The sequence below is a fragment of the Thermosporothrix hazakensis genome (assembly GCF_003253565.1).
GTDB lineage: Bacteria > Chloroflexota > Ktedonobacteria > Ktedonobacterales > Ktedonobacteraceae > Thermosporothrix > Thermosporothrix hazakensis.
Window position 1 is genome coordinate 1 of the sequence record NZ_QKUF01000022.1, and the last position, 57,671, is coordinate 57,671.

Below are 57,671 nucleotides of genomic sequence, written 5' to 3' on the forward strand. Positions count from 1 at the left end.
CTTCCAGCTCCACCAGTTCCAGCAGCTCTTCATCTTCGAGCATGTCAACCTTGTTGAGGAAGACAACAATCGCCGGAACGTTCACCTGACGAGCCAGCAGCACGTGCTCGCGTGTCTGAGGCATCGGACCATCAGGAGCGCTCACCACCAGAATGGCACCGTCCATCTGAGCGGCACCGGTGATCATGTTCTTGATGTAGTCCGCGTGACCCGGGCAGTCAACGTGCGCGTAGTGGCGCTTCTCGGTCTCATACTCCAGGTGAGCAATCGAGATCGTGATACCGCGCTCTCGCTCTTCGGGGGCCTTATCGATCTGGTCAAAGGCCGTATATTTGGCAAGCTGAGCATTCGACAGCACTTTCGTGATTGCTGCCGTCAGGGTCGTCTTGCCGTGGTCAATGTGTCCAATCGTACCCACGTTTACATGGGGCTTTGTACGCTCAAATTTCTGCTTAGCCATTTTAGTCCTCTTCTACTTTTACTAGCCATTCTACATTACCGTAGAATGCGCGTTTTTGTACGACCGGGCTACCATCAGTTCGGTCGCCCTTGCTCGGTAGGCCTGTTCCCTGACTTCGGCACCGAGCCAATTTCTATGCGCAATATGTATCTATGATACGAAGATGCAGTGTGCTTTGCGCTCTGCGCTCTGGTAAATACGTTTGCGTTTGTTTGATCGGTGACAACGCTTAGTGAGGAAGAAGCACCGGGGCACAGTGCAACCTGAGGTAATTCACAGGCCCCAGTGATTATAATGCTTTCCTACGCGTTGAGGCAATACCTTGAGGCTTTCAAGGCCAAATCTTACTACTTTGCGTTCATCCGTACCTACAAGAGTAGGGCTGTACAAAAGAGCTCCCTACAAACCACGCCTACTGATTCGACTTTGCAATAATCTCATCAGAGATGTTCTTCGGAACAGGATCGTAGTGAGAGAATTCCATTGCGTAGCTCGCACGACCACTGGTCATCGAGCGCAGGTCGTTCACGTAGCCGAACATTTCGGCCAGAGGAACATGAGCCCGAACCACGGCCATCGTGCCCCGATTCTCCATACCCAGAATGATACCACGGCGGCGGTTGAGGTCGCCAATGACGTCGCCATAGAATTCATCGGAGGTAGTCACTTCTACCTTCATCATGGGCTCAAGCAGGATCGGACCAGCCTTACGTGCGGCCTCGCGTACTGCCAGCGAACCGGCAATCTTAAAGGCTGCTTCGCTGGAGTCTACTTCGTGATACGAACCATCATAGAGCGTTGCTTTGACGTCAACCATCGGGAAGCCAGCAATGATACCGTTTTCCAGAGCCTCACGGACACCCGCTTCAACGGGCTTAATGTACTCTTTCGGCACCACACCACCGACGATGGCGTTCACAAACTCAAAGCCTTTACCGCGCTCATTGGGCTCAACCTTGATCCAGACATCACCGTACTGACCTTTACCACCCGACTGGCGGACGTGGCGTCCCTGTGCCTGTGCGGGGCGAGTAATGGACTCACGATAGGCTACCTGCGGACGACCCACATTGGCTTCGACTTTAAATTCGCGGCCCAGGCGGTCGAGCAGCACTTCTAGCTGCAACTCACCCATACCTTTGAGGATCGTCTGACCGCTCTCAGGATCGGTGTGAACACGGAAGGTCGGATCTTCTTCCGCCAGCTTGCCAAGTGCAATACCCATCTTTTCCTGGTCGGCGCGGGTCTTTGGCTCAACAGCGATCTCGATCACTGGATCAGGGAACTGGATCGACTCAAGGACAATCGGACGCTGTATGTCAGAGAGCGTATCCCCGGTGAAGGTATCGCGCAAACCAACGGCTGCACAAATGTCACCCGCACGAATCTCGTCAATATCCTCGCGGTGGTTTGCGTGCATCCGCAGAATGCGTCCAATACGCTCTTGCTTGCCTTTGGTGCTGTTGAGAACGGGAGAACCCTTCTTCAACATACCAGAGTAAACACGCATGAATGCCAGACGTCCAACGAAGGGGTCAGAGACAATCTTGAAGACCAGTGCGCTGAATGCCTCATCGTCACTGACCTCGCGAGTCACAGTCTCTTCCGTGTTTGGATCGGTGCCTGTCGGCTTCGCAATATCCAGAGGAGAGGGCAGATAGTCGATCACGGCATCCAGCATTGCCTGTACGCCCTTATTCTTGAGGGAGCTACCACACAGCACGGGAACAAGAGCGCTGGAGATAGTCGCCCGGCGCAGGGCCGCCTTCAGCTCATCAACCGTAATCTCTTCGCCTTCAAGATATTTGAGGGTGAGTTCCTCGTCTGTCTCAGCGACGCGCTCAATCAGAGCATCACGATGCTTCTGGAACTCTTCTCTCAGTTCAGCAGGAACCTCGCTACGTTCAGCCTGAGTTCCTTTATCGTCAACAAAGACAACCGCTTCCTGATTGATCAGGTCAACAAAGCCCTTGAAGTCACTTTCCTGACCGATCGGCATCTGAATAGGAACGGGTACAGCGCCCAGACGATCTTTGATCATCTCGATGGTGCGCCAGAAATCGGCTCCAATACGGTCCATCTTATTGACAAAGCAGATGCGTGGCACGTTGTACTTGTTCGCCTGACGCCAGACAGTCTCGGACTGAGGCTCAACACCAGCGACAGCGTCAAAGACGACAACGCCACCATCGAGGACGCGCAGCGAGCGCTCCACCTCGGCAGTGAAGTCTACGTGGCCCGGAGTATCAATGATATTGATACGATGGTCCTGCCAGAAACAGGTAGTGGCGGCAGACGTAATCGTAATGCCGCGTTCACGCTCCTGCTCCATGTAGTCCATCGTCGCAGCCCCTTCATGCGTTTCACCGATGCGGTGAATCTTCTTGGTATAGAAAAGGATGCGCTCCGTGGTGGTCGTCTTACCAGCATCAATGTGAGCGATGATACCAATATTGCGAGTTCTTTCGAGTGAGTATTCTCTAGCCATGTTTTATACTACCAGCGATAATGAGCGAAAGCCCGGTTGGACTCCGCCATCTTATGGGTCTCCTCACGTTTCTTAATAGTTGCACCTTGACCCGCCGCAGCGTCCATCAACTCACTGGCAAGTTTATCCGCCATTGTCTTCCCGGAGCGGGAACGAGCAGAGCGAATAAGCCAACGTATCGCCAACGCAACTCCGCGATCCTTACGGACCTCTATAGGTACCTGATAGGTCGAACCACCCACACGGCGGGGTTTGACTTCAATGCTTGGCGTGGCATTCTTCAATGCCTGCTCAAAAACCTCGATCGACGGCCGCTTCTGCTTGGCCTCAATCGTCTCAAGCGCTTGGTAAACGATGCGCTCAGCCAGGCTCCGCTTGCCGTCCAACATCAACTTGCTTACGAAGCGTGTGATGTTTTTATTCCTAAACTTTGCATCCGGCACATCGGGCCGGCGCACCGCTCTTCTTCTTCTTGGCAATTCCTGCCTCCTCTTTGCACACCACTCAGAAGGTACGCGTCATCTGGTTAACGCATCGTGTGTCCACACGAACCACTTGGAGGCAGCTCCCTCCTGGTTCTGCGTACTTCCGAATGCCTACGGATGTAGTTTACTTCACAGCCACCTGACAGCACCTCGCCCCAAATGACGAGGGTTCTTCCTTCATCCAGTCCGCTTTGCTCATGGCCTTAGCAGGAAGGCGGGGAGAGGCGGTCTGTCCAGAAGCATTTCACAGGGGCAGATCCCCTGTCCGTTTCCGATTTGCCCTATCGGTACGGTCCTGTATTGCCTTACCTCACGAGGTCCAGCCTTGCAGGCCTTCTTCGTGTGATTGTTCGTAAGATTGCATTATCAAGTAGAGACAGCCTCGGAAAACAGTCTGTTTTCCGTTTCGACGGGTGCGGCCCGCCCCGGGGGAAACTGTACACCCGGTCGCGCTGAATACAGTGGCCTATGGCCAACTCCATTCCTCGCGGGCGTTTTTAACACCAGAAAAGGCGCCGACTAGATCAAGGCACACTTTTTCCTCAATCTCTGACGCCTGCCCGCAGGTGCCTTTCCCGGTCGTTTCCCTCATTTGAGCTGCGAGCGCTCAACCAGGAGGTCACCTGACATGCATCGTAGAACCGTGCAATAGACGCACGAGCTTCGCTCGCATCACCTTTGCTCTACAATGCCACAGATCTTCCAATAATCTCATCGACGGCACGCAGATAACAGGTCAAAAGATACATCATGCCGTCTCTGGCACCTAAAGTGCTAGCGCTTACCCTTTGCTGGTGCGGCTGCCTGTCCGGGTTTCGGTCGTTTCGCGCCATATTTCGAGCGACCCTGACGGCGCTTGGAAACGCCTTCGCTATCCAGCGTACCGCGGATGATGTGATACCGAACGCTAGGCAAGTCCTTCACGCGTCCACCACGAATCAGAACAACCGAGTGTTCCTGAAGGTTATGACCCTCGCCAGGAATATAAGCGGTTACTTCCATCTGGTTCGAGAGCTTTACACGAGCAATCTTACGCATGGCCGAATTCGGCTTCTTCGGCGTCATAGTACGCACCTGAGTGCACACGCCACGCTTCTGCGGCGATCCCTCAAGGCGCGAGACTTTATTCTTCAGCGCGTTGTACGAATACAGCAGCGCCGGGGCCTTCACTTTCTTGGTTTTCTGGGAGCGGCCCTTTCGGATTAACTGGTTAATTGTCGGCAAGGAACATCCTCCCTGTCCTCACTTGAGTAAGCGCGGATAGCAGGGCTATCCGCGACTTTCCATCACTTATACGCGATTGCATATGTTATCATTCCTGTTCCTCGCTGTCAAGTGTCAGACCGAGGGTACTGCCTGTGGCATTGCTCGGCAGACTATCAACGGTGAGGCCTCCGACGCCAGCCGGAACCGGCGAGACCGACTCCAGCAGTTGCGCCATCGCTTGCTGACGTGCCTGCAATTCCTTGCGGCGCTGCGCAATGCCAGATCCGGCAGGAATGAGTTTACCAATAATCACGTTCTCCTTCAAGCCAATCAGGTGATCGGTCTGCGCCTCAATCGCAGCCTCGGTCAGCACACGGGTGGTCTCCTGGAAGGAGGCCGCGGCCAGGAAGCTATCAGTATTGAGCGAGGCCTTCGTCACACCAAGCAGCACAGTCTGCGCTGTGGCGGGCTCACCACCCTCTGCCAGAATGCGGGCATTGGTCTCTTCATACGTGAAGCGATCAACCAGATCATTGGGCAGCATATCGGTGTCTCCCGGATCCTCAATCTTCACGCGACGCAGCATCTGACGCACGATCACTTCGATGTGCTTATCGTTATTATAGACACCGGTGTTACGGTACACACGCTGTACCTCTTTGACCAGATAGATCTGTACAGCCTCGCGACCCTGGATGCGCAAGACATCCTGTGGATCTTTCTGACCGGAAGTGATCGGTGTTCCAGCGGTGATCCTCTGCCCGTTCTCGACAACGATGCTCTTGGCTGCCGGGATGACATACGAGCGCTCGTCCCGCTCCTCAAAGCGGATCGAGAGCACATCACCATTCTCGCTGGCATTGTGGACGATATCGCCTTCTGTACGCGCCAGAACAGGCACAGGCTCGTTACCGCCCTCCGCAGGCATCAGGGCAATGACCTGATCCTTCTGTACATGCTCTCCGTCAGCCACCATGACCTCTGTGCCTGCCGGTAGCTTGTACTCGTCAAAGAAGACGTTGCTGGCAACAACGCGCACGGTGCGCTGGCCACTCTCCTCATCCTTGACGATCTCAACAACACCATCGATTTCGCTGATTTCGGCTTTATCCTTCGGCACACGTGCCTCGAACAGCTCTTCAACGCGTGGCAGACCCAGCGTGATGTCACCCTGTGCACCAGCGATACCACCAGTGTGGAATGTACGCATCGTCAGCTGCGTTCCAGGCTCACCAATGGACTGAGCGGCGATAATACCAACCGCTGCACCGATACTTGCCAGTGCGTTTGCTGCCAGGTCGCGACCATAGCAGAGGCGACAGACACCCCGTCGGGCCGCACAGGTCAGCACTGAGCGCACACGAACCTGCTGGATACCAGCCTCTACAATCTCATCGACCAGATCTTCAGTCAGCTCATCGTTGACTTTGATATGCTCAAGTCCGGGGATCTCTTCCGCAAGCACGCGACCGATCAGACGGCTGCGCATATTGTCGAGACCCATTTCCTTCGAGTCCTCTTCGGTAATCAGAATACCGTCGGTGGTACCACAATCCTCCTCATTGACGATGACATCCTGTGCCACGTCGATCAGACGGCGGGTGAGGTAACCGGACTCTGCCGTTCGCAGCGCCGTATCTGCAAGACCCTTACGAGCACCGTGGCTACTGATGAAGTATTCCAACACGCTCAGGCCTTCGCGGAAGTTACCACGGATAGGCACCGGAATAATCTTACCGGACGGGTTCGTCATCAGACCGCGCATACCGGAAAGCTGACGGATCTGCTGGAACTTCGCTTTCGTCGCGCCAGATTTCGCGATGGTGTAGATGGAACCGAACGGATCAAGCGTCCCTTCCACCATCTTGGTGACGTTCTCGGTGACTTCGTTCCAGATATCAACTGTCTGCTGATATTTCTCGTTTTCCGTAATCAGACCGTCGCGATACTGCTCTTCCAGCTCAGCGATCTTCTCATCTGCCTGCTCTAGCTCCGCCTGCTTGGCGATAGGCACCTTCACGTCGCTGATCGCGATGGTCGCGCCCGCCTTCGTGGCGTAGTTAAAGCCCAGGCGCTTGATCTCGTCTGCCAGCTCGGTCGTCTTGACACGACCATAGATCTTAAAGCAGTCCGCGATCACCTGGCGCAGATTCTCTTTCTTCATGGCGTAGTTTCTAAAGCGCAGACGCTCAGGCAACGCCTCATTGAAGATGATACGACCGATGGTGGTTTCAACCAGCTTGCCGCCCGAAGCATTGAATGAAGGTCGGGTTGGTGGCGCATCATCGTAGATATCATAATCACCAAGACGGACCTTGATTCTAGCCTGCAACTCAACAAAGCCATGATGATAGGCCAGCAGCGCTTCTGTCGTGTCGGTAAAGACACGGCCCTCGCCTTTCTTGTTCGGGCGCTCCTGAGTCAGGTAGAAGCAGCCAAGCACCATATCCTGGCTGGCGCCAATCGACGGCTCACCATGGGCAGGTGATAGCAGGTTACGGGTTGACATCATAAAGCGGCGCGCCTCGTCCTGTGCCTTTTCGGACAGCGGGACGTGTACCGCCATCTGGTCACCATCAAAGTCAGCGTTAAAGGCAGAACAGACCAGCGGGTGCAACTGGATCGCGCTCCCCTCAACCAGCACGGCCTCAAAGGCCTGAATTCCAAGACGGTGCAGCGTCGGAGCGCGGTTCAACAGCACTGGATGGTTCTTAATAACCTCTTCCAGCACATCCCAGACCTCGGGCTTGACCCGCTCAACAAAGCGCTTGGCACTCTTGATATTGTGGGCAAAATTCTGCTCAACGAGCTTGCGCATGACGAAGGGCTTGAACAGCTCAAGCGCCATTCTCTTTGGCAGACCGCACTGATGCAGTTTCAGCTCAGGACCAACCACGATAACCGAGCGACCAGAGTAGTCAACGCGCTTACCGAGCAGGTTCTGACGGAAGCGGCCCTGCTTACCCTTGAGCATGTCGGACAGGCTCTTCAGCTTGTGATTACCGGAACCGGCAACCGCACGACCGCGGCGCCCATTGTCAATGAGTGCGTCACAGGCTTCCTGCAACATGCGTTTCTCATTGCGAATGATGATCTCCGGTGCACCAAGCTCCAGCAGGCGCTTGAGACGGTTGTTGCGGTTAATCACTCGGCGATACAGATCGTTCAGGTCTGAGGTCGCGAAGCGGCCACCATCGAGCTGGACCATCGGGCGCAGTTCAGGCGGCAGAACCGGAAGCACGGTCAGGATCATCCACTCAGGAGAGGTGCTTGACTTGCGGAAAGCTTCCACAACCTTCAGGCGCTTGGTTGCCTTCTTGCGGCGCTGACCAACCGTTGAGTTGATCTCATGGCGCAGATCGGCAGCCAGTTTATCCAGATCAATGCTGGCGATCAGCTCGCGGACAGCCTCGGCGCCCATCCCGGCGGTGAACACATCGGGGAAGGCGTCCTTCAGCTCGCGATAGCGATTCTCCTGAAGCAGATCCATCTTCTTCAGGCTCTCCAGATCGCGGCGCAGTGCATCCAGGCGAGCTTTTGCCTCGGCACGCTCGCGCTCAAGCTGAGCCTGTGCGGTGTCGATCTGGCCCTGATATTCCAGGCCCAGGCGATCGGCCTCACGCTTGTTATCGACGATCGCGGCATCGAGCTCACGGCGAGCCTGTTCGGCGATGGCGTTGCGCTTTGTTTCGGCAACGCGTTCAAGGACCTCAATATGTTTCGGTGAAACAACCTCTCCGTCCCTGACGATCACGGTATCGCTTGGTGTGTACACGATATCGAAATCAACCACCTTGTTCATGTTCTCGCGGAGCTCGGCCAGCGTCTCGCTCTCCTCGCGACGAGCATCCTCAAGGTCGCGCTCGCGGCGCTCTTCGATGCTCTGACGATCAACCGTCTTCAAGCGAGTGGCGTTCTCGCGGATAGCATCATCGCGCTGTGTTTTCAGCGAATTGATCCGCTCAACAACCTTCTCATTGAGGTCTGTATCAAGTTCCTGAAGTTCCTGATCCAGACGCATCAGTTCACGCTGTCGCGCCTCTTCATCAACATTCGTCACCACATACAGCGCAAAGTACAGAATGCGCTCAAGGTTACGCGGCGACAGGTCCAGCAGGAGACCAATACGGCTTGGTGTGCCCTTAAAGTACCAGATATGACTGACGGGCGAAGCCAGTTCGATATGTCCCATACGCTCGCGGCGTACTTTTGAGCGAGCTACCTCAACACCGCACTTGTCACATACGATGCCCTTAAAGCGCACCCGCTTATATTTACCACAGTAACACTCCCAGTCTTTGGTGGGCCCGAAGATGCGTTCGCAGAACAGGCCGTCTTTTTCTGGTTTGAGTGTACGATAGTTAATGGTCTCCGGTTTCGTCACCTCGCCATAGCTCCAGCTACGAATTTGTTCCGGGCTGGCAAGGCTGATACGGATAGCGTTAAAATCGTTGACTTCGAGCATGCTACCTCCTGGGGTAGGGGCAAATACACAGCACCCTCATAGAGATATCAAAAGCGGTATGAGCGCACCATGTATCGTCGCACTTCCTCCCTACACTATTGATCTCCTTCGAAACCGGACAGATTAATACCTAGTTCCGGCATCACATCAATCGAGGTTTCCTCGATAAAATGTATCTTCTGCTCGTCCTCGTTGAGCACTTCTACGTTGATTCCAAGGCTTTGCAATTCCTTGACCAACACCTTGAAGGATTCGGGCACGCCGGGCTCCATAATCGGGTCACCCTTGACAATAGCCTCATAGGTCTTCACTCGTCCCACAACATCATCAGACTTGATTGTCAGAATCTCTTGCAGGATGTTTGCAGCCCCATAGGCTTCCAGAGCCCAGACTTCCATCTCACCGAAGCGCTGGCCGCCAAACTGCGCCTTCCCACCCAGTGGCTGCTGTGTGATCAGGCTGTAGGGGCCAGTTGAGCGTGCATGTACCTTATCCTCGACGAGATGAGCTAGTTTTAGCATATAGATGTAGCCGACCGTTACCGAATGATCAAACGGCTCCCCGGTCCGCCCGTCAAAGAGCTGCACCTTGCCATTTTCGGGCAGGCCAGCACGGAGCAACATTTCAGAGATATCCTCTTCGGTTGCGCCGTCAAAAACGGGCGTGGCTATCTTGAACCCTAGTTCATTGGCGGCCCATCCTAGATGGGTCTCCATGATCTGTCCGATATTCATACGGTGCGGCACACCAAGCGGATTGAGAATAATATCCACTGGTGTTCCGTCCGGCAAGAACGGCATGTCTTCTACCGGCAAAACACGCGAGATAACGCCCTTGTTGCCGTGGCGCCCGGCCATCTTGTCGCCCGCACCAATTTTGCGTTTCTGCGCAATACTGACACGGACAAGCTGGCTTACGCCCGGCGACAGCTCATCTCCCGCCTCGCGCGAGAAGACCCGGACATCAATCACCTTCCCCCGTTCACCATGCGGCAGACGCAGGGAAGAGTCCTTTACCTCTCTTGCCTTCTCACCAAAGATGGCGCGTAGAAGCTTTTCCTCAGCGGTCAGCTCCGTTTCGCCTTTGGGCGTGATTTTGCCGACCAGGATATCCTGGGGGCCAACCTCAGCACCCACGTAGATAATTCCTCGCTCATCGAGATTGCGCAGACCCTCCTCACCAACGTTTGGAATGTCCCGCGTAATCTCTTCAGGTCCAAGCTTGGTCTCCCTTGCCTCGACCTCGTATTTCTCTATATGAATAGACGTAAAGAGATCTTCACGAACGATCTGTTCACTGATCAGAATGGCGTCCTCGTAGTTGCCGCCCTCCCAGCTCATAAAGGCCACCAGGATGTTCTGTCCCAGTGCCAGCTCTCCCTGTTCGGTTGAGGTGCTGTCGGCAAGCACTTGCCCGGACGCAACATAATCCCCTTTTTTGACAATCGGGCGCTGATTGATACAGGTGCCATTATTGGAGCGCAGAAACTTGCGCAAACTATAGGTATGCACCTTCCCTTGCTCATCAATCACCTCAATGCGCCGCCCGGTTGCAGAGATCACTTCGCCACTCGTTTCAGAGACAATTACCTGTCCCGAATCGATAGCCACCTGACGCTCGATCCCGGTACCACAGATAGGGGATTGCGGTCGCAGCAGTGGTACCGCCTGGCGCTGCATGTTCGCGCCCATCAAAGCCCGGTTCACGTCGTCATGCTCAAGAAAAGGAATAAGAGCAGTGGCAACGCTGACGATCTGACGGGGCGAAACGTCCATGTAATCAATCAGGTCCGATCCAACCTCAAGGAAATCTCCCTGATAGCGCGCCAGCACACGCACATCGGCAAACTCGTTATTCTCGGTCAGTTGCGCGTTCGCCTGCGCAATGTAGAAGTTTTCTTCGTTATCTGCTGTCTGGTACTCCACCTCGTCAGACACAAAGGGCTTCACTCGCACCATTGTCTCTCCGAGAGTAGTCGCAAGCTGCTGAAACAGGCCGCTGTCTATAACAACAGGTTGTCGTGCCTGAAACAGCGTCTCCCCCTCAGGAGAAACGATGTCTTCGCGCTCACGCCCGTAGATGCCGCGCAACTCATGACCAATCAAACGGGCATCATTGGCGGCGAGACATCGATAGACCTTGCGGTAGGGCGTTTCAATGAACCCATAGGGGTTGATCTGCCCATAGGTCGCCAGGTTCCCGATCAGCCCGATAGTCGGACCTTCCGGGGTTTCAATCGGGCAAATACGCCCGTAGTGCGATTCATGGACATCGCGTACATCAAAGCTGGCCCGATCCCGCGACAGTCCACCAGGACCAAGCGCGGAAAGCCGCCGCTTATGGGCAACCTCGGCAAGCGCATTCACCTGATCCATAAATTGAGAAAGCTGGCTTCCACCAAAAAACTCTCTCATGGCCGCAACTACCGGACGGATATTGATCAACGCGTTGGGCGATACCTGGCCGGGATCTTGAATACTCATGCGTTCCCGAACCACGCGCTCCATTCTGAGCATGCCAACACGAAATTGTGCTTGAAGCAGCTCACCGACACTGCGGACCCGGCGATTTCCCAGATGGTCAATGTCATCTTTGCGCCCCTGGCCATTATTCAGGCTCACCAGCCGGCGCACCAGATTGAGAATATCGTCCAGCGTCAAAATGCGCTCGTGTTGCGGGACGGCCAGATCAAGCTTGCGATTCATTTTGTAGCGGCCCACCCGCCCCAGGTCATAGCGCCGCGCATTAAAGAAGAGGTTGCGCACCAGGGACCGTGCATTTTCCAGCGTGGCAGGATCGCCCGGACGCAGCTTTTTATAGAGCTCCAGCAGCGCATCTGCCTCTCGTTTGGCTGGATCACGATCCAGCGTTGCCTGAATGTAGCGAACCGTCGCATCATTATCGACATCGGCAAACGCGTCCAGAATCCCCTGGTCTGTTGCGAGATCAACATGCTCCAAATGCCATTGTTCTTTTGCCAGAGAAGAGATTGCTCGCAACAGGGTCGTTACCGGAAGCTTGCGCTTGCGATCAATTTTCACCGTGATCTGATTTTTACTGCCGGTTTCAAACTCTAACCATGCCCCGCGCGTGGGAATCAGTTTGGCGGCATACAACCTTCTACCGGTTGTCGCATCCTCGGCGACCGTAAAGTACACACCCGGAGAGCGCACCAACTGACTGACAACCACCCGCTCCACACCATTGATAATAAATGTGCCAGTCCGCGTCATCAGCGGGAAGTCTCCCATGAAGACTTCTTTTTCGATAACTTCTCCCGTCCCTTTATTGATCAAGCGTGCCGTCACCGTTAAAGGCGCAGCAAAAGTCGCGTCACGTTCCCGACACTCATCCTCGGTATATTTTGGCGTTCCAAATGGTTCTGGTGGTACAATAAATTCAAGACTCAGGTTCTTGCCAGTAAAGTCTTCTATTGGAGATATTTCGTCAAAGAGTTCGCGTAGCCCTTCTTGCTTGAACCACTCAAAGGAGTCTAGCTGAATCTGGATCAGACCAGGCATGGACCGTATATCCGGAATCCGTGCAAATGATACACGTTCGGGGAGCGCAACGGCCCTGGTACTTATCGCCATTATGATATACTCCTCTCACCTAGTCGCCCATAGAGGATTATGAGAGGCATGCATAGCCGCCCCTCAGAAGTGAACGGGAAAAACGGAAAACAGGAAGAACCTGTCTGCGTGCAGTGTTTTTAAGATGACGCCTGTGCTGTACGAATAGATGCCAAGAAAAAGTAACCGCGTTTCCCTCCCATATGTAACGGTTACTTTGAACCCCTCTCCTTTCACGTCACCTGAGCAGAACGCCTCGGTGGCAACGCGTCTACCAGAAAACGTCTTGTTGAGCTTTTGACGGGGCGCGTGTCGAGTGCGGTACATATCGGGGAAGAGGCAGCCCCCTTCCAGACCCATGTTGTGAGCATGACGCGCTCATTGCACTCAACCATACACAAAGCCTCATACATTCAGGAAAAAACAACAAATACACGCGTGGGACAATAAACAGCAACAAATCCACATCACCGCCCCTTGTCCTGAAAGATCGCTGAAGGGTATCTTAACAGGGGAAGTGATGTGTTCACTTTGTTTTGTTATTGAGATCTAGCCTGCTCTCGCTTTTTCAGTTTAGGGATTCCCTTGAACATTCTGATAAATAGTATACTGACACTGGCAAGAGCCAATTATACTATTTTCTCCCTGTAAAGTCAATACTTTTACCGACTCTGGCACGAAAATTGCAGCGACCCACTCCACTACACAGGGATCGCTTTGCGCTCGGCTTCATGGAGCGCCTGCTCAATTTCCTCGCCGAGGTCGGGATTCCACTCTTTTCTGGCGCTTTGCCAGCGCTCCCGCAAGAGAGCAAGCAACAGACACTGATCCTCGGGGTCCAGGAGTCGTAGATCTATCATGGTTTCCTGTTTACCCGGATAGATAATCGTCAGGACCGAGCGATCAATACGCAAAGCGGCGCGATTATCCAGCTCATAGTGCAACGCCGCCCCGAGCTTCTGCGTAAATGATACCAGCCCAACCACCCCAATCACGATAAAAACGACAGAGACAATGCTAACCACCAGCCCGGCAATGCTCAGGAGGATCGTGCCTCCTGTCGCCAGTACCAGCAACATCGGGTCACTGAGCTTGAGCGTCCAGCCTATCAGCACCGCAGGCAGGAGACCGATCAGCGCCGCGACCGAGCACCAGAAAGCTGCGTTCAGACTCCAGAAGATACTGAGCAGGTTTTGAGGTGAGAGGTCCCGCGCCTCAAGAGTATGCTCATATAGCGTAAAGACACTCTTCCGATACCCGTTATGCAGCGCGAAGAGAAAGCGGGCAATCAAAATACAGCCGCCGAATCCGATAAAGGAGATTGCGCCTAACAGCCCGATCAGGGCATCCTGCCATTTCAAATACAGAGTGAAATGGTGGTCATACTTTCCCCAGAGCCATACACAGCCACACACAGCCAGCACAGCGCAGAGCAGCAAGCCCACCATCATCAGGAGGCTGAGCAAGGTTGTGCGCCTGTACGCCGTCTTTCCCAGACGAAAGGTATGCAATGCATTCGCAGGTTGTTCCATGTCTTCCCCTCATAACAACAGAAGCAGTATATGACTTCATCCTGATCTGTCAAGCCACAACGAGGAATAGGGTGAAAGAGAATCTTTATTGTACTGATCTCTTTCCGCCATTTCCCTCCTCTGTCTTAAAAACGATTTTCCACCTCTTCGGGTTGCAAAACCGCGCTCTTCTGCCGCAACAAAGGAAGCGATGCTCAATTCCTAGCGTTTCGTGCCCCCCTGCTGCCGCAACTTATGACGCAGATCCTCAAAAAGCACTGTCTGCAAATAACGCTCGGCTCCACTGGGAAAGACGGTCACAATCACCTTATCCTTATTCTCTTCTTTTTTCGCTTCTTGTAACGCAGCCCAGGCAACTGCGCCACTGCTCAGACCAACCGAGAGCCCCTCTTCTTTCATGATTGCAATAGCCGTACTGACCGCATCCTGATCCGTGACTTTGGTTACCCGATCGATCAGGTCAAGCCGCAGGGTATCGGGAATAAAGCCAGCGCCCAGGCCCTCAATGCGATTTGGACCGGGCCGCCCACCAGAAAGAACAGCACACGAGGCGGGCTCAACCGCCACAACCTCCAGTCCGGGATTGCGCTCACGTAGTCCCTCAGCAAGGCCGGTCAGGGTACCGCCGGTGCCCACACCAATCACGATCATATCAACCCGTCCGCCGGTATCCTCCCAGATCTCCACAGCGGTCGTCTCGCGATGAGCGCGAGGATTCGCCTGATTATAGAATTGTTGGGGATACCACACATTGGGTAAGGAGGTACGCAGCTCGATTACTTTATTGATCGCGCCGCGCATTCCTTGATTGGCCGGGGTCAGCATAATCTGTGCGTTAAAGCGTTGAAGCAGCATTCGCCGTTCAAGTGGTATCGTATCGGGCATGGTCAGAATACAGCGATAGCCACGCGCCGCTGCGATCCAGGCCAGCGAAATGCCCATATTGCCGCTTGTTGGCTCGACAATCGTGCTGCCGGGACGCAACTTCCCCTGTTCTTCAGCTTCGCGAATCATACTATAGGCAACGCGGTCTTTTGAGCTCCCGCCGGGACTATACATTTCCAGCTTGGCAAGAAGCGTTGCGGGGGTGCCACCCGCAGCAGCAGAGAAACGCTGCAACTCAATCAGGGGAGTTCGACCGATAAGCTCGGTGGCATTTTTTGCCCAGGAGGTCATAATAGAGCTACCCTTTCTTCTCTTCGGGCAGCAAGGCTCTGATCGTATTAATGAGTTCGTGCATATTAAAAGGTTTACGCAAGAAAAGCCCTGATTGCAGCCCCATACGATGCAGCTCCCAATCGTGGCTTCCCGTAATCACGATAATCGGTGTATGCCTGGTCTTGCTGTGTCCGCGTAATATCTTATACAACGATACTCCGTCCAGGTTTGGTAGGCCAACATCCAGCAAAATGAGGTTCGCGCCTAGATCCGGGAGCTGATCTTTGGCCGCCTGTCCATCCGCAAAGATATGCAAACGCCAATTTCCAAAACAGCCGAGCACGTCACTGAACATGTCGGCCAGCCGTGGATCATCCTCTACGATGGCGATCAATTTTCTGGTTTCAGCCACACCTGCTGTGTCAGCCACGTTCTACCATCCCCTTTAATCTGTTCAGGCCCTTCTCTTGATATCTGGCCTCATCGTGCTCTCGCATAGGTTTGGAATGTCAACTCACGATATCAGTTCATCATATATAGTACATTGTTTCCGTACTTCCTGCACGGTGTCGTTCAGCCAGTTCTTCAATGGTAGTTGAGTTGAGAATTTCCTGAGTCAAGGTATCAATTTTTCGCCACACTTCGCGCAAGGCACAACCAGGAGAGAGTTTACAAAAATCTGGATTTGGCAAACATTCCATCGGCGGAACATAGCCCTCTAGCGCTTGCATGACCTCAGCCATCGTGATCTGTCCGGGAGGTTTTGCCAGCATGTGCCCGCCTTTGGGACCTCTGATACTCTTCACCAGGCCCTCTTTGCGCAATACCATGAGTATCTGATCCAGATATTGCTCAGGTATATATTGCCTGCTTGCTATATCCGAACTCTCAATCGGCCCTTGCCCGTAGTACGCGGCCATATCAAGCATTGCTCGCAGGCCGTAATCTCCCTTCATCGTCAATTTCATCGGTGGGAACCTTTCGTTAGGGCAAAGTGACAGGTTTACTATACTTTTTTCCTAATGTTAGCATATCTCAGTAACGTACGCGTGTCAATGGGTTTACTGCCCCTCTTCCATGCTTGCCCAATTGCCCGGATTGATTAGATTCTGATGAGAATATTGGTATTTGCTTAAATCTTCTTGCGTCCACTCTACCATGCATCTATAATGAAAATGACATTCTAAGCACTTCCATACAGACACAGCGTATTTCATTTCTGCTATCGTTGTTTGGTTCTGCTACGATAGTTCCAAGGGAGAACGGAATCTATGCAACAGGGTCTTTCCCGGCAGGCAGGTCAGGACAACAAACCCCTTCTTAAAGTTCTTGTGGTCGATGATGAAGAGAACATCATTGAGTTCATTCGTCTGGGCCTCCGTTATGAGGGCTTTCAAGTTGAAGCTGCCACCGATGGGGAGCAGGGAATCTCAGCCGCGTTACGTACTAATCCCGATATTATTATTCTTGATGTGATGATGCCTCCCGGTATCGATGGCCTGGAGGTCTGTCGCCGCCTGCGCGCTAATCCAACGACTAAAGACATTCCTATCTTAATGTTGACAGCCAAAGATGATGTGCGCGATAAAATCGCAGGGTTACGTATCGGTGCCGATGATTACCTGACCAAGCCATTTGACTTTGATGAGCTTCTCGAACGCATCAAAGCCATCTTGCGCCGCCAGAATCGCGCAAAAGGCGGAGGTGCAGCCGAAGGGGAAAACGGCGAGATCTTGCAGTTTGAGGATCTCCGGATGAATACCGCCACCCGTGAGGTTACACGCGGAGGCCGCCTGATTGAACTGACCGCAACCGAGTACAACCTGCTTCATCTCTTTATGACACACCCTCGTCAGGTGCTGGATCGCCAGACCATTCTCAATCGTGTCTGGGGCTATGAGTTCCTGGGCGAAACCAATATCATTGAAGTCTATGTCCGCTACCTGCGTGAAAAGATTGAAGATTCACCCAGTTCACCAAGACTGATCCAGACCGTTCGTAGCGTCGGCTACGTATTAAAAGGGTAGTTCGTATTCGTTCCATGTTCATTTATCATCGGTGGAGTTCCGGTCACATGCCTGAACCACGCAACACACGTACAAAAGAACAGCCATCTTTACGCGCCGCTCATAGCAACGGAACTCATCCTTCCGTTCCTATGAGCACGCCTGCCTCGCTTTCACCTTCTTCCACAGAGAAGGACGAGGGAGCGCATGTTCGGCCTCATTCTTCCGTTCCTGCCTGGCTCCAACCTTTTTCCAGTCTGCGCGTGCAGCTCGCGACCATCTATAGCCTGCTCCTGCTCCTGGCAGTTGTCCTGGTCTATACACTGGCACAAACAAACACGCTCGTTACCGTCGTGGCTATCCTGATTATCACTCTGGGCGTTCTGGTACTGGCGTGGCTCAGCACCTTTCTGCTCTTGCGTCCTTTGAGCCGCATCACCGATACTGCTCAGGCAATTGCACTGGGAGATCTCAAGCAGCGGCAGCGGCTTCCCTTGCGCCGCCCTCCCCAGGATGAGATTGACCGATTGGCTGGCAGCCTGCATGAAATGGTCACACGCTTGGAACATGCCGAAGAGCTTCAGCATGCGGCTGAGGAGCGCTTTCGTCGCTTCTTTACCGATGCCTCCCATCAGTTACGCACCCCGCTAACCTCGATTCGCGGCTTTACGGAGGTCCTGCTGCGTGGCGCAAAAGATGATCCAGAAACGGCACAACGTATCCTCCATCTGATGAAGAATGAAAATGAGCGCATGACAAATCTGATCAACGATCTGCTGATGCTGGCCCGGCTCGATGGCCGCGGGACACAGAAAGTGCAGTTCCTTGATCTACGCGAACTGGCACAGGAAAGCATTGAGCAGGTTCGCATCCAGACAGACAAAAAGTGTACCATTTCCCTGCATGCGGCAGCAGAGACCCGCTTTGGTTTTAAAGGGAACAGAGAGCATCTTAAACAACTCTTCCTCGTTCTGCTTGATAATGCGGTCAAATATGGCTGCACAGAGAAAGCAGCCACCATTCTGCTCTCACTGGAACAACAGCAGAACCATACGGTTATTCAGATTATCGATCATGGCCCGGGCATTCCTGAGGATGAACTGACCCATATCTTCGATTCTTTCTATCGGGGCCAGCATCAGCGCATTGCTGGAACGGGCCTGGGACTGGCGATCGCGACCGCGATTGTCGAAGCCCATCATGGCACGATTACCGCCGAAAGCGAGATCGGGAAGGGAACCACCTTTACCGTCAAACTCCCTCTTCCCGAAGCCGTCATCCCTCCCCGCTGACCTGCTCTCCCTATCGTAAGACAAAAAAGAGGAGCGCGCAGCGTTTCCTCATCATGGACACACTCTGCATGCTCCCCTGTTTTTCCCGCTTCAAAAGCAAGGCTCACCACCATCCCTTGCTTTATTCGTCTTCGTACTTCTGCACAATCGGAGATGACGAAGACTCATTGCCGCGCTGCTGCTGTAGGCGCTCGATGATTTCCTTGAGACGGCGCACTTCTTGATCGTGCTGAGCACGAAGTTCCTCTATCTGCTTCTCAAGATCTTCCTGCATCTGCTCCATGCGGTCTTTCATATGCAGGATCGCCTCAACGCCTGCAAGGTTCACCCCGAGATCACGCATCAGCCTGCGAATATGGAGGACACGATCAATATCGCGGTCTGAATAGAGACGAGGACTATGCGGACTACTTCCCTTGCGTGCAGGCGAAATGAGGCCCAGTCGTTCGTAATGCCTCAGCGTCTGTTCGTGCACCTCTGCTTTTTGAGCCGCAACGCTGATAATATACCATGCGCCCTCATTTCTCTCTGGCATCGGTCACTCCTTTCGTTCGGGCAAGCAGCCACGAACCTCTGTTTCGTTTCGCCGCGCCTACGTTCACACCTCAACACCTCGGCTTCGAGCTAGCTGCTGGAACAGCCCACGCTCTTCCTCTGACAGCCGCATGGGCAGCACAACTCTGACCCGCGCATAGAGATTGCCATGTCCCTCGCCACGCAAGCGAGGCATACCCTTGCCTGCCAGTCGGAAGGTACTATGATTCTGTGTCTCAGGTGGAATGGTCAGCAATAGCTTTCTGCCATCTGGTGTTATCACCTGTGCCTCACCGCCAAGCATCGCGTTCACCAGTGGAACCTCTACATCTGTATAGAGATCATCACCCTTGCGCTCAAACTTCGGATCTGGTTTGATACTCACGATAAAGATCAGATCGCCACGCGGCCCGCCGCCTAATCCCGGCTGGCCCTCGCCCGCGATACGGATCTTCGAGCCGTTATCAACTCCCGCGGGAATCTTGACCTGAATCCGCTTGGTGTGTGCCAGCGATCCCTGACCACTGCACCGGCTGCATTCACGCGTTCCGGTAATGCCGGTGCCTCGACAGATCGGACAGACCTCTGTTGATTGGATGCTAAAGGTACGCGACGCTCCAGTATATGCCTCCTGTAACGAGACCTCAACGGACTGCTCTATGTTATCACCCGCCCGCCGCCGAAAATCGTTTCGGACAGTGGTGCGTCCTCCACTCATGCCAGCCTGGCGACCGAAAAGCGCCTCAAAGAAGTCGGAGAAGCCGGGACCGGACGGATCAAAGTCAAAAGGCGAACGATATGCGCTCCGACCGGCACCAAAACCGCCGAACTGTTCCTGCCAGTTTGGCCCGAGCGTATCATACTTGCGCCTTTTTGCCGGGTCAGAGAGCACTTCATATGCCTCGTTGATCTCTTTGAATTTCTCCTCCGCTTTTCTGTCGCCAGGGTTCACATCTGGATGATACTTCCGCGCCATCTTCCGAAACGCTTTTTTGATATCATCCGTGCTGGCTCCGCGCGTCACTCCGAGTATTTTGTAATAGTCTTTGTACTCCATATCCCGACCTCGCTCTATAGCAGCGTTCTCGCTCCGCTACTGGTTGTTCTGCGACTCAGAGGCATTCTCGTTATTTGTGATGGCCTTACTTACCTTGACGCTGGCAGGTCGCAGGGTCTCGCTCCCGAGTGTATAGCCTGCACGCACCACTTCAAGAATTTTGTCCGGCTCATCGTTCGTCTCAACCGCCTCGAAAGCCTCGTGAATATATGGGTTAAACTTCTCACCAATAGCGGCGGGCACCGGATTCACGCCCTCTTTTCGCAACACCTCATTCATCTGCCAGTGCAACATGCGTAGGGTTTGCTGAAGTTGCTGCTTGTCCATCGTCTCCTGAAAGCGCAGCGCCCGCTCTACATTGTCCATAACATCGAGCAACTGCTGAAAGAGCGCCTTCTTCTGGTGGAGCACACGGCCAGCAACATCACGCTCCATGCGTTTGCGGATATTATCAACATCAGCGCGTTCGCGTACAAACCGGTTCCAGTTTTCCTCAGCCGTCTTGCGAGCTTGCTCAAGCTGTGCCTCTAGCTCGGCAATGCGGGCCTCGGCTGCATTCGTCTGCTCGGCTGACTGCTGATTGTCGTTTCCCGTCGGCTGCTGATTGTTCATCGTCTCTTGCGTATTGTCCATCGCTCTATTCTCTCTCCTGCTTCGATCGTTTCACAAAACAATCTATTTCTATACATTCGCTTTTAGAGAAACAGAAGCAAGACATCACCTGGCTGGTGATGTGTCCTCTTCCGCTCTTTGCTTCAGATAAAGGGCATGCGGTTGTACAAAACAGTCATGCAAAAGCCACAGAGTGCTGACTGGTGTAATGAAGGAAAAGACGCTGAAAATGGTTGTTTTCCTACCGATTTAGTCTCTTCTTAGTATAATCTTTGAGTCACTTACTGTCAAACCTTTTGCGTGAGACCAGCACAGCCTGCACCGCGTCGTATGGCCTTCCCTGACATACTGAAACACGGTACCGGAAATCTCAAGCGGGAGTGACTTTCTTCCTAAACCAGGAGCAGGCTCAATCTTCGATCTGGTCCTGTTCCTGTGCATTCCAACGGGCCCCGCGCGACAGGAGAATCGGGCCCAGAAGCTCTTCTTGCGTGACCTCGACACGCTGCCACTTCCACATTTCCAGCACCGCAATAAACGTCACTACAATCACAAAACGCGACTGTTCCCCCGCCAGCACCTCGGCCAGCGAAACGGGCTCACGCTCACGCAAATACTCTGTAATCACCGCGATCCGCTCGCTTACCCGGACGCGCGCCACAGGGAGAAGCTGATCTCCCTGCGCCTCATCCCGTGCTTGCAGCTCTAAGATGCGCTGAAAGGCGCGAGCCAGAGCTTGCACTTCCAGTCCGGTCAATGTGGGCGGCGTCCAGGCAAGCTGTGCCTCGATGCCCGCAAGTAAGCCAGAACGAGCATAGGTCTGCAATCCCTCATCTTCGCGCTGCTTCAAGAGCTGTGCAATATCTTTCACCACCTTGTATTCAAGCAGATGTTGTTGCAACTCTTCGGCCATTGCAGCCGCTTCACTCGTTTCTGCATGTTCCGCTTCACGTGGAGTTTGCGGCAAGAGGCTTTGTGATTTGATAAACAGGAGCCGAGCAGCGATTGACACAAAGGCCGCCATATTCGCCAGGGGAAGTTTCTCTTCTTCCCAGCGAGCGAGGTATTCCATATACTGATCAGTGACGGCGACCAGCGAAATAGTGGTGATTTCCATCTGGCGTTTCTCGATCAGGTGAAGCAGCAGGTCAAGTGGCCCCTCAAAAATCGGCAGATGGACCACATACCGCGCCTGCTCACGTGCCGATTGAGCCTCTTGAAGCTCCTGCACCTCTTCCCCGATCTGATCGGCCATGATCAGGATACCTCATCAACCAGATGCAGTTCATGGGCTGGACCATGATCCTGATGGTGAGTCCGAATGTAGAGCACGGAACGCGCCGAGAGTCCAGCCCGAGCGGCCAGTTCAGCGCCTACATCGGCATGCCACCAGGCATAGCTTAAAGAGCGTTGCCAGCCCGGCGCCTGCTGCCTTTCAAACTCAGCAGGATGGATCGCGACCTTGCGCAGGAGTCCGGGCGCGAAGAGCTTACCGAGCACAATCACAGGGCGTGTCCAGAATGGAACCCGTCCTTCGGCTTTGCCCACGTCATGGAGCAACGCAGCAGCCAGCATATCCAGATCCTGGCACCCGCGGGCTTGCAGACCATGATAGACCCGCAGGCTATGCCGCTGGTCGGCGCTTGACATCGTTAAAAAGAGGCGTTGAGCGGCGGGAGGTAACAGACGCGCTACCTCCGCATATTCTTCGTTGGTCAGAGGTTTCACAAATCCCAGTTGTTGTTTCACCTGTCCCAAACGATACAGTATTTTTTCCAGAAACATAGAACCATCCAGCTACCTAATAAAGATAGAGAGCCGAAACATCAATACCAGATATCAGTGACAGGATGGCCCACGCACCCAGTACAATATACTTGTCCAGCCAGGCGAACGCCCCCAACCCGATCAGGCCGAAAAAGAAGGGGACAAGAAAGAAGATTGCCAGAACAGTATACATGCCATAACGTTCGGCCCAATTCGCATAGCGTTTCGCCTGCTGAACCGGCAACAGGCCGTACAGCACCTTGTAGCCATCCAGGGGTGGCAGCGGAATAATATTGAAAATCGCCAACCCAACGTTAACAGTAGCAAAGACGGCCAGAAGTTGCAAGCAACGCGTGACTACAATACTACCCACGGTGATGCCTTGAAATACTCCTGCCCCATCCAGGATGGGCGTTAACAGGCGTAAGACAAGCGCAACCACTATCCCGATAATCAGATTTGCCAGGGGGCCAGCACAGGCAACCATGATCGTGCCGCGATCTGCCCCCCCACGCAATTTCCAGGGATCGGTACGCACTGGTTTCCCCCATCCCAGGGCCACCCCGGCGAAGGGATGCAGCCCGGCAAAGAGCGCCACTGCGTACGACGTCGTTTGAAAAGCCATGAACAGACACATCAACAGCCCGAGCGGATCAATGTGCGCAGGAATACGCAGCGTTTTGCGCCCTTGCGATCGCGGAGTTGGATCACCAAGCCACGAGGCCACCACCGCGTGACTCCATTCATGCAGGGCTATCGCGACCAGAAACGAGCCAATCAGCATCAGGGCCAGTATCACATTCAACTTTATCATCATGGCCGGTACAGTCCTTTTCTATGCTAACAGGTCTATCTCCATTCCTTCTCGTGCAGAACGAGTATGGGCAAAAAGCGCCTGGGCCTCCGCTTCCATCGCATCCAACTGGTCGTCATCGTAGGTGGGTTCGTGATGGAAAAGAATCAGTTCTTTCACCCGGGCCGCACAGGCAGCTTCCGTCGCCATCTCTATTGTACTATGTCCGAACCCATGTTTGAGCTCCCGATAATCGGCTTCAGTATATTGCGCATCATGAATCAGAAGATCCGCACCCTCGATAAACTCAAGAAAATCGGGGTCACACCCTTTGCACCACTCCACGTCGGTCGCGTACACTACCCGTACCCCGGCATATTCTATCCGATAAAATGCGGCTCCATTCTGGGGGTGAGAGCGCGTAAATTTGGTCACCACTCGTAGCTCGGTATCCTGCTCTTTCACTGCTCCGGTACGGGTATGCCATTTGCCATTCATGCGCGGCTCCGCCTGACAGCTATCCCAGACAATACACTGATCATCGGAAATGGTATGGAATATGCGATGAGAGGGAAGCTGGCGAACATCTACCGGGAAGTAGGGAGGAGACATGAGCGGGACAAGAATTTGCTCGATGCTGCGTCCAGCCAACCGCGGTCCAAAAAGGTGAATGTTGGTGCGCATATCAAAAAGAGGAGCAAAAAAGGGGAACCCTACCAGATGATCACCATGTGCATGCGTGAGAAACAGCGAGAGGTGAACTGTTTCCTGCCCTTTCATCCGCCGCATCAGCTCATCTCCCAGGCGGATAATGCCACTGCCCGCATCAAGGATCAAGGTATGTGAGCCCGCCTGCACCTCAACACAGGACGTGTTTCCACCATATCGTAGCGTGTGCTTGCCGGGAGTCGGATAGCTCCCTCGCACCCCCCAGAACCGTACCAAAAAGCGTTGTTTTTCAGTCATGTCTCGCTCCTACGCGAATCTGCCATCGTATTATAACGTGAAGGATATCTGTTGAAAAGCTGCTATACATATTTCTTTCCCGGCACTCCTTACTTCTGTGAACACTGCACCATCTCACTTGATCGCTCCTGCGCTCTATTATACGCCCACTCTTGTTTCAATGGAGTGACCTCCTCCACAAACTCCCCTTCTCCCCTCACACCGGGTTGGCAACCCTCACCCTATCTTCCTCCTTCAAGAGGAAAACGTCAACTGTTCCGACTCCAGATTAGATGCTTCTTCATGCCCACTTCTGCTACTTCTCCCGACCCTCACTCGTTTCAGCTAATGGATAAAGTCTTTGAAGAAAGGGTTATCGCTAGCACCTATGAGCAGCGCATTCACAGCATCTATTTCTCAGTTCTTTTCTGGCGAGAGGAAAAAACAGCATTTCTTGCTTCGCCCATCGGTCATTGTCGGGCTTCTCTATATCCTGTTCTTTCTCTTTATGGCCCGCTTTCATGGCTTTTCGATCCTCTCCTATGTGCATCTGGGCCGCGTTTCGCATACCCCCAATACGCACACAGCAGGATACGACGGTCAGTTCTTCTATTACATCGCTCAGGACCCGCTCCACGCCGCCTGGAGAATGGATAATGCCCCCTATCGCTATCAGCGTATTCTCTATCCGATGCTGGTCTATCTCCTGAGCCTGGGCGGTATGACAGCCTTGATTCCCTGGGTGCTTCTGCTGGTGAACTTCTTCTCGATCGTGCTCGCGACCGAGTTTGTTGCCCGTCTGCTCTGCAAGCATCAGCTTTCTCCCTGGTTTAGCCTGCCCATCGGGCTCTACTATGGACAGACAACGGCCTTTGTATTTGACACGACTGAGCCCATCGCCTATTTCTTTGTCTGCCTGGGCTTTCTGCTGCTTGCCAACAAAAAGACACTGCTTGCGGCAATTGCAATGGGGTTGGGGTGCCTGTGTCGCGAAACTGCGATTCTCTTCCCGCTGGGTTACGTTGCGATTCTGGTCCTGAATCGCGAGTGGCGCAATGCCTTCATCTTCGGACTGATCTCACTGGTTCCACTGCCAGTCTGGTATCTCTGCTTGCAATTTATCTTTGGTTCGACCGGGCTCGGCTACGCACCTTCTTTTGAGCCGATCCCTTTTCAAGGTCTCTTTGTCTTTCAGGGAAATAGCCGCTTCCTCCCGCTGTTGATCCTGATGTTTGTGCCAACAGTGCTCAACATCCTCTACATTCTGATTGAGGTCAGACACAACCGCTGGAAGACCGCTACGTGGATTTCCTGGCTGCTCAATCTCTTACTGGTGATCTTTATGTCCCGGCTCTCCTATGTTGAGCTGGTCTCGGCAGGCCGTCTCTCGACGGGGCTTGTCATTGCAATGGTCTTCCATGCCTGGTATACCAGGAATAACTGGCTTCTGTGGATGGCGATGCTCTATACGCTGACATTCCCCATTTACATTTATTTCCTCTAGCGTCAGAAAAAATGAAGGGAGAGCATTGAGTGCTCTCCCTTTTTTGTTTTTCAGGGCAGCGGTGGAATCTGCGGCGTTAAGTTGATCGTTGGTAATGGTGTGGGCACCGTGGGTGTCGAGTTGATCGTTGGCGTTGGTATAGGCCTCTGGGGTGTGGCCTGTATGGTTGGTGTCGGCAATGCAGACGTGGGAGGGATCGCTGTTGGTGTCGGCGTCACAATGGGGGTGACAGGGCTCGCGCTCCCGTTGTTTCGCGTCATCATACCAAGCACCAGCGTTAGACTCCCAAGCATCAGCACAATGACAGCAACAAGCGCCAGGCGAAACCAGAGTGTACGCAGTGAATGCGCCGGGGGGGTGATCTTCTCATGCCTTCGCTTCAGGTGAACAGGCTCCATTGCAAGCCGCTGTTCTTGAGCGAGCTGAACGCGTTTCCAGGCTCGATCCAGCACCTGTTGTCGCTGCGCGGCCTCATAGTGCTGCCGAAGATGCTGTACCAGACGGCCATCACGCTGCTCAACACCCTGTGCCAGCAATTCATCTATCTGCTCATCAATGCATTCAGGGCTGAAGAATTCATCATGTGGTTCCACGGCTGCTACCTCCTCCGTCATAGGTATGATAATTGCGGCGCAAAAGGTTCATCATGCGCGAGAGCGTAGAGCGAATGCTGCCTTCGCGCTTGCCTATCCGCTCTGCGATTTGAGCACAGCGCAAATTTTCGCCAAAACGCAGCGCAAGCACTTTCTGTTGCTCAGGACTAAGCTCTTGAATAAGTCGAAGTAACAGTTCCTGTTCCTCCTGTTTCAGGCTCAGCGTTTCTGGACTTACTCCATCGGTCCGCTCATCGGCGAAAGTATCGGAATGCAGAGAGAAGCGGCGCGAACGGCGATACAGATCCACCGCCTTATTGCGAGCGACTCGCCAGAGCCATGCCTGTTGCTGCTGCACTGTCAATGTCGAAAAAGAGGTATATTCCATCGCAGCCACAAAGACGTCAGTAAGAATGTCTTCTGCGTCCTCTAAAGAAGCGCCGTACCGCCTGATGTAGTCCAGCAGTTTCGGGGCATATATTTGATATAACTGTGCCAGTTCTGCGCGATGCAGCACTTCGACCGGTCGTTGTTGCATCCCTGCTGCCTCCACGTCTCTTTGATCGTTCTCTTTATATATCGTGAGTCAATGCAAAATGCTGCATCTTTTCTCCTTGAAAAGGCTAGACCACTGGCATATACTGAAGAACAAGGAGAAAAAAATAGATATGGATTCTAGAAGCATTCTCTATCCCACGATCAAGCGGAACACTGGCGTCATCCTGCAACAAACCGACACACTGAAGAATGAGGACAGTTTTCTCCAGCCTCCCGTCAGGGGGAACTGTATGAACTGGATTCTCGGTCACATTCTCTGTTTCCGAGAAAGGATGCTCTTCATTCTGGGTAACACACAACTGGCCCTTCCAGAGACCACGCGCACACTCTATACACGCGATTCTGAACCGATTACCCGCTATGACCCCCAGCTTCCTACCCTTGAACAGCTGCTTTCAGAGCTCAAGCGGGCACAAGCCCTGCTCAAAGAGAGCCTGCAAGCTGCAACACCAGAACTTCTGACACAGGAAGTCAATGGGGATACTGTGCTCAGTCTTCTGCATCAGATGGTCTGGCACGAAACCTACCATGTAGGCCAGCTTGAGTTGCTGCGTCAGCTCGCAGGAACCAATGATAAGGTGATCTAGCATGTTCGGGAAGGCCCGCCAATGCGGGCGCTTCCTCAGCCCTGTTCCTCCGCGTCAAGCTCTTTCAGCAACTTCTGATCCTGTTTGCTGCTCAGGTCCAGCCGGGCAAAGAGATCCGGTCGGCGTTGTCTGGTTCTGCGCAGCGCCTCTTTTTTGCGCCAGCGTGCGATGTTCTCATGATGGCCCGAAAGAAGAATATCAGGAACGCGCCAGCCACGAAATTCGGGGGGGCGGGTATAATGGGGATATTCCAGCATCTGGCTGCTATGCGACTCTTCCTGTGCTGAGCCTTCGGTCAGAACACCTGGAATCAAACGTGCCACCGCATCAACCACCACCATCGCCGCCAGCTCACCCCCGGTTAACACATAGTCACCAATCGAAATCTCATCCGTTACCAGATGCTCAATGACACGCTCATCGACGCCCTCATAGTGGCCACATAAGAATGTCAGGCGCTCCTCCTGCGCCAGTTCCTGCGCGATCTGTTGATTGAACACGCGCCCCTGAGGCGTCAGATAAATGATCGGCCCGCCCTGATACACCGCCTCAATAGCCCGGAAAATCGGTTCGGGCTTCATGACCATACCAGCCCCGCCGCCATAGGGATAGTCATCGACCACATGATGCTTATCCGTTGTTGCGTCACGAATATTATGCAGCGCGATGCTCAACAGAGCCCGCTCCTGTGCCCGCTTTAAGATGCTCTCGGTAAATGGGCCTTGAAACATGCCCGGAAAGAGCGTAAAAATATCGATATGCATACACTTTTCTCTCACTTCCTCGCCTCAGTATCGCTTCAAAAGTATAGCAACTTGCCTTAGCCGCGTCTATCCTTTCTACCATTTTCCCTGAAAAGCCGTATAGCTTGTAGCATACGGCCCTCTGTGCTAAAATAGCAGTCAAAAGATAGAATTGCTAGCATACCGAGCTACTTATTGCAAACGAGTCATGTCGCACAAGCAAAGAGGACCTTCACCCTGCCACTGAACAGTTCAGGTGCAGCAGATACCTCTCTTTCTTTCTGTGTAGAGGTATGCTACACTGACAGCGGTAATTTTCTGCGAGCGGAGCCCATACATGTCCTGGATACAGACAGTTGATAACCTGCAAGATCAAATGACCATTCTGATTGGCAGCGCAATCCGTCTTCTCTGTGGCGAAGTCGGTGTCTTTGTCATTTCCAATGAGGCATTCGATCCCCGCAGTGGAACAGAATATGTTCTGTATCGTCTGGAAGAAAGCGCGCTGGCCCCTCTCCTCTCGTTCGTACAGGAGAGCCTGCAACCGACCTCGCGGCATCCTTTGATTATTGAGATGACCGAGCCAGAGTTTACGCAACAGTTGCGTGTGGGTCTGCCAGCAGATGTACATGAGCTTCCAGCAGAACTAGAATGCTGCTCGCTTGCGGTCACTGACCAGCATGGCCCGATTGGTGTGCTCCACTTTCTGCGCCCGGTTGGACAGCGTTCCTGTCTGGAACAGACAACCGATACGGAGGCAGGAGAGAGAAGCCCGATCTTCCTCTTTATCGCACAGCTCGCCGCCTCCCTGCGCTTTGCACTTCAGGCGCAGTCGTTGGTGAAAGAACAGGATCGCCTGGCAGCCATCTTTCATCACAGTACAGAAGGGCTTCTAACCGTTGATAACGCCCTGCGCATCATCGACTTTAACCCGGCAATGGAGCGCCTGACGGGCTGGCACGAGAGTGAGGTGCTCGGGCAGTTCTACTTTACGGTTTTACGTCCGCGTGATCGCCAGGGAAATGAACTGGGACTTCAGGATTCGCCTATTCTCCAATGCTTTGCCGGTCAACCACTGGTTAACCGTGATATGATTATTACAACCCGTGATGGGCAATCGGTTGACGTTCGGGTTACAGCCTCCTGTGTCCGCTCGCCGCGAGGTGAACCAGTGAGCGGTATACTGACTGTCCACGATATCAGTCGAGAACGGGAGCAAGAAGAGCAGCGCTCAACCTTTATTTCGGTCATTTCACATGAACTGCAAACCCCCATCGCGATTATCAAGGGGTATGCTTCAACCCTGGCCCGCGCCGGCTCACGGCTCAAGCCCGACGTCGTGCGTTCCCGGCTCTATGCAATCGAGGATGAGGCAGATCGCCTGAATAAGCTTGTTGGAAATCTCTTGTATGCGTCACGTATTCAAGCCCAGGGGCTTCAGATGGATGTGGCCCCCCTTCAACTGGAACCACTCATCCACCGTGTTATCAGGCGCTTGCAGGTGAAATACCCGGACCTTGATATCGCGCTGGACATTTCCCCGGATCTGCCAACCGTAATGGCAGACCGGGATCGAATCGAAGAGGTCTTGCAAAATTTGCTGGATAATGCGATAAAATATTCTCCAGATAAGCCTGCAATCACTATTGCAGCTCGTGCAACAAGTAATGATGTGATCGTCAGTGTCCGAGATGCCGGGATGGGCATCTCCTTGCGTGACCAGGAACAGATTTTTCAGCGTTTTCGGCGTCTAGGAGATCCTCTGGCACAGTCTACACCGGGTGCAGGTCTGGGGCTCTACATCTGTCGTGCCATCGTCGAGGCGCATGGGGGCCGCATCTGGGTAGATAGCGCGCTTCGCCAGGGTTCAACGTTCTCATTCAGTTTGCCACGTGAAGAGCAAGCTCATTTACCAATGGTGGTGTTTTAAATGGAGATGGAAGCTTTCGACCAACGTGATATGACTATCCTGATCGTGGACGATGAGCCGCGTATCCGCGATTTTGTGCGTATGAATCTAGAGCTAGAGCAATACCGGGTGATCGAAGCAGCCAATGGATTGGAAGCCCTGGAACAGCTACGCGAAAATCTCCCCGATCTGGTAGTGCTTGATGTGATGATGCCGGAGATGGATGGCTTCGAGACACTCAAAGCCATTCGGGAGGTCTCCACTGTCCCGGTTGTGATGCTGACGGTTCGCCAGAGTGAGCAGGACAAAATCCGTGGCCTGGACCTGGGGGCAGACGACTATATCGCCAAGCCCTTCAGCCCACCAGAACTCCTCTCGCGTATTCGTGCTCTGCTGCGCCGCTCACTGATGGCTCCTCCCGCTCGTAAGACGGAAATTGTCGTTGACAAAGACCTGAAGATCGACTTCTCGCGCCGAGAGGTCATTGTGCGCGGCAAAAAGGTTATCTTACGCCCTACTGAATACCGTCTCCTCTACCATCTTGTGAACAACGCCGGTCGTCTCCTGACCCACGAAACGTTGCTCTCAAAGGTCTGGGGGCGCGAGTATCGGGATGAGGCCCACTATCTGCGCCTCTATATCACCTACCTCCGGCAAAAACTCGAAGAAGACCCTGCCCACCCAAAATATATTCTGACCGAGCGGGGCCTGGGCTATCGCTTCAAAGAACTGGATAACTGAACTTCTTGCTTATGAGTAGATACACATCGAACTGTGGCCTTCTCCAGGAGCCGTTTCTTCTCCACAACGGAGCAAGGTGTACCTGCCAACGCTTACGGAACGCTTTTTCAAGCACAACTCAAGGTCAGGAAAGGACAACGCATGGACAAAAAACAACGTGTTGAAGCGGCATTACAGGGCCTCCCTGTTGATCGAGTTCCAGTGAGCATGTGGAGCCGCGATTATCGGCGCGAATGGAGCGCTCAGGCCCTGGTTGAAGCCACACTGGAAAGCTACAGCCGCTACGATTGGGATTATGTTCGACTGACGCCACGCGCTTGCTATCATGCCGAAGGCTGGAAGGCCCGCTATCGCCCGGCAGATAATGGCGCTACGCCGCCTATTCTGGAAAGCACTCCTATCAGCAGAGCCTCCGACTGGAAACGCCTGCGCCCGCTAGAACCGGATCAGGGGGCGTTTGGTGAGCAATTGCTTGCGCTCCAATTGATGAACCACTCGCTTGGTTTTGAAGCCTATTTTGTGGAGACCCTTTTCAATCCCTTGAGCGTTGCACGCTACATTGCAGGCAGCGTCGAGAACGTCCTGCACACCATCCATGAGGATCGCACCGCCATGCATACGGCCCTCCGGGTGATTACCGAGACGCTGACCAGCTTTGCAATTGCCTGTCTGGAAGAGGGCGCACACGGTATCTTCTACTCTACGAATGGGTGGGCGAACGCACCCCTTCTCAGCGAAGACCAGTACCGGGAATTTGGCGAACAGTATGACCTTGAGCTGCTGGACGCCATTAAGAGCCGCAGCAAATTGACCATTCTCCACAACTGCGGACCACAGATGCACTTCGATCTCCTGGCAGCCTATCCGGTGCATGCCATTAACTGGGCAATTGAGCAAGAAGGGAACCCCGATCTCCTGGACGGGATGCGTCGTTCAGGCAAGGCCGTAATGGGAGGCCTGAATACCGATCTCCTTCGCACCAGCACCTCGCCACAACAGATACAGGAGAACGTTGCAGAGATACTGGAAAAGACCGGCACACAGCATCTCTTGCTGGCTCCCGGCTGTACCCTCGCGCCAGACACGCCAACTCGGAATATAGAGGCAGTGCGTCGCATGTTGGCTTGACACTGCCAGACGCTTTGGTTATACTCGCACATATTTCTCGCCAGGACAGAGAGTATACCTGTTCTGGTGGTAATACAAATAATGATTTCTTTACAACTCGCCTGCTTGCTTGTATAGTATGGGCGTGTGGAATCACGTTTCTCTTCCTCTGCCCATGATGGCTAATAACAGGGCAGAGGAGAAAGAAAATGTTGTATAGTATAGTCGATATAGAGATGTGTAGGCAACGCAACGCGCCACGAAGACTCAACAGAAATGACGTGTTGCCGCTCGCACATCCTCTCCTTTTGGGGAGTCAAGCAAAGGTACTCGCGCCGCGCTTCTGGTGGTTTTAGAGAGGGTGAGAGTTGCAAAAAAATGGAGCGAAATCGCACTATGCGGGCGTATTCGGCGGGTGGAGTGGTCTTTCGCCTTGTCCCGTTGCGCTCTCCAGATCAACACTTCGGACACAGCAGACACAAGCGGGCGCATGGGTACAAACCTGCCAGACAGCAGACAAAAGAAGCTCGAAGTGCAGGGCATGCATCTGACCCCTCGATGAAAGAGGCCGATAGGGTAGAGGTTGTCCTTGTTGGTCGAAGCCACGCGGGCATCTGGGTCTTGCCGAAAGGCACTCCACAGCCTGGTGAGACAATTGAACAGGTCGCGTTGCGCGAGGTTCAGGAAGAAACTGGTTTACAGGTGCGCCTGATCGCTTATATCGGCAGCATCTCTTATTCATTTGTGCGCGAGCACATCCGTTATCATAAACAGGTTCGTCATTTTTTACTTGAGGCTATCGGTGGCGATATCTCGCTTCATGATCAGGAATACGATCAGGTCAAATGGTTCTCGCTCCATGAAGCCAGCCGCCATCTGACCTATCAAAATGAAGTACGCATTCTGAATCAGGCAGAAGAGATCCTCCACCGATGGCTACACTATCAATGGAAAGAAAGGCAGCTATAAGCCTTATGGAGAGCCAGCCGCAAAAGTTCTCACTTGCACGCCGCTTAGTGTTTCCCGCTAACGGTAATGATGAACTGACGCCAGGCCAGAGTAAGCGTATTATTGCAACCTGGGCCATATTGTTCACCATTCCTCTTGTTCTTATGATATTCCTTGTTGTTATTTTTGCAGGTATATCATTGCAGAGAGCGGTTATCTGGCTCGCCGGAGCAATAGTCCTCGGTTTCATACTCTTTGGCTTCTCGGCCTGGGCTAGCATCAAGGCCTACAATCAGGCAGTTCGTGCAAAGATCAGGCACGAACAGGAGAAGGCCAGTAGCACCCAGCGGAGGTAGGCAATGGATCTTAGTGTTGAAGGTAAATCAGAGCGTATTCCGCCTGGCTCACATATCTGCCAGCTTTACAGTAAAGTAACAGAGATTCCGGCAGTGACAGCACGGCTGCTCCGGGTCGGTCTGGCAAATTCAGAGAAATGTCTTTTTGCCGCCGCCCCTGCACAGGTCAAAGAACTCTGTGATGAGCTTCAGAAATTACAGGTTGATGTGAAAGCCCTCCTTGATACCGGTCAGCTTGTCCTCTATGAGGAACGTGAGCCCTTTTTAGCAGGTGGAAAACGCTTTGACCCATACTATTTGCTATCTACACATCAGACTTTTATCGCGCAGGCGCTTCGCGAGGGCTGGAAGGCCGTGCGCATCTCGATTGATATGACCTGGCTTTCAAAAGATATCGCTACTCCGGAACAAATTCTCAAATACGAGGCCGCCTCTGATGCCGTATTTACGTTTCAGAACGCGCCCATTATTGCACTGATGCACTACGACCACAGCAAGTTACTGCCCAATCTGGTTGTTGAGATGCTCAAGCTGCATCCTATCTCTGTTGTCGGAAAGTACATTAAGCGCAACCCCTACTACCTGAATTCGGAGCAGTACATGCTCAAAATTCTACGTATCAATAAGGAAAAGAATCATCCCCATGCCGGAGGTTAGTGCACCCTGGAAGACTCGCCTTCTGCCCTGCACCCACTTTGCAGGGCTTTTTTTATGCCAACCAGTCCAAAAAAGAGAGATGTGCAGCCCTGTTCTTTTCTAGAAAGACAGAGACCCACATCTCTCTTGTGCACTTTTTCTGTAATCTGTTTCGTTTCAATCCACAACAGCCGTTGAGGACTGTCGCAAAACGTTCATGAGGATAAGCAGAGGCATGCAGGCCGCCTGCTTTTCCGGGAGTACTGTCAGCGTTGTCGCCCCATGCTCCACAAACATGAACGTCTTCACGGCCTTCATTCCTCAGAACAATACTGTACTGGAGTAGTCCGCGCAAATACAGACTGTTTCTTCTATTGTCTTTTTAGATTGAAAAAGAGTTAGAGTACAAAGCTATCGGCCAGCGGGCTCCGAGCGGAGTTATTATTCTCGCGTTTTTCGCCGTTCAGATTCACCGTATTCTGCCCATTTGAGGGGCGATTCTGTGCATAGTTATTCTGTCCGCCATTGGCTGGCGAGGACTGCGGTGTATTCTGTAGCGTCTGCAAGCTCTGCAACGCCTGCGAATTGGACGAAGAAGAAGAAGCCGGCTCGGTTGCCAACTGAATAGTCTTGCCATCAATCACAACTGCAATACCAACACCACGCCGTAGATCGGCGAGCTGGCGTCGTAACTCGCGGTTTTCTGCCTCTAACGCATCCATTAACTTTTTCTGCTCAAGCAGCATCTGTGCGATATTTTCAAACCCAGCGCTAGCAGCACGATCCATTCTGGATTCCTCCTGCGTACTTCGAGTACCCAATAATTCTAAAACAAAAGCTCCCATCACAGCGCCACGCCCTCCCAACTTACTCAGGACAACAGGGACACAACACGATCCCAAATCGCCGCCGCAACGCCTGTTTTGGGCATTACCGGCAGATCCTCCATTACACCATTGGCATGAAAAAGAGTGACTTTGTTGGTATTGGTGCCAAAGCCGCTATCAGAGCGGGTTACATCATTGGCAACCAGCAGATCAAGCTGTTTTCGGTGCAGCTTGTCTTTTGCATTTTCTACCACATTTTCAGTCTCGGCGGCAAACCCTACCCGTACCAAGCGACGGGGTAGATCCTGCATCTGAGCCAGTTCACCCAGAATATCTGGATTTTTTATCAGGTGTAGTGAAAAACTGCCGTCCGTTGCCTGTTCCCCTGTGTTCTCCCCTTCCCCGGCCCCACGACCTCCACCGAGCCGTTTCTTGATCTTCTGAGAGGCCGGATGTGCCGGACGGAAATCCGCCACAGCGGCGCTCATGATCAATACATCGGCATTGGTAACGGCGCTGAAAACAGCGGCCTGCATCTGTGCTGCTGTTTCGACTCTGCGCAGCTCGACGCCATAAGGTACAGGTAACGAGACCGGCCCGCTGATAAGAACGACGTGAGCGCCTCTATCTCGTGCCTCCTCCGCCAGAGCATAGCCCATTTTTCCTGATGAGCGGTTGCCCACATAGCGAACGGGGTCAATTGGTTCCTGCGTACCACCTGCCGTCACGACAACGCGGCACCCGGCAAGATCTCCTTTCTTGCCCAGGACCAGCTTGATAGCTCCAAGCAAGGTCTCTGTATCCGGTAGACGCCCGGGGCCGATAGCCCCAGATGCCAACCGCCCAACCTCCGGCTCAACAAGAAATGCGCCCCGTTCACGCAAAAGGGCTAGATTCGCCTGTGTGGCGGGGTGCGTATACATATGTTTGTACATTGCAGGTGCCAGGAGTAAGGGAGCTTGTGTCGCCAATGCTACGGCGGTAAGCATATTATCTACAATACCGTGGGCAAGCTTTGCGATGGTATTGGCCGTTGCGGGAACGATTGCCAGTATATCCGCTTCCTCGGCCAGCCTGATATGGTTCTCTGCCGCCTCCCCCGAAGGCTCCCACAGGTCACTATAGACCGGCCTGTGGCTCACGGTTGCAAAGGTCAGCGGGCGTACAAACTCGTCCGCTTTTTCGGTCAGGACCACATCCACAAGCGCGCCGGCCTGCTGTAACTTGCTGACCAGATCGACCGCTTTATAGCATGCAATCCCCCCACAAATACCGACGATAACATGTTTGTTCAGTAACATGCAGGCTTTCTCGTTCCCTCTTTTTGGACAGTCCTTATGAGAACACCTTTACAATAGCACACCACGGTACTTTACGACAACCAACTTGCCAATAAGTACCATGCCATTTCATCGGTTATACCTCTTTTATAAGAAGGTATGAATTGTTCTCATTGATACGTATATTTATTCCTCTTAAAAGATAGGCCATAGACAAGTGCAGTTTCGATGGTTTCACCTGAAAAAGGGAACGCCTGCACACAACGTTCCCTTTCTCTCTCCTACTTCCGCACATCCTTCAGTTTCAGGCAGAACGCAATCACCACCGCAAACACCACAATCATCAGCGCCAGGGCCCCCCAGGTCAGCAAGAGGTGCTGAAAGGCCTGGCTCTGCGTGGCATGCCCGTACAGCATACTGACATAGGAGAAGTCGTCAGCGCCTAGCGAGTCACCGCGCAGACCCACGGTGGTCCCCATCGCCGCCATCGACCAGCGTGAGGGGAAGAATGCCGCCGGAATCTGGAGCATCTTCGGGTCATCAAGCGAGAAGATGACACCCGCGAAGATCACCTGCGGAATCAGCACGATTGGCACCATACTCATCGCGCGGTCATTGGTCGGCACCAGCGCCGAGATCATCAGACCAAGCATCAAACCAGCCAGGGAGGTGAGCGCCATTGTTATATAGATCTCTAAAAAGGCCGGTAAGAAGACGCTATGATAGAAGCCTGTCTTGAGCTGAATACAGAGTACCAGAATCAGGCTCTGCAACAGACAGAGCACCCCAAGCACGATGATCTTGGAGAACATATAGGGCGCGATTCCCAGGTTGACAGTACGCTCACGCCGATAGATCGGGGCCTCCTTCACAATCTCACGTGCGCCATTGATACACCCGAACATCACAGCGGCAAACGACATAATGAAGAGGATCTTCTGTCCATTGCCTCCTGAGCCCGGCTTCACCGATTCGTCTATAACCTGCTGCTTGGTTTTGCCCTTCTCCTGAAGATAGAACTTCCCCTGGGGCGAATTGAGCTGTCTTTCCAGATCGCCGCAGTCTTCTGTGATCCCACCCTGCTGTGTAAACATGTTTTTCGGGTGCGGACAAGAGACAAGGCTTGTCTCCTTAAAGATGTAGGGCTGTGCCATAAAGAAGAGTATCAAACCAATAATCGGCGCCTGAAGCAACAGGATCAGCAGGTTTCCGACATCGTTTCGCAGCAATTCCAGATAACGGATCGAGAGAATACCAAACTGCCGGAACGGATTCCCTCGCTTTGGCCGCTTGAGCGCCTGTGGCTGCATGCGGGCTGCATTCATCTGGTTTGCCGGCCCACGCTGCAACTGCTGAACCACAAAACGCTGATAATCAGGCGACTGCTTGAAGCGCATCTCCGCCTCTGCCGGAATATTGGGGTTCTCCTCGGTTGGCTCAAGCGAGGTATAGATCTCGGCAAAATCGCTTTTCCCGAAATAGGCCTTTGCACCATCCGGCGGCCCAAAATAGGCCAGGCGTCCACCTTGAGCGAGAAAACAGACATAATCACATGCATTGATATTGTTGGTAGCATGCGTGACCAGAACGATTGTATGGCCTTTGTCTGCCAGACGCCGCAACAACATCATCATCTTACGGTCCAGACCGGGATCAAGGCCCGAGGTCGGCTCATCCAGAAAAAAGACGCTCGGGTTCGCCAGCAATTCCAGCGCGATCGAGACACGCTTGCGTTGGCCTCCAGACAACTTGTTGATCAAGAGCTTGCGCCTCCCGGTCATCTCCACATCGTCAAGCACTTCATCAATACGCTGGCGAATCTGCTCATCACTGACATCTTCGGGCAGGCGTAGCTTGGCCGCATAGTACAGCGCGTGTTCAACGGTGAGTTCTCGGTGAATAATGTCGTCCTGCGGCACATAGCCAAGCTGTGTGCTGAAGGCTGCCATATTCTGGTAGTAGTCCTGTCCGTTATAGAAGACAGCTCCCTGATGCGCGGGACGCAGACCGTTCAAGGCGTCCATCAGCGTCGATTTACCAGCACCAGAGCCGCCGACCAGCGCTACAAATTTGCGCGGTGGAATAGCAATGGAGATATCATTCAACAGGATGACGTTGTTGGTTCCGGTCTTTTTCAGGTTCAGCGCGTCAATTCGAATGCCATTACTTTCGTCCTGCTGGGTGAGTTGTTCGCCCGTGTAAATAAACCTGAATGGACCAATACGCACCTCGTCGCCTGGCTTGAGCAGGTCAGAAACGCGGGTCCGCATGCCATTGACATACAGGCCGTTCTTACTGCGCAGGTCAACGATTCTATAACCGCCTCCTACCTGCTCAAGGCGGGCATGATGGGCCGAAACCTGCACATGCTTCAGCACAACATGATTGTCCGGCGCACGACCAAGCGTGATCACTGGAGCCCCAAGCGGGATCGGGCGAACCTCGGGGACTACCTCCTGTACAGCACCGGTTCCATCATTGTAAGCCAATGTAACAAAGGTGCCGTTCCCATCACTGATACGGAAGATATCGCCACGTTCCAGAACCTTGCGAAATTGTTCGGTTCCCCGAATCTGGCGCCCATTATAGACAATGCCGTTTGTGGTGCTGCCTTTCCCAGGATGCGGATGCACAAAGACAAGCTGATTGCCCTCTCGCAAAATCTGCGCATGAAATGCCGAGACGGTTGGCTTCTCAATTACAATCTCATTGGAAGGCGCGCGCCCGATATTAAATACCTGCTTGTCCGGGGTCAGCGGATAATTGTGCCGCTCAGAGTCAATATTGGTGCTCACCTCGATTGAAGGCACACCAGCGCTCTGGCCTCCTGCATTCGATGGCCGCCCCGGCATCTCACCGGCTCCTATAGTTCGGGTCGCAGTAAAGTCCGGAGCCCCGTACTGTTGTTGCGGCGGGAACGAGGGCGCGCCAGCCGCCACAGCGTTAGGCACCTGTAAGAATGTCATCGTCACATTCCCCAGGACAATCACATCATTATGCTTCAGTGGGGCCTGCTCAACCGGCCTCTGATTTACGGTCAAGACGTTCTGTGGAGCCAGCTTCTTGATACTCCACATTCCATTGTTCATGAGTAATAGCTGCGCATGCAAGCGCGAAACAGACGCATCAGGCAAAACTACCTGATTCGCCGGGTCTCGCCCGATGTTCATCACCGGAGCAACGAGCGGCACCTGTTGCCCGGCCTGTGACCCGGAGAGAATTTGCAGCGTGCCGTGGGCTTGCTGTCCATTCATACCCTGATACACTTACCGCACAGGACATTCCTGCATAGACTGTGCGGTATCTCCTTTCTTTTCGGCGGATAAACACAGGTAGAAATTTACCAGGAAAACCAATCCCTGTCTGTAATCTGGCTCACGAAAAAAGTGTGCATTATTCATCCCGGCACAAAATAGAATCCTGAGCGAATTACCTGGCCTACTGGTTCCGTTGCCTTTCGGATCTCTACTTTACCTGTGCTGGCATTCAGCGTCAATATGACAGGAACTGGAGCACCCGCAGCCTCATTCAACGGGCCATAGTAATGCGCACCCTCATCCTCACGAGTCAGCGAGCGCAACGGGAAATCGCTTTGAATTGTCCCGACATTAACATTAGAATCCAGCGTGATGTTTTTCATGCTCTCAGGTAAAGAAACAGTTACATCTCCCTTTTCCGCCGTAATATAATAGTGATATTTCTCTTTCTGCTGCTCGTTAAACGGCATTTCAAGCAGCCCGCTAAAGGTAACATTTCCCTGTCCAGTATCAATCTTTGAGCCATTCCCCAGCACCGAGCGCTCTATTGAAATATTGCCAGCACTTCCGTGCACGCGCATCAACCCCAGAACGCCAACGATATGAATATTTCCTGCGGGCGCTTCCAGATTTAGTTGCAGCGGTAGAGCATTGCTATTGCCGGGCTGCGTGGTGGGGAGCTTGATCGTGATATCAACAGAATCATTGGTCGTGCGCAGTAACTCGTGGCTATTGGGAATAATGGTATTCACCGTCAAGGTACTGTTCGGATCAGGCTGCTGCCCGAGATCCTTCAACTGCTTGCTACAGGTAAGCTGTTTGCTCTCCTGATCGGGCGGCAAGACCTCGATTTTGATATCATTGAATTTCTTTTGGGCTTCCTTCTCATCTGTTGCCTGCACATGCTTTGTTGTGGCGATCACCGGTTTCTTCGTCTGCGCGTCAACTTCCACAGAAACATTGCCGAGCATATTGCAAATTTGCAATGCCGTGACAGCAGTAAGAGGAGCTTCAACCGTTTTTTCCTGCGTAAACGGTTTCGGCCCAAGCGGCAATGGCCCGATATTCAGTCCCTGTCCCTGCGACATGCGGAAAAGATAGAAGAGACCCAGCGCACCCCCACCAACCGCAAGCAAAATACCAAAGAAGCAGCCAAGCAACAGGGAAGGCCAGGCGCTACCACGTCTTCTTTGGATCGGGCGGCGTGATCGTGTGGAGTGGCGCGGCGCGGTTACCGGGCCGGTTGGCCTGGAACGCGGGCGACGGCGCGGTGCATGGTCATACTCTTCCTCATCCTCCGCGTACTTATCATAGTCGAAGGCACGCTTGTAACGCTCCGGTTCCTCACGGTACCGACGTCTGTACGGGCGTCTGTTCCCCCGATCCATCGTGCTTCTGGCCTCTCTTTCTTTCCAAAGTAGCAGGGGGCAACGTCACCCTGTTGCCAGAACCCTTACAACATAATACGCCAGCAGGAGGGAAAATGTCAGCAAAAACTCTATGCGTGACGTGAAAAAGAAAAGGAGCTACACTGATAATCAAACCATATCTCTGCTATACTCGTATATATCAGGGAGCAGGGCCTATACTCGAGAAATGCTTTCAGGAACTTATGGCATGCGTTCACTCAGCAGCTATACAGCCTTATTTTACATAATACATTTTACGGCAGGCCATTCTGTACGTTCAAGTCCTGAAAAGGGGGCCGCATGCATCCCCGGCTATTTTCTGATATGGCACTCACTGCTCAAGACGTCATCGGGAAGAGACATCCCTTCCCTATTCACACATCTATTGCTGGAAGTGGTCTCTGAACCACGAAAGGAGCAAACGAACAACAAACGATGGACATCACTTCATTATTCGGAATCCTGGCTGTTATTGTACTCATAGCAGCAAATGGTTTCTTTGTCTCCGCAGAATTTGCCCTGGTCAAAATTCGCTCTACTCGGGTAGAACAACTGGTTGTTGAAGGGAATCGAGCCGCACAAACCCTTCAGCGACAGATTCATCATCTCGATAGCTATATTGCTGCAACCCAGTTAGGGATCACTATTGCCAGTCTGGCCCTCGGCTGGATTGGTGAACCCTCCCTCGCCCACCTGATCGAGCCCCCGTTCGCCTGGCTCGGGAAGGGGCTCGCAGAAGGAATCTCACACAGTATTGCCGTCGCGATCAGCTTTATTCTGATCACCACCATGCATATCGTTTTTGGTGAACTTGTGCCAAAGTCAATCGCGCTTCAGGCCACAGAAGGGACATCACTTTTTGTCACTCGACCTCTGGAGCTCTTCGCGAAGATTTTCCACCCTTTCATTCTGCTGATGAATGGAATCGGCAATCTGGCCGTTAAATTGATAGGTCTCAAAGTAACCAGCGAGAGCGCCTCTGTTCATACAGTCGAAGAGCTGGAAATGTTGGTCACCCAGAGCCGTAAGGCCGGTATCCTGAACTCACAGGAAGAAGAGCTTTTACGCCACGTCTTCGATTTCAGCGATAAGACTGTCCATGATGTGATGATCCCGCGCATTGAGGTTGTCGGCGTGCCAACCACTGTCACACTAGATCAGCTCAAGCAGATTATCTCTGAGGAACGCTACACGCGCTATCCTGTCTATCAGGGGAATCTGGATACCATCGTTGGACTGGTGCATATCAAGGACGTGCTGACCTATCTTGATACCCACCCGGAATCCGCTACCTTTGATATTCAACGCCTACAGCGCCCAATTCTGGCCGTTCCCGAAACCATTACGCTTGAGACTCTGCTTGCCCGGATGCGCACCAGCCGCACTCATATGGCAGTGGTTATTGATGAGTATGGCTCAACGGCAGGCATCGTCACGCTGGAAGATATCGTTGAAGAATTGGTCGGTGAGGTCCAGGACGAGTTCGATACACGGGAAGCGGGCGTACGCTCTGAAGTAGAAATGCATCCAGACGGCACCAGCACGATTGATGGCTTGATGTCTCTCGCTGGCTTTGAGGAGCGCTTTGGCGTCACGATTGAGCATACCCATGTACACACGATCGGCGGCTATGTGTTTGAGCAGATCGATCGTATTCCTCGGATCAATGACGAGGTAACGGTTGACCATTATGTTCTGCGCGTTGAGGAGATGGATCAACGCCGTGTCGCTCGTGTCCGTGTGATTCCCATCAAGAACGAGGAAGCACAGGCTGAACTCGTGGAATAACCCGGCTCTGTCAGAGATGCGCTTCTGCCACAGGAAGCGTATCTCCTCCCTCTCACATTGAACTCCGCCAAAGGCATGGCCTTGACTTTTTCTTTTTCTTAGATATACTTCTAATTAGATAGTTATCTAACAAGAAAAGGAGGGCGCAATGCCATCTACCGAACTGCTTGTGAAAACACTGACCGATGTAGAGCGGCTCAAAATCCTCGGCCTTCTGGCGATCAGGCCTCACACATTGTCTGAACTGGCCGAGCAGCTTCAGATGAAAGAAAACGTCATCGCTCACCACCTTGCGCGGCTCTCTGCTAGCGGTCTGACGCGAACACAGGATTCCACCTATGTACTCAATACAGAAACACTCAATACGTTGAAAGCAACTTTCCAAGCGCCCTCAGGTCCGGATGCATTCGCTGACTTTGCCTGCGAGGAATGGGAACGCGTTATCCTGCGGAACTTCTTTGATGGACACCACCTGAAAGAAATACCAGCCAGCTTTAAAAAGCTGAAGGTTGTTCTGAGATGGCTTGCTGAGCGCTTCGAGCCCAATATTCGTTATGCGGAACGTGAGGTCAATGAGCGGCTTAAACTCTACCATCCAGACTTTGCTTATCTGCGCCGCTGTCTGGTCGATTTTGGGTTGATGCAGCGTGAGAACGGGATCTACTGGCGACAAAGCAAGTAAGGGAGGGATGTTTGATCCCTCCCCGCAACATCAAAGAGCAGGCTTGAATGAGCGCACGGCCCAGAACAGTGCCAGCAGCGTGAGGACAAACATCAGGCCGAAGCTCAGCGGGATCTCACCGCTGAGAAAGTTTCCCTGAAACAGCGCTCGTGTGGCAGTCACCGCGTAGGAAAAAGGGTTCACTCTGGCAATGAGCCGTAAGAGGACAGGGGCTAACGACAATGGCAACATAATCCCCGACAGCAGCATTAACGGGATACTGAGCGTGCTGAGGAAAGAAGACAGCGCATCCTCACTCTGCAACCAGAGGGCCAGTGCATAAGAGCAGGCGGAGAGAAAAGCTCCCATCAGCGCAATCAGGAGCAACGAGAGTAGTACGCCGCGAATGTCCGGACGCAGCCCCATCAGACAGGCCAGCAGCACAATCAGTATAACCTGTACTAGCAGCACAAGAACATCATACCCTATTTTACTCAAAGGAAACGCCCAACGGCTGATAGGAGCCACATGCAGGCGCTCAAGAAAGCCGGAACGCCATTCCTGGAGCAGACCAAAGCCACTATAGAGCGGACCGAAAATCCCCATCAACACCATACAGCCGGGCGTAAAGGCCAACATGCCGCCTCCCGCAGGAAATCCTGCGATCCGGCTGATCGGGTCTAACAGAGGCGCAAAGAACAACAGGTAACAGGCAGGTTGAAAGAGCCCGAAGAGAATCCAGGCAGGATTTCGGAAAGAGAGGCGCACATTCCTGACAAAGAGCAGGCGCGTTTCATAGAATAGCTTCATGGTTTCCCTCCCACAGAGGTGTCTGTTTCTCAGCATCTTTGAAAGAAAATCCGGTCTGCCGTAAAAACACATCATCCAGCGAAGGACGTGACAGCGAAATGGTATGCACGGCGATTCCGGCACTATTCAGCAGTTGAAGCAGAGCAGGCAGCCGCTCTTCTCCATTTTCGACATAGACCTGTAACTTCTCAGCTTCTGCCTCAGAAATCAGCCGTAGCTCACGTACATGAGGCCGCAGCAGGTGTTCCGCCTGCCGCGCGGCGCTGCTAAGTCCGAGTGTGACGACATCGCCGACAATCTGCTGTTTGAGCTGTGCAGGAGAGCCTTCAGCGACCACCACTCCGGCATTCACAATCGCCAGGCGACTGCAAAGATGATCCGCTTCGTCAAGATAATGGGTGGTTAGCACGATTGTTGTTCCTGCGGCGTGCAGGCTGCGCACCTCTTCCCAGAGAGCCGCACGACTCTGTGGGTCCAGTCCCGGCGTGGGCTCATCCAGAAACAGCAACCCGGGTTTATGGACCAGCCCGAGCGCCAGATCAAGCTTGCGCCGCTGCCCGCCTGAATAAGTGATTGCCAGACGATCGATAAAAGGGGCCAGATCAAGCGTGTCAATCAACTCAGCCACGCGTTTCCGGGCCGCGCCATAGGACAACCCATAAAGCCGCGCCTGCAACAACAGATTTTCTCGACCGCTCGACAGGCTATCAGTGCCACCTTTCTGGCTAATAAAGCCAATCGCTGCACGCACTCGATGCGACTCGCGAACCACATTGAAGCCAGCAACCAGAATTCGGCCTTCATCCGGTGAGAGCAAAGTTGTCAGGATGCGAAGCGTAGTGGTTTTGCCCGCACCGTTCGGGCCAAGCAAGCCGAAAATCTCGCCTTCCTTCACCCGCATATGCAGGCCACGAAGCGCCTCAACCTGCTTGCCCCGACTTTGAAAGCTTTTGCTCAGGTTCTCAACCTCGATGACATCATGCATACCAATAACCTGCTCCTTTCCTTACATACATTCAGCATGTATGTAAATTACTCAAAAAAAAGAGGAGATAGCTTAGCGGCTGATTCCTCGAATAAAGCCATCAACTATCTCCTCTGCCTTTGTTTGAAGCGGCATCTGATCCGGCATCAACATCCAGAGATCGGTGATGCCATAAATGAGCCCCATCGCGGCAAACGCGGTCGCATCTACGTCCAGATCGGCGCGAGCTTCTCCGTTCTCTTTTGCCATTCTGAGAAGCTCCGCCATCCCTTCCAGCGAGCGCTGAAGTCCCTCTCTCTTTTCCTGCATTCCATCAACCATCTCGGGCAGTAGCGCGGTCTGCCAGTTCATCATCTTCTGCATAATCCGAAAATCAGCATCTTCCACCGGATAGAGCATCCAACCAATCAGAATCCGCCGCAAGACACGGAGAGGGCGATCATCGCGCACATAGAGCGGCTGTAGCTTCTCCCATGCCCGGTGATACTGTTCTCGAATCACCGCGTTGAACAGTTCGGCCTTGCCCCCAAAATGCCAGTAGACAGCGCCGCGTGTGCTCCCAACCGCACGCGCAATATCTTCCAGCGTTGTCGCGTTATATCCCTTCTCATAAAAGATGCGCAACGCCGCCTTCAGCAGTTGTTCCCTTGTGATAGCCGCCTCTTCCTTTGTTCGACGCATGATAGCCGTTCTCCTCTCACTTCTATACATACACTACGTATGTATATATTGTCAAGGGGCTATTCCTGCGGGCGACGCTGGCGTTGCGCTTTTGCCTGCTGGCGTAACCATTCATTGCGAGCCTGCTCCTCAAACGCGATCTCTTCAGCCGCATCAGAAAGGGACTGCTCGCTCTCGGCATCATCTGCCACGATACCGCCCTGACTATCAAACACCATACGCGAGCGGCCTCCCGGCTCAAACTGGCCGATTACACCATGCTGTTCCAGCAAATCAATCAGCCGAGCTGCACGTGAATAACCGACGCGGAGCCGCCGCTGTAACAGCGAGATCGAGGCACGGCCTTCCTCACGGACAACCTCTTCCGCTTTATCAAGCAACTCATCTTCCAGCTCAAAGCCACTTTCCTGCTGCTCCTGAATCTCCCAACCGGGCGCGACCTCTTGTAATGCACTCGCGATGCCCGGATCGCTTACCGCATCGCTATGCGCCAGTTCAGCAGCCTGATCGCGCCAGAATTGTACCAGCCGTTCAGCCTCTTCATCAGCCAGGAAACAGGCCTGAATACGCTCCGGTCGCCCGGCATCGGCGGGAAGATAGAGCATATCGCCACGTCCGAGCAGGCGTTCCGCGCCTCCCATATCAATAATGGTACGCGAGTCAACAGCAGAGCTGACCATGAAGGAGATACGCGTTGGAATATTTGCCTTGATCAGACCTGTAATCACATCAACTGATGGGCGCTGTGTTGCGATCACCAGATGAATGCCGGTCGCACGGGCCAACTGCGCCAGACGGCAGATCATGCTTTCTACTTCCTCGGGGGCTGCCATCATCAGATCAGCCAGCTCATCAATGATAATCACGATCGCAGGTAAATTGTTCAGCGAGGTATCGCCCTTCGCCAGCCGCTGGAGCCGCATCTTGCGATACCCATCGAGATTACGCACACCCAGTTGTGAAAACAGACGATAGCGGCGCTCCATCTCACTGATCGCGTTGCGCAACAGGGGTACAACCTTCTCGACCTCGGTCACGACGGGAGAAAGCAGGTGGGGAATACCGCTATACAGACTCAGCTCTACCATCTTGGGATCTACCATCAGCAGCCGAACATCGTCGGGCGTTCCCTGAGTTAGCAGGCTGGCAATCAGCGTATTGATCATCACGCTTTTGCCTGCGCCCGTCGCACCCGCGATCAGCAGGTGAGGCATACGGGCCAGATCACCAAAGCGTACCTGTCCGGCAACGTCTTTTCCCAGCGCCACCGTCAGCTTTGACTTATTTTTGGCCGCCTGGTACTCTCTACTTTCCAGGACCTCACGCAGCGTCACCAGCCGACTGTTCTTGTTTGGAATCTCCACGCCGACATAGGGGCGACCCGGCACCGGAGCTTCCATACGAATGGACTTGGCTTCCAGCACCAGCGCGAGATCATTCTGCAAGGCCATAATGCGGCTCACACGCGTGCGCGTCTCATAGATGATATTGCCCGCGGCGTCACGCATGGGGATCATCTTCCCGGTCTTATCATCCTTTATCAGTGCGGGCTTACCGGTCGGACGGATGCCAAAACGAATCACGGTCGGCCCGATACTGATATCTTCCGGGCGCACCTCTGCCTCGACCCGGAAGCTGCGCAGCGTCTCCTGGATCAGGCGGGCCAGCTCTGCGGTATTATCGTTATACATCTGGAGCTTGGCCGACTCGGCACTATTCAGCAACGAGGTATCCGGCACCCGCCAGCGCGAAACAATGCTCGGGGTCTGCGCCGCCCGTTCACGTCTTGAGCCACGTTGATTGGCCGGGGTCTGTAGGCGTGGATTCGACGGCGTTCCATCCTCATCGGCAACTATGGCCTGTGGCGCTTCCAGCTTTACCTTACGCCGGGGCGGCGCTTTACGCCCTTTTTGCTCAAAAGGCAGGGGCTGCTGACTCACGCTATCAACAGATGCGGCATAGTCATGAGGATCAAACGAGGGAGGAACCCGCATCGGCCCTTTCGGCACGCTCCCGATATGTTGCTTGTGTAAATTAATATCGTTGAGCGGGTCTTCATCCTCCTCCTCGAAAGGCATATCTGAATGCAGATCCACAGTCTCATCATCAGCCAGATCCTCCATCTCGGCAAGATCTAGCTGCTTGCCAGAGTGCGAAAGGATCAGAGGCTCCTGAGAGTCATCATCCTCATCCCCTATGTCGTCCGGCTCGCTTTGCTGGCGCATATAGCGACTGAAACGCGGCCGCTGCCCCAGAAATGGAGAGCTCTGCTGGCCGGTGCTCTCTTCCGCATGTCTACCAAAAAGGCCACGGAGCGAGCGATAGGTAGACAGCACATGGCCGAAGGTGATACGGAAACTGAAAATGAAAACCAGCAGAAAAGCCCCTATAAGAATAACATGGGCAATCAGCGCGTCCCATCCGAGGAACGGAAGCGCCAGCGCATCAGCCAGAGAGCCAGCTTTCCCCTGTCCGAGCCAGAGGCGCGATTCTACCAGCAAGATCAACAACAGCACAATCGAGCCAACCACCATCGGCCAGCGCATCAGCCGCGTTCTGCGCACCCCTTCAACCAGATGAATAGTGGAAAATGCGATAAGGCCAAGCGCAAAGAGGTAAGCAGTCCAGCCCAGCAGGCCGATAAAGAACGCTTTGATCGCACTAAAGACCGGAGAAGTGCTGAAGATCGTTAAAGATCCAAACAGAAGCAAAGAGAGAATAAGAAGCAGAACACCGAAAACGCGCTGCTGCTGATACGAATCCAATGTCTCCCACTGTTGCCGTATCCAATCAATAAACCGCGTATCCTGTGGACCCTGTTTCTCGGCAACCGGAGGAACCGCGGTTCGTGCGGAAGCTGCTTTCTTTTTTCCGGTTGATGCACGTGAAGCTGACTTTGTCCGTTGTGTTTGCTGCTGTGCAGCCTGTTTACGACCACTCGGGCGCGAGGTCGAGGAGATACTGGAACGCTGCTCGACTCGCGCTTTCATCAATCTGTGAGAGCCCAGTGCTCCGGCAGCACCACTGACACGCGATGGCCCTAGCCCCTTTTGGCGCTCATCGTCTTTTTTCTTTTTGCCACCTGCCATTCAGGTTTTTCCTCCTACGTTCAATACCAGAGGGAGACAACAGTTATGATAGCGCAGATGGAACATGGAAGCAAGGGCTAGAACACCGGATTCATGCAAGCAGAGCAGTACAGGACGGGCTCGAAAGCAGCCATTCTAGCGCCAGAGCCAGATAAAAGACCGAACATCAGTAATCATGACTGCTGCGGCAATAAGAAGAAGACAGAGCAACATAAAGATAAGGGTGACAAGCTTACGTAGAAGAGGAGGGAACACCTGCTATATCTCCATTCGCTAATTCGCTACATCTTTTTGTATCCTCAGATCTTTTCTCTTTCCATTATATTTCACATCGAAAATGCGCCACTCATCTCCTGTCCCTTTCGCCTGGTTCTTCCTATCCACGCTCTTTCCGCCCTCTCACAGGTAGAACAGAAAAGAGCCGCCCTGCACAGAGCGGCTCGTCTCGCGCTTACCCGCCACCCACCATCGTCACCAGTTCCAGTCGACAGCCCTCATACAAAGGTGTGGTCCCAAACTGCTCACGAGCAATGATGGTCCCATCCAGTTGCGCAACCACCAGTCGCGGCGCAATCGAGAGTTCCTGTAAGAACTCTGCAATAGTGCAGCCCGCTCGCACGGTGCGCGTCTGTCCGTTCGCGAGAATAGAAATCGTCCCATTCGCAGGCTGCTGTCCGTCGGTCATGCGTCTGCTTCTCCTTTCCTATCACTGGCTCTGCGGAGCCGCTCAACCTCTACTGAGACAGAGGGAGCTTGAAAAAGAGCCGAGATCACCGCAACACCATTTGCACCCGCCTCTATGACCTCCGCCGCGTTCTCGGAGGTAATGCCACCTATGCCTATCAACGGCAGTGCCGGATACGCCTGTCGCAGTGCCCGAATCAGCCCGATCCCTGCGGTTCTTTCACCCGGATGTGAGTGAGAGGGAAAGAGCGTCCCGGCCAGCAGGTAATCAGCGCCCGCTTCCACAGCCTCCCTGGCCTCCTCCAACGAGTGAACGGAGACCCCAAGCAGCATCTCAGGACCAACCAGTGACCGGGCAACCGCGACAGGAAGAGAGCGTCTGCCAAGCTGGAAGCCATGCGCCCCCGCAGCCAGGCCCACATCAAGCCGGTCATTGACGATCAGGGCGGTCTGATAACGGTTGCAGAGCGGCAGAAAGCGCCGCGCAAGCGCATAGAGCGAGGCTGCCGAAAGCGTATGGCCTCGAAGTTGCAGCATGGAAATCCCGGCAGCCAGGGCCTCTGTCACCACGCGTTCCAGTTCCGCGTGCGTCGGATCGGTTACCAGGCACAACTGAAAAGGATTGCGGGTAGCTTCTCTGGAATCCCGGCTCATAGGAGTCTCCCTACCTGTTCGTAGCGCTTTCATACGACACGACACCGGTTGTCGGGCTACTGGCCTGAGCATACGCGCTTCGAGGAATTCGACCCGCCAGAAAAGCGGCTCGCCCGGCCTCAACCGCCTGCTTCATCGCCAGCGCCATCAGTGGCGGTTTTCCGGCCTGTGCCACCGCCGTATTCATCAGGCAGGCAGCAGCGCCCAGCTCCATCGCCAGCGCCGCATCAGAAGGCGCACCAATGCCCGCATCAACAATCACCGGTACTCGTGCCTGCTCAATAATAATCTGAATCTGGGGCAGGTTTAAGAGTCCCTGTCCTGAGCCGATCGGCGAGCCAAGCGGCATCACTGTTACCGCCCCCACATCCTGCAACCGCTGCGCCAGGATGGGATCAGCGTTGATATAGGGCAGCACCTCAAAACCTTCCTCGATCAACAGGCGCGTCGCTTCCAGCGTGGCAACAGGATCAGGGAGCAGGTAGCGCGCATCTGGAATGACCTCAAGCTTGATCCAGCGTGGCAATCCCATCGCAGCCGCCAGCCGGGCTATCTGAACCGCCTCCTCTACTGTTTTACAGCCCGCTGTATTGGGTAGAATGGTGTATCGTGCCGGATCAATGAAATCCAGCAACGACGGTTGCCCGAGATTGGAGAGGTCAAGTCGCCGCAATGCAACCGTGACGATCTCGGTGCCGCTTGCCTCAAGGCTCGCCTTCATCTCTTCAAAATCCCGATACTTGCCGGTTCCCAGGATCAGGCGTGACCGAAACGCACGCGAACCGATTTTGAGCGTATCGCTTGTCATCATGTTGGCCTTTCTTTTTTTCAGGAGGTTGAGGAGGAGGCCCAACAAAAAAGCCGTTCTCCTCACAGCGAGGAAACGGCCAATACATCTTCACCGAAAGAGGCACAAGAAAGCGTTCCCTCCGCTGGTATGATCCAGATCAGGTACATCGATACAGGGTCAGCAACATTGACGGGTTGCACTCTCAGCCCGGCTCTCCGGGCTCCCCTAGCTTCCCTTTAAATAGATTGTACAGATTTACAGGTTGATCATTCAAAGCTCTATTGGAAAAACATCTCTTATCTAAGCATACCATATCGAAGCGGTTGCACTCAACGGCTTTGTACATTCCAGAACAGCAGCTTTTGCGCAGCCGAGACAAGAAAGCGCCCATCAGGAGACCAGTGCAGCAGGCTGCTCTCATCGTCGATACCGGCCTGAAAATCCATCTTGGCCACGCTCTCACCCGTCTTGCTCCTGAACACTGTTACCTTTCGGGAAAAGGTGTTTAACGCAGCCATCATCTGCCGATCGGGGCTCCACGCCACCTGACGTAGCAACACGATATATTGCATCTCCTGTTTCCGCTCAAGCGCCTCCGCTTCCCGCAGCGCCTGCATCAGCGCCCTGTCTGGGGGCTGGACTACCTCGATTGCATCCAGACCATTGCGGCGTAACGCCTCCTGATCATTTGAGGTGATGCCAGGCACCTCAATCCTTCCCCCCAGAATCAGGCCACGTGTCAGATAACGCCCATCAGGAGACCAGACCACAGGCGTCGCCATCCAGACCAGAAACACTGCCTTCTTCTGCTTATCCTCAATGCGAGCAACCGAGCCCTCCTGCCAGAACGAAAAGGCAGCAGAGCGATCCAGACCTATCGCATTCTGCATCAAGGGTTGCAGGCTTCCATCTGGCAGCCAGCGATAGGCCGGAGCTGGAGGAAACGTAAACCCGAATGCCTGCTTTTCCTGGATCTTTCGCGGCTTCTCAAGATAGCGCTTCTGTTTAAGATCCCAGACACCATAGCCCCATGAGCCCCACCGTTTCTTTGCAGCCAGCGGCAATGGATGGAAGAACGCCGATGACGAACCGTCCTCATGCAGGAGCAGAACTCCTTCAAGCAACTTCTCCCCTGAGCCGATCGGAGGCCAGATGAGGAACAAACAGGCAAGTTGATGGAGCTCGGGAGACCAGCGAACCAGATAGTTGCCAATGGTGCCATGAAAGCCCGCTGAGAACTGCTCACGATACTGTTGAATAATCAGCTCTTCGGGGGTGTATTGTTGCAGGCGCTTCTGCTGAACCACGTCATAGACATTTAAATAGGCATAGGAGACCTCCGAGGTCTCACAGCCACCATAGACCCCGATAACAGCCAGCAAGCGACTATCAGCGGACCAGGCCGCGTCATAGACACAACTGATCTCATCCTGCCAGCTCTGTGGTGAAGGAGAGGGAGCTTCTGGAGCCTTTCCCGGAAGTATCGCAGCCAGATCGGGCAAGGTTCCACTCAGCAGGAGTACCAGAACAGTACCAACAATCAGTGTGACAGAAAGCAATGGAACCCGCGTCTGCGGCTTTCGGACCCAGGCCAGTGCATGCATCAGAGGAGAGTGCAGGTCTCCAACTCGCTGTTTCCCCTTCGTTTGCGGTGGGGGAGGATCTAAGTCAACGATCATCAGGTCATCATCTACTGGTTCTAGATCGTTTCGCTGCTTCTCTTCCTCACTCATTAACACACCTTTCGCTGCTACACTTCATCTTTCGCCTTTCTTTTCATTTTAATCTACAGCACATAGAGAGAGCCTGCGGAAAAGGTCCGGTTTTGTGATCTACAAAAAAAGAAACTACCAGAAGGAAGCTTCTGGTAGTTGGTTTGGTGTTTTGTGATCTACTTTTGTCAGCAAGAATAGTGAGATTACACTTCCATCACGACCGGTAGGATCATCGGTCGGCGGCGTGTTCGTTCATACAGGAATTCGCTTAGAGTATCCTTGATCTTATCTTTCACAAAGGACCAGTCGGAGCCGTGACCATTCAAGTCAACAAAGGACTCAAGAACACGCTCCCGCGCACTCTCCAGCAGTTCCTCAGCATCACGCATATAGACAAAGCCACGTGACACAATATCGGGTCCGGCAATAGGCTGGCCGGTTTCTTTATCGACAGTCAGCACAGCCATCAGGATGCCATCCTGAGAGAGCACCTTTCGGTCGCGGAGCACAATCTGTCCCACATCGCCGACGCTCAATCCGTCCACATAGACATTACCTGTTGCCGTATGGCCAGTATGCTTGATTCCCTCGCTGGAAATCTCGATGATATCGCCGTCCTCGGCAACCATGATATTGTCATCAGGGATGCCTAGCGAATGTGCTAGCTTGGCATGCAAGATCAACTGGCGATACTCACCGTGGATCGGCACAAAGTACCGGGGCCGTAGCAGGCTGAGCATCAGCTTCAGTTCTTCCTGAGCGCCATGCCCTGAAACATGCACATGGGAAAGGCCCTGATAATAGACCTCCGCCCCCAGGCGAAACAGGTTATTGATGGTGCGATGAACCATCTTCTCATTGCCCGGCACAGGCGTTGCCGACAGAATGACGGTATCGCCCGGCTGAATGCGCACAAGCCGATGGTCTTTATTCGCAATGCGAGTTAGTGCCGATGTCGGCTCACCCTGGCTGCCCGTACAGATCACAACAATTTGTTCTGGATCGAACTTGTTGATATCTTCAGGACGAATCAGCGTGCTTGGCGGCACATCCAGATACCCTAGCTCGATCGCCATCTGCACGTTATTCTGCATGCTTCGACCAACCAGAGCCACCCGCCGATCATAGCGAACAGCAGTGTCGATTACCTGCTGTACACGCGAGATCAGTGAGGCGAACGTTGCCACAATCACGCGACCTGGCGCATTGGCAAAGATCTTATCCAGAGAGTCGTTAATCACGCGCTCCGAAGGAGTGTAGCCGGGAGACTCAACACGCGTGCTATCACCCATCATCACCAGGACGCCTTCATTGCCCAGACGGCCAAGCATGCCAAGATCAGCGGGCTTCCCATCAATCGGTGTATAGTCGAACTTATAGTCACCGGTATGAATAACGACACCCAGAGGCGTTCGGATAACAATGCCAACTGCATCAGGAATACTGTGATTGACCCGGAAGAACTCCGCCGTACACCGCCCCAGTTCAACATGATCTTCGGGAGACACCACGTTGATAACAGCCTTATCCAGAAGTCTGTGCTCTTTCAACTTTACGCTGATCAATCCATGCGTCAAGCGTGTCGCATAGACAGGAGGAAAATCGAGCATCGGCAAAATGTAAGGGAGGCCTCCGACATGGTCTTCATGACCGTGAGTGATAAGGATACCGCGAATACGATCTTTTTTATCAGCGAGATAGCTTGTATCCGGGATTACGAGATCAACACCAAACATTTCATCATCGGGGAACATTACCCCCGAGTCGATGATAATGATGTCGTCGCCATATTCAACGACCATCATATTCTTGCCGACTTCTCCCAGGCCTCCCAGGGGAATAAGTCGAACTTTTTCTGTTGTCAAGGGTTCAAGAACCTCCTAAAAAACACTATATCTGTAGCCCACGGCTATAAACGTCACTTTTCATATATGTATCTTTACTCCCGCACACTCAAGCAGGAGGAAAAGTCAAAATAAGCAATAATGATCCATTTAAGAGTATACTACAGTGACTATCTTAAAAACAAGCTGCAATCCTATTTTGTTATACATATCGGCAGAAAATACACATTCTGAATACTGCCTGCTCATAGAAGAAACGCTTCATCTGTGGAGAATTCCAGGCGCAATGCCGAAAAGCGAGTTGCTGACGTCTCCCTTTCCCCTTCACCATCCCTCCCCGATTATATGACAGAAGATGTCAGGAGATCTATGCTACTCTTCAATAGAAACAAGAACAGGAAACACAAAAGAGCTCTGTACTATAAGATAACACGGCCCTTCAGCCAAACATTCCCGTGGACTCGCTCTTCCTTTGGTCCACCTCTCCAATACAGAAAGGGGATTCTCTCTCTATGTCCAGAAAGGACATCACCTTCATTCCAAAGAGATGCTCTACGCTCATAGTAGCATTGGAGCTACTGAAGAGCAAGCGACCTTTTCCATCTGGAAACCCTTTCCTTTTTCATCGCTCCATCTGACAGCAAATTTCTTTTCTGTGCGCAGTAAAGCATTCACCCGCTTTTCCTCTTTTTCTTTTTGATGAAGATTATATGGCCTCCCCAGGCCGCAGAGAAGGAGAACACATGACGCAATCATTGAGTGAGAACCTGCTTTCCTTGCTTCTTGAACAGGAGACGCCACGGCGCACCGTGAAGCCAGTCGTCCAGCAAAAGGCAACGCTGGAAGCAGATAAAATAGTAGTTCGAGGAGCCCGACAGCATAATCTTCGGAATATCGATGTCAGTATTCCGCGCTACAAGCTGGTCGTTATGACGGGCGTCAGTGGAAGCGGAAAATCATCGCTTGCCTTTGATACCATCTATGCGGAAGGTGAGAGACGCTATATGGACAATCTCTCTCCTTTTATCCGGAGCTTTCTCGATCAAGTTGAGAAGCCACACGTCGACTACATAGGCGGACTCAGTCCCACCATTGCTATCGAGCAGAAGACCGTTAGTAAGAACCCTCGCTCAACGGTTGGAACGATCACCGAAGTAATTAATTATCTACGCCTGCTCTACTCGCGCATCGGGATCGCGCATTGTCTGAACTGTGGAACCGCGATTCACCGCTACAGCCCCGCAGACATTGTGTCACGGATCAGCAGACTTCCGGCAGGTACATCCATACAGCTCTACACGCCAGACCTGCTGCACCCCGGGCAACTCATTCCGAAAACATATATCACCCGGATCGAGCTTCCGGCGAATCAGGACCAGCACTGGAAGGAAGAGCTGTTCACGCTTGTTAAGCGAGCATTGAAAGCCGGGAATGGCTCGCTCTTACTGGCAACCGAGCAGGAAGAGAAGCTGATCTTCAGTGAACAGAGGATCTGCCCGCGTTGCGGCACACCCTTCCCGGAACTGGCATCCTATCAATTTAATCCCAATAAGCCAGGCGGCATGTGCAGCGATTGCAACGGCATGGGGACCCGACTTTTTGTTGATCCCCAACTGCTGATAGATCCAACACTCTCCATTCTCGATGGCGCAATCAAGTGGTTTGGCAGCCTGCGTAAGCGCTCACATACCTTCTGGCCACTTGGTAACCTGGACGATATCGCAGCCTATTACCAGATTGATCTTGAGACGCCATGGCAGGAGCTTCCCCAACACTTCCGGGATGCCCTGCTCTATGGGTCCGAAGATAAGATCCCGATGCAAATAGAGCACGATGGCAGTAATGGGCACTGGTCTTTCGAGAAAGAGGCTAAGCTTCCCGGCCTTGTCCAGCAGCTCTACAGACTCTATCACAATACTACGTCGGAAACCAGCCGCAAGCGCTATGCAACCTTTATGAGCCAGCAGATCTGTCAGACCTGTCAGGGAACCTGCTTAACGGCAGAGGCCCGGGCTGTCACCCTGGGAGGTAAGAATATCCATGAAATCAGCAATATGGCAATCGAGCATGTGTATGCCTGGCTCACCGAGCTTGAAGAAACGCTGGACAATGAAGCCTGGGGTATCGCGGCAGAAGCGCTGCATGAAGCACAGCGCCGTTTACGCTTCATGCTCAAGGTGGGCCTGAATTACCTGACGCTCAATCGAGCCGCGCCCACGCTTTCCGGTGGTGAAGGGCAACGTATCCGGCTTGCCAGTCAGCTCGGTGATGGCCTGGTGGGCGTCCTTTACGTGCTTGACGAGCCCTCTATTGGCCTGCATGCTCGTGACCTGCATACGTTGCTGGAAACACTCATCGACTTACGCGATATGGGTAATACGGTTCTGGTTGTCGAGCACGATGAACTCACGATGCGCTCTGCTGATTGGATTATCGATATAGGACCGGGAGCCGGAGTTCGCGGGGGAGAGCTGGTTTACGCTGGACCGCCTGCACAGATTACCGAAGCACCACGCTCGATCACCGGACAATATCTCAGTGGCAAGTGCAAAGTGGAATCGCCACGCGGCAAACAACGTCGTTCTCCACAGCGTGGCTGGCTGAGCATCAAAGGAGCCACCCTGCACAATCTCAAGGGTGTGGATGTGAGCTTTCCGCTTGGTCTCCTTACCTGTATCACAGGGGTAAGCGGTAGCGGCAAGAGTAGCCTGATTAATGGGACACTCTATCCCGCATTGATGCAGGCTATTCACCACACGACACCAGAGCAGTGCGGCCCCTATCGCAGCCTGGAAGGCGTTGAGCAGTTGAATAAGGTTATCAATATCACGCAGGACCCGATCGGACGAACGCCTCGCTCGAATCCCGCAACCTATGTCGGGATCTTCGATACCATTCGTCAGCTCTTCGCAAAGACAGAGGCAGCCAGAGCAAAAGGGTATACAGCCGAGCACTTCAGCTTCAACGTTGAGGGAGGACGCTGCGAGCACTGCAAAGGGCACGGACAGATCTTTATCGAGATGCATTTTCTTCCCAATGTCTGGGTCACCTGCAAAGATTGCAATGGCTCTCGTTATACAGAAGATATTCTGGCGATCCGCTATAAAGGCAAGAACATTGCTGATGTGCTCAATATGAACATT

General features: G+C 53.3%; 47 protein-coding genes (1 of these 47 running past the window's edge). 13 read left to right on the forward strand and 34 right to left on the reverse strand.

Annotated elements, in window-relative coordinates; genetic code table 11:
* The 10 genes from EI42_RS22700 to EI42_RS22750 all read right to left on the reverse strand — a co-directional run.
* A partial coding sequence (locus tag EI42_RS22700; RefSeq protein ID WP_146505408.1) for a GTP-binding protein occupies positions 1-460 on the reverse strand: 460 nt, incomplete at its 3' end.
* Between the two features lie 412 nt (positions 461-872).
* On the reverse strand, positions 873-2,948 hold the full coding sequence (gene fusA / locus EI42_RS22705; protein WP_111324935.1) for an elongation factor G: 2,076 nt from the start codon (positions 2,946-2,948) through the stop codon (positions 873-875).
* 8 nt (positions 2,949-2,956) lie between these two features.
* The gene (gene rpsG / locus EI42_RS22710; RefSeq protein WP_111324936.1) at positions 2,957-3,427 is read right to left on the reverse strand and encodes a 30S ribosomal protein S7; all 471 of its coding nucleotides are present in this window, start codon (positions 3,425-3,427) and stop codon (positions 2,957-2,959) included.
* A gap of 780 nt (positions 3,428-4,207) precedes the next feature.
* Positions 4,208-4,657: a 30S ribosomal protein S12 gene (gene rpsL / locus EI42_RS22715; protein WP_111324937.1), complete on the reverse strand. Its 450-nt coding sequence runs from the start codon at positions 4,655-4,657 to the stop codon at positions 4,208-4,210.
* Positions 4,658-4,745: 88 nt separating this feature from the next.
* Positions 4,746-9,104 (reverse strand): DNA-directed RNA polymerase subunit beta', encoded by a 4,359-nt coding sequence (rpoC, locus tag EI42_RS22720; RefSeq protein WP_111324938.1) that lies wholly within the window; start codon positions 9,102-9,104, stop codon positions 4,746-4,748.
* 95 nt (positions 9,105-9,199) lie between these two features.
* Positions 9,200-12,697, reverse strand: coding sequence for a DNA-directed RNA polymerase subunit beta (rpoB, locus tag EI42_RS22725; protein ID WP_111324939.1), 3,498 nt, complete (start codon positions 12,695-12,697; stop codon positions 9,200-9,202).
* A gap of 680 nt (positions 12,698-13,377) precedes the next feature.
* Positions 13,378-14,208: a hypothetical protein gene (locus EI42_RS22735; protein WP_111324941.1), complete on the reverse strand. Its 831-nt coding sequence runs from the start codon at positions 14,206-14,208 to the stop codon at positions 13,378-13,380.
* 201 nt (positions 14,209-14,409) lie between these two features.
* Positions 14,410-15,384 (reverse strand): cysteine synthase A, encoded by a 975-nt coding sequence (gene cysK / locus EI42_RS22740; RefSeq protein WP_111324942.1) that lies wholly within the window; start codon positions 15,382-15,384, stop codon positions 14,410-14,412.
* 7 nt (positions 15,385-15,391) lie between these two features.
* A complete protein-coding gene (locus EI42_RS22745; RefSeq protein ID WP_111324943.1) occupies positions 15,392-15,796 on the reverse strand; it encodes a response regulator transcription factor in 405 nt (134 codons plus the stop codon).
* A 100-nt stretch (positions 15,797-15,896) separates the two neighbouring features.
* On the reverse strand, positions 15,897-16,334 hold the full coding sequence (locus tag EI42_RS22750) for an RrF2 family transcriptional regulator (RefSeq protein ID WP_111324944.1): 438 nt from the start codon (positions 16,332-16,334) through the stop codon (positions 15,897-15,899).
* Between the two features lie 303 nt (positions 16,335-16,637).
* On the opposite strand from EI42_RS22750, the gene EI42_RS22755 reads away from it, so the two are divergent.
* Both EI42_RS22755 and EI42_RS22760 read left to right on the forward strand, forming a co-directional pair.
* Positions 16,638-17,393 (forward strand): response regulator transcription factor, encoded by a 756-nt coding sequence (locus EI42_RS22755; protein ID WP_111324945.1) that lies wholly within the window; start codon positions 16,638-16,640, stop codon positions 17,391-17,393.
* Positions 17,394-17,440: 47 nt separating this feature from the next.
* Positions 17,441-18,664: a sensor histidine kinase gene (locus EI42_RS22760; RefSeq protein WP_170142833.1), complete on the forward strand. Its 1,224-nt coding sequence runs from the start codon at positions 17,441-17,443 to the stop codon at positions 18,662-18,664.
* A 121-nt stretch (positions 18,665-18,785) separates the two neighbouring features.
* Here the strand turns inward: EI42_RS22760 and EI42_RS22765 are convergent, their stop codons facing one another.
* From EI42_RS22765 to EI42_RS22795, 7 genes are all read right to left on the reverse strand, one after another.
* Complete coding sequence (locus tag EI42_RS22765) at positions 18,786-19,199, reverse strand: MerR family transcriptional regulator (protein WP_111324947.1); 414 nt, start codon at positions 19,197-19,199, stop codon at positions 18,786-18,788.
* A 63-nt stretch (positions 19,200-19,262) separates the two neighbouring features.
* Positions 19,263-20,255: a DnaJ C-terminal domain-containing protein gene (locus tag EI42_RS22770; protein ID WP_111324948.1), complete on the reverse strand. Its 993-nt coding sequence runs from the start codon at positions 20,253-20,255 to the stop codon at positions 19,263-19,265.
* 36 nt (positions 20,256-20,291) lie between these two features.
* On the reverse strand, positions 20,292-20,888 hold the full coding sequence (locus tag EI42_RS22775) for a nucleotide exchange factor GrpE (RefSeq protein WP_111324949.1): 597 nt from the start codon (positions 20,886-20,888) through the stop codon (positions 20,292-20,294).
* Positions 20,889-21,276: 388 nt separating this feature from the next.
* On the reverse strand, positions 21,277-22,122 hold the full coding sequence (locus EI42_RS22780; protein ID WP_111324950.1) for a segregation and condensation protein A: 846 nt from the start codon (positions 22,120-22,122) through the stop codon (positions 21,277-21,279).
* A 2-nt stretch (positions 22,123-22,124) separates the two neighbouring features.
* On the reverse strand, positions 22,125-22,625 hold the full coding sequence (locus tag EI42_RS22785) for an HD-GYP domain-containing protein (protein ID WP_211326316.1): 501 nt from the start codon (positions 22,623-22,625) through the stop codon (positions 22,125-22,127).
* Positions 22,626-22,668: 43 nt separating this feature from the next.
* Complete coding sequence (locus tag EI42_RS22790) at positions 22,669-23,451, reverse strand: site-2 protease family protein (protein WP_111324952.1); 783 nt, start codon at positions 23,449-23,451, stop codon at positions 22,669-22,671.
* 18 nt (positions 23,452-23,469) lie between these two features.
* Entirely contained in the window at positions 23,470-24,393 is a 924-nt protein-coding gene (locus EI42_RS22795) for an MBL fold metallo-hydrolase (RefSeq protein WP_111324953.1), read from the reverse strand.
* A 367-nt stretch (positions 24,394-24,760) separates the two neighbouring features.
* Here EI42_RS22795 and EI42_RS22800 point away from each other — a divergent pair, with 367 nt between their 5' ends.
* A complete protein-coding gene (locus tag EI42_RS22800) occupies positions 24,761-25,876 on the forward strand; it encodes an AZOBR_p60025 family cell surface glycopolymer formation protein (protein ID WP_111324954.1) in 1,116 nt (371 codons plus the stop codon).
* 50 nt (positions 25,877-25,926) lie between these two features.
* Here EI42_RS22800 and EI42_RS22805 read toward each other — a convergent pair whose 3' ends face one another.
* Positions 25,927-26,469: a hypothetical protein gene (locus tag EI42_RS22805; RefSeq protein ID WP_111324955.1), complete on the reverse strand. Its 543-nt coding sequence runs from the start codon at positions 26,467-26,469 to the stop codon at positions 25,927-25,929.
* Positions 26,456-27,007, reverse strand: coding sequence for an RNA polymerase sigma factor (locus EI42_RS22810; RefSeq protein WP_111324956.1), 552 nt, complete (start codon positions 27,005-27,007; stop codon positions 26,456-26,458). The genes EI42_RS22805 and EI42_RS22810 overlap by 14 nt, the downstream gene beginning before the upstream one ends.
* A 130-nt stretch (positions 27,008-27,137) precedes the next feature.
* Between EI42_RS22810 and EI42_RS22815 the strand changes: the two genes are divergently transcribed.
* Positions 27,138-27,614 carry a DinB family protein gene (locus EI42_RS22815; RefSeq protein WP_170142834.1) on the forward strand — a complete coding sequence of 159 codons (477 nt, stop codon included), beginning with the start codon at positions 27,138-27,140 and terminating at the stop codon, positions 27,612-27,614.
* A gap of 35 nt (positions 27,615-27,649) precedes the next feature.
* On the opposite strand, the gene trmD is transcribed toward EI42_RS22815, so the two are convergent.
* Positions 27,650-28,378: a tRNA (guanosine(37)-N1)-methyltransferase TrmD gene (gene trmD, locus EI42_RS22820; RefSeq protein ID WP_111324958.1), complete on the reverse strand. Its 729-nt coding sequence runs from the start codon at positions 28,376-28,378 to the stop codon at positions 27,650-27,652.
* A 316-nt stretch (positions 28,379-28,694) separates the two neighbouring features.
* On the opposite strand from trmD, the gene EI42_RS22825 reads away from it, so the two are divergent.
* The 6 genes from EI42_RS22825 to EI42_RS22850 all read left to right on the forward strand — a co-directional run bounded on the left by EI42_RS22825 (position 28,695) and on the right by EI42_RS22850 (position 34,075).
* Positions 28,695-30,287, forward strand: a complete 1,593-nt coding sequence (locus EI42_RS22825) for a sensor histidine kinase (RefSeq protein ID WP_111324959.1) — start codon at positions 28,695-28,697, stop codon at positions 30,285-30,287.
* Positions 30,288-31,007: a response regulator transcription factor gene (locus EI42_RS22830; protein ID WP_111324960.1), complete on the forward strand. Its 720-nt coding sequence runs from the start codon at positions 30,288-30,290 to the stop codon at positions 31,005-31,007. It begins immediately after the preceding gene.
* A gap of 141 nt (positions 31,008-31,148) precedes the next feature.
* Complete coding sequence (locus tag EI42_RS22835) at positions 31,149-32,135, forward strand: uroporphyrinogen decarboxylase family protein (RefSeq protein ID WP_111324961.1); 987 nt, start codon at positions 31,149-31,151, stop codon at positions 32,133-32,135.
* Between the two features lie 357 nt (positions 32,136-32,492).
* Positions 32,493-33,083 (forward strand): NUDIX hydrolase, encoded by a 591-nt coding sequence (locus EI42_RS22840; protein ID WP_170142835.1) that lies wholly within the window; start codon positions 32,493-32,495, stop codon positions 33,081-33,083.
* Positions 33,047-33,418, forward strand: a complete 372-nt coding sequence (locus EI42_RS22845; RefSeq protein WP_137686138.1) for a hypothetical protein — start codon at positions 33,047-33,049, stop codon at positions 33,416-33,418. Before EI42_RS22840 ends, EI42_RS22845 begins: the two co-directional genes overlap by 37 nt.
* Positions 33,419-33,421: 3 nt before the next feature.
* Positions 33,422-34,075, forward strand: a complete 654-nt coding sequence (locus tag EI42_RS22850) for an MEDS domain-containing protein (protein WP_111324964.1) — start codon at positions 33,422-33,424, stop codon at positions 34,073-34,075.
* Between the two features lie 156 nt (positions 34,076-34,231).
* Here the strand turns inward: EI42_RS22850 and EI42_RS34465 are convergent, their stop codons facing one another.
* The 5 genes from EI42_RS34465 to EI42_RS22870 form a co-directional block, all read right to left on the reverse strand.
* A complete protein-coding gene (locus EI42_RS34465; protein WP_281278943.1) occupies positions 34,232-34,363 on the reverse strand; it encodes a hypothetical protein in 132 nt (43 codons plus the stop codon).
* Between the two features lie 89 nt (positions 34,364-34,452).
* Entirely contained in the window at positions 34,453-34,842 is a 390-nt protein-coding gene (locus EI42_RS22855) for a hypothetical protein (protein WP_111324965.1), read from the reverse strand.
* Between the two features lie 83 nt (positions 34,843-34,925).
* Positions 34,926-36,182, reverse strand: a complete 1,257-nt coding sequence (gene coaBC, locus EI42_RS22860; RefSeq protein WP_111324966.1) for a bifunctional phosphopantothenoylcysteine decarboxylase/phosphopantothenate--cysteine ligase CoaBC — start codon at positions 36,180-36,182, stop codon at positions 34,926-34,928.
* A gap of 260 nt (positions 36,183-36,442) precedes the next feature.
* The gene (locus EI42_RS22865; protein ID WP_111325011.1) at positions 36,443-39,415 is read right to left on the reverse strand and encodes an FHA domain-containing protein; all 2,973 of its coding nucleotides are present in this window, start codon (positions 39,413-39,415) and stop codon (positions 36,443-36,445) included.
* A gap of 143 nt (positions 39,416-39,558) precedes the next feature.
* Positions 39,559-40,806 (reverse strand): DUF4097 family beta strand repeat-containing protein, encoded by a 1,248-nt coding sequence (locus EI42_RS22870; protein WP_111324967.1) that lies wholly within the window; start codon positions 40,804-40,806, stop codon positions 39,559-39,561.
* A 456-nt stretch (positions 40,807-41,262) separates the two neighbouring features.
* Between EI42_RS22870 and EI42_RS22875 the strand changes: the two genes are divergently transcribed.
* Together EI42_RS22875 and EI42_RS22880 are read left to right on the forward strand one after the other, a co-directional pair.
* Positions 41,263-42,615 carry a hemolysin family protein gene (locus EI42_RS22875; RefSeq protein WP_111324968.1) on the forward strand — a complete coding sequence of 451 codons (1,353 nt, stop codon included), beginning with the start codon at positions 41,263-41,265 and terminating at the stop codon, positions 42,613-42,615.
* Positions 42,616-42,763: 148 nt separating this feature from the next.
* A complete protein-coding gene (locus EI42_RS22880; protein ID WP_111324969.1) occupies positions 42,764-43,297 on the forward strand; it encodes a DUF2087 domain-containing protein in 534 nt (177 codons plus the stop codon).
* A gap of 30 nt (positions 43,298-43,327) precedes the next feature.
* On the opposite strand, the gene EI42_RS22885 is transcribed toward EI42_RS22880, so the two are convergent.
* The 9 genes from EI42_RS22885 to EI42_RS22925 form a co-directional block, all read right to left on the reverse strand.
* Entirely contained in the window at positions 43,328-44,086 is a 759-nt protein-coding gene (locus EI42_RS22885) for an ABC transporter permease (protein ID WP_170142836.1), read from the reverse strand.
* On the reverse strand, positions 44,070-45,071 hold the full coding sequence (locus EI42_RS22890) for an ATP-binding cassette domain-containing protein (protein WP_111324971.1): 1,002 nt from the start codon (positions 45,069-45,071) through the stop codon (positions 44,070-44,072). The genes EI42_RS22885 and EI42_RS22890 overlap by 17 nt, the downstream gene beginning before the upstream one ends.
* 72 nt (positions 45,072-45,143) lie before the next feature.
* Complete coding sequence (locus tag EI42_RS22895; protein ID WP_170142837.1) at positions 45,144-45,752, reverse strand: TetR family transcriptional regulator; 609 nt, start codon at positions 45,750-45,752, stop codon at positions 45,144-45,146.
* Positions 45,753-45,811: 59 nt separating this feature from the next.
* Positions 45,812-48,841, reverse strand: a complete 3,030-nt coding sequence (locus EI42_RS22900) for a DNA translocase FtsK (protein ID WP_111324973.1) — start codon at positions 48,839-48,841, stop codon at positions 45,812-45,814.
* 451 nt (positions 48,842-49,292) lie between these two features.
* Positions 49,293-49,526 (reverse strand): sulfur carrier protein ThiS, encoded by a 234-nt coding sequence (gene thiS, locus EI42_RS22905; protein ID WP_111324974.1) that lies wholly within the window; start codon positions 49,524-49,526, stop codon positions 49,293-49,295.
* Entirely contained in the window at positions 49,523-50,179 is a 657-nt protein-coding gene (gene thiE, locus EI42_RS22910) for a thiamine phosphate synthase (RefSeq protein WP_170142838.1), read from the reverse strand. Before thiE ends, thiS begins: the two co-directional genes overlap by 4 nt.
* A gap of 10 nt (positions 50,180-50,189) precedes the next feature.
* Entirely contained in the window at positions 50,190-50,990 is an 801-nt protein-coding gene (locus EI42_RS22915; protein ID WP_111325012.1) for a thiazole synthase, read from the reverse strand.
* 308 nt (positions 50,991-51,298) lie between these two features.
* Positions 51,299-52,702 (reverse strand): hypothetical protein, encoded by a 1,404-nt coding sequence (locus EI42_RS22920; protein ID WP_111324976.1) that lies wholly within the window; start codon positions 52,700-52,702, stop codon positions 51,299-51,301.
* Positions 52,703-52,887: 185 nt separating this feature from the next.
* Entirely contained in the window at positions 52,888-54,549 is a 1,662-nt protein-coding gene (locus tag EI42_RS22925) for a ribonuclease J (protein WP_111324977.1), read from the reverse strand.
* 818 nt (positions 54,550-55,367) lie between these two features.
* On the opposite strand from EI42_RS22925, the gene uvrA reads away from it, so the two are divergent.
* On the forward strand, positions 55,368-57,671 hold the 5' portion of the coding sequence (gene uvrA, locus EI42_RS22930) for an excinuclease ABC subunit UvrA (protein WP_428843957.1). It continues 444 nt past the right edge of the window; 2,304 of the gene's 2,748 nt are visible here — the first part of the coding sequence; it begins with the start codon at positions 55,368-55,370; the stop codon falls past the right edge of the window.

Coding starts and splice junctions, on each gene's coding strand:
- fusA (WP_111324935.1), bottom strand. CDS start 2,948: ATGGCTAGAGAATACTCACTCGAAAGAACTCGCAATATTGGTATCATC.
- rpoC (WP_111324938.1), bottom strand. CDS start 9,104: ATGCTCGAAGTCAACGATTTTAACGCTATCCGTATCAGCCTTGCCAGC.
- rpoB (WP_111324939.1), bottom strand. CDS start 12,697: ATGGCGATAAGTACCAGGGCCGTTGCGCTCCCCGAACGTGTATCATTT.
- EI42_RS22735 (WP_111324941.1), bottom strand. CDS start 14,208: ATGGAACAACCTGCGAATGCATTGCATACCTTTCGTCTGGGAAAGACG.
- cysK (WP_111324942.1), bottom strand. CDS start 15,384: ATGACCTCCTGGGCAAAAAATGCCACCGAGCTTATCGGTCGAACTCCC.
- EI42_RS22750 (WP_111324944.1), bottom strand. CDS start 16,334: ATGAAATTGACGATGAAGGGAGATTACGGCCTGCGAGCAATGCTTGAT.
- EI42_RS22755 (WP_111324945.1), top strand. CDS start 16,638: ATGCAACAGGGTCTTTCCCGGCAGGCAGGTCAGGACAACAAACCCCTT.
- EI42_RS22760 (WP_170142833.1), top strand. CDS start 17,441: ATGCCTGAACCACGCAACACACGTACAAAAGAACAGCCATCTTTACGC.
- EI42_RS22765 (WP_111324947.1), bottom strand. CDS start 19,199: ATGCCAGAGAGAAATGAGGGCGCATGGTATATTATCAGCGTTGCGGCT.
- EI42_RS22770 (WP_111324948.1), bottom strand. CDS start 20,255: ATGGAGTACAAAGACTATTACAAAATACTCGGAGTGACGCGCGGAGCC.
- EI42_RS22775 (WP_111324949.1), bottom strand. CDS start 20,888: ATGGACAATACGCAAGAGACGATGAACAATCAGCAGCCGACGGGAAAC.
- EI42_RS22780 (WP_111324950.1), bottom strand. CDS start 22,122: ATGGCCGATCAGATCGGGGAAGAGGTGCAGGAGCTTCAAGAGGCTCAA.
- EI42_RS22790 (WP_111324952.1), bottom strand. CDS start 23,451: ATGATGATAAAGTTGAATGTGATACTGGCCCTGATGCTGATTGGCTCG.
- EI42_RS22795 (WP_111324953.1), bottom strand. CDS start 24,393: ATGACTGAAAAACAACGCTTTTTGGTACGGTTCTGGGGGGTGCGAGGG.
- EI42_RS22800 (WP_111324954.1), top strand. CDS start 24,761: ATGAGCAGCGCATTCACAGCATCTATTTCTCAGTTCTTTTCTGGCGAG.
- EI42_RS22810 (WP_111324956.1), bottom strand. CDS start 27,007: ATGCAACAACGACCGGTCGAAGTGCTGCATCGCGCAGAACTGGCACAG.
- EI42_RS22815 (WP_170142834.1), top strand. CDS start 27,138: ATGGATTCTAGAAGCATTCTCTATCCCACGATCAAGCGGAACACTGGC.
- trmD (WP_111324958.1), bottom strand. CDS start 28,378: ATGCATATCGATATTTTTACGCTCTTTCCGGGCATGTTTCAAGGCCCA.
- EI42_RS22825 (WP_111324959.1), top strand. CDS start 28,695: ATGTCCTGGATACAGACAGTTGATAACCTGCAAGATCAAATGACCATT.
- EI42_RS22830 (WP_111324960.1), top strand. CDS start 30,288: ATGGAGATGGAAGCTTTCGACCAACGTGATATGACTATCCTGATCGTG.
- EI42_RS22835 (WP_111324961.1), top strand. CDS start 31,149: ATGGACAAAAAACAACGTGTTGAAGCGGCATTACAGGGCCTCCCTGTT.
- EI42_RS22840 (WP_170142835.1), top strand. CDS start 32,493: ATGGAGCGAAATCGCACTATGCGGGCGTATTCGGCGGGTGGAGTGGTC.
- EI42_RS22845 (WP_137686138.1), top strand. CDS start 33,047: ATGGCTACACTATCAATGGAAAGAAAGGCAGCTATAAGCCTTATGGAG.
- EI42_RS22850 (WP_111324964.1), top strand. CDS start 33,422: ATGGATCTTAGTGTTGAAGGTAAATCAGAGCGTATTCCGCCTGGCTCA.
- EI42_RS22855 (WP_111324965.1), bottom strand. CDS start 34,842: ATGGATCGTGCTGCTAGCGCTGGGTTTGAAAATATCGCACAGATGCTG.
- coaBC (WP_111324966.1), bottom strand. CDS start 36,182: ATGTTACTGAACAAACATGTTATCGTCGGTATTTGTGGGGGGATTGCA.
- EI42_RS22865 (WP_111325011.1), bottom strand. CDS start 39,415: ATGAATGGACAGCAAGCCCACGGCACGCTGCAAATTCTCTCCGGGTCA.
- EI42_RS22870 (WP_111324967.1), bottom strand. CDS start 40,806: ATGGATCGGGGGAACAGACGCCCGTACAGACGTCGGTACCGTGAGGAA.
- EI42_RS22875 (WP_111324968.1), top strand. CDS start 41,263: ATGGACATCACTTCATTATTCGGAATCCTGGCTGTTATTGTACTCATA.
- EI42_RS22880 (WP_111324969.1), top strand. CDS start 42,764: ATGCCATCTACCGAACTGCTTGTGAAAACACTGACCGATGTAGAGCGG.
- EI42_RS22885 (WP_170142836.1), bottom strand. CDS start 44,086: ATGAAGCTATTCTATGAAACGCGCCTGCTCTTTGTCAGGAATGTGCGC.
- EI42_RS22890 (WP_111324971.1), bottom strand. CDS start 45,071: ATGCATGATGTCATCGAGGTTGAGAACCTGAGCAAAAGCTTTCAAAGT.
- EI42_RS22895 (WP_170142837.1), bottom strand. CDS start 45,752: ATGCGTCGAACAAAGGAAGAGGCGGCTATCACAAGGGAACAACTGCTG.
- EI42_RS22900 (WP_111324973.1), bottom strand. CDS start 48,841: ATGGCAGGTGGCAAAAAGAAAAAAGACGATGAGCGCCAAAAGGGGCTA.
- thiS (WP_111324974.1), bottom strand. CDS start 49,526: ATGACCGACGGACAGCAGCCTGCGAATGGGACGATTTCTATTCTCGCG.
- thiE (WP_170142838.1), bottom strand. CDS start 50,179: ATGAGCCGGGATTCCAGAGAAGCTACCCGCAATCCTTTTCAGTTGTGC.
- EI42_RS22915 (WP_111325012.1), bottom strand. CDS start 50,990: ATGATGACAAGCGATACGCTCAAAATCGGTTCGCGTGCGTTTCGGTCA.
- EI42_RS22920 (WP_111324976.1), bottom strand. CDS start 52,702: ATGAGTGAGGAAGAGAAGCAGCGAAACGATCTAGAACCAGTAGATGAT.